42 protein-coding genes and 2 tRNA genes (2 of these 44 only partly in view) are annotated in these 57,671 nt (G+C 62.6%); 25 read left to right on the top strand and 19 right to left on the bottom strand.

All coding sequences use genetic code 11. The features are described 5' to 3' along the window. Window positions 1-646, bottom strand: the 5' portion of a protein-coding gene (locus RND78_RS00750; RefSeq protein WP_312725192.1) for an alpha/beta hydrolase. It extends 245 nt beyond the left edge of the window; the window shows 646 of its 891 coding nt (coding positions 1-646); its start codon is at window positions 644-646; its stop codon lies beyond the left edge, outside the window. Between the two features lie 209 nt (window positions 647-855). On the opposite strand from RND78_RS00750, the gene RND78_RS00745 reads away from it, so the two are divergent. Then, entirely contained in the window at window positions 856-3,624 is a 2,769-nt protein-coding gene (locus tag RND78_RS00745) for a response regulator (RefSeq protein ID WP_312725191.1), read from the top strand. 5 nt (window positions 3,625-3,629) lie between these two features. Here RND78_RS00745 and dinB read toward each other — a convergent pair whose 3' ends face one another. The 3 genes from dinB to RND78_RS00730 all read right to left on the bottom strand — a co-directional run bounded on the left by dinB (window position 3,630) and on the right by RND78_RS00730 (window position 5,404). After that, entirely contained in the window at window positions 3,630-4,727 is a 1,098-nt protein-coding gene (gene dinB, locus RND78_RS00740; RefSeq protein WP_312725190.1) for a DNA polymerase IV, read from the bottom strand. A gap of 92 nt (window positions 4,728-4,819) precedes the next feature. Then, window positions 4,820-5,053 (bottom strand): hypothetical protein, encoded by a 234-nt coding sequence (locus RND78_RS00735; protein WP_312725189.1) that lies wholly within the window; start codon window positions 5,051-5,053, stop codon window positions 4,820-4,822. A gap of 33 nt (window positions 5,054-5,086) precedes the next feature. Further along, on the bottom strand, window positions 5,087-5,404 hold the full coding sequence (locus RND78_RS00730; protein ID WP_312725188.1) for a hypothetical protein: 318 nt from the start codon (window positions 5,402-5,404) through the stop codon (window positions 5,087-5,089). 172 nt (window positions 5,405-5,576) lie between these two features. On the opposite strand from RND78_RS00730, the gene RND78_RS00725 reads away from it, so the two are divergent. The 6 genes from RND78_RS00725 to RND78_RS00700 all read left to right on the top strand — a co-directional run bounded on the left by RND78_RS00725 (window position 5,577) and on the right by RND78_RS00700 (window position 10,789). Next, entirely contained in the window at window positions 5,577-5,723 is a 147-nt protein-coding gene (locus RND78_RS00725) for a hypothetical protein (protein WP_312725187.1), read from the top strand. A gap of 90 nt (window positions 5,724-5,813) precedes the next feature. Further along, window positions 5,814-5,890, top strand: a tRNA-Met gene (locus tag RND78_RS00720). Between the two features lie 194 nt (window positions 5,891-6,084). Then, complete coding sequence (mprF, locus tag RND78_RS00715) at window positions 6,085-8,742, top strand: bifunctional lysylphosphatidylglycerol flippase/synthetase MprF (RefSeq protein WP_312725186.1); 2,658 nt, start codon at window positions 6,085-6,087, stop codon at window positions 8,740-8,742. A 7-nt stretch (window positions 8,743-8,749) separates the two neighbouring features. After that, complete coding sequence (locus RND78_RS00710; protein ID WP_312725185.1) at window positions 8,750-10,024, top strand: AcvB/VirJ family lysyl-phosphatidylglycerol hydrolase; 1,275 nt, start codon at window positions 8,750-8,752, stop codon at window positions 10,022-10,024. A 235-nt stretch (window positions 10,025-10,259) separates the two neighbouring features. After that, complete coding sequence (locus RND78_RS00705; RefSeq protein WP_312725184.1) at window positions 10,260-10,565, top strand: hypothetical protein; 306 nt, start codon at window positions 10,260-10,262, stop codon at window positions 10,563-10,565. Between the two features lie 71 nt (window positions 10,566-10,636). Beyond that, window positions 10,637-10,789, top strand: coding sequence for a hypothetical protein (locus RND78_RS00700; RefSeq protein ID WP_312725183.1), 153 nt, complete (start codon window positions 10,637-10,639; stop codon window positions 10,787-10,789). Window positions 10,790-10,963: 174 nt separating this feature from the next. Here RND78_RS00700 and RND78_RS00695 read toward each other — a convergent pair whose 3' ends face one another. Beyond that, window positions 10,964-12,805 (bottom strand): potassium transporter Kup, encoded by a 1,842-nt coding sequence (locus RND78_RS00695; RefSeq protein WP_312725784.1) that lies wholly within the window; start codon window positions 12,803-12,805, stop codon window positions 10,964-10,966. Window positions 12,806-13,111: 306 nt separating this feature from the next. On the opposite strand from RND78_RS00695, the gene rimO reads away from it, so the two are divergent. Continuing rightward, complete coding sequence (gene rimO / locus RND78_RS00690; RefSeq protein ID WP_312725782.1) at window positions 13,112-14,437, top strand: 30S ribosomal protein S12 methylthiotransferase RimO; 1,326 nt, start codon at window positions 13,112-13,114, stop codon at window positions 14,435-14,437. On the opposite strand, the gene cadR is transcribed toward rimO, so the two are convergent. The 3 genes from cadR to RND78_RS00675 form a co-directional block, all read right to left on the bottom strand. After that, window positions 14,434-14,904 carry a Cd(II)/Pb(II)-responsive transcriptional regulator gene (gene cadR, locus RND78_RS00685; RefSeq protein ID WP_312725182.1) on the bottom strand — a complete coding sequence of 157 codons (471 nt, stop codon included), beginning with the start codon at window positions 14,902-14,904 and terminating at the stop codon, window positions 14,434-14,436. The genes rimO and cadR overlap by 4 nt on opposite strands. A gap of 184 nt (window positions 14,905-15,088) precedes the next feature. Further along, entirely contained in the window at window positions 15,089-15,268 is a 180-nt protein-coding gene (locus RND78_RS00680) for a hypothetical protein (protein ID WP_312725181.1), read from the bottom strand. Window positions 15,269-15,437: 169 nt separating this feature from the next. After that, entirely contained in the window at window positions 15,438-16,838 is a 1,401-nt protein-coding gene (locus RND78_RS00675; RefSeq protein WP_312725180.1) for a hypothetical protein, read from the bottom strand. Between the two features lie 136 nt (window positions 16,839-16,974). Between RND78_RS00675 and RND78_RS00670 the strand changes: the two genes are divergently transcribed. Next, window positions 16,975-17,226 carry a CsbD family protein gene (locus RND78_RS00670; protein WP_059227490.1) on the top strand — a complete coding sequence of 84 codons (252 nt, stop codon included), beginning with the start codon at window positions 16,975-16,977 and terminating at the stop codon, window positions 17,224-17,226. 80 nt (window positions 17,227-17,306) lie between these two features. Here RND78_RS00670 and RND78_RS00665 read toward each other — a convergent pair whose 3' ends face one another. The 3 genes from RND78_RS00665 to tesB all read right to left on the bottom strand — a co-directional run bounded on the left by RND78_RS00665 (window position 17,307) and on the right by tesB (window position 20,124). After that, window positions 17,307-17,675 (bottom strand): response regulator, encoded by a 369-nt coding sequence (locus tag RND78_RS00665; RefSeq protein ID WP_312725177.1) that lies wholly within the window; start codon window positions 17,673-17,675, stop codon window positions 17,307-17,309. A 25-nt stretch (window positions 17,676-17,700) separates the two neighbouring features. Then, entirely contained in the window at window positions 17,701-19,149 is a 1,449-nt protein-coding gene (locus tag RND78_RS00660; RefSeq protein ID WP_312725175.1) for an ATPase domain-containing protein, read from the bottom strand. A gap of 114 nt (window positions 19,150-19,263) precedes the next feature. Further along, window positions 19,264-20,124, bottom strand: coding sequence for an acyl-CoA thioesterase II (tesB, locus tag RND78_RS00655; protein ID WP_312725173.1), 861 nt, complete (start codon window positions 20,122-20,124; stop codon window positions 19,264-19,266). A 170-nt stretch (window positions 20,125-20,294) separates the two neighbouring features. On the opposite strand from tesB, the gene RND78_RS00650 reads away from it, so the two are divergent. From RND78_RS00650 to RND78_RS00630, 5 genes are all read left to right on the top strand, one after another. After that, window positions 20,295-21,914: a histidine kinase famiy protein gene (locus RND78_RS00650; RefSeq protein ID WP_312725172.1), complete on the top strand. Its 1,620-nt coding sequence runs from the start codon at window positions 20,295-20,297 to the stop codon at window positions 21,912-21,914. Then, complete coding sequence (locus RND78_RS00645) at window positions 21,911-22,543, top strand: exopolysaccharide biosynthesis protein (RefSeq protein ID WP_312725171.1); 633 nt, start codon at window positions 21,911-21,913, stop codon at window positions 22,541-22,543. The genes RND78_RS00650 and RND78_RS00645 overlap by 4 nt, the downstream gene beginning before the upstream one ends. After that, entirely contained in the window at window positions 22,540-23,466 is a 927-nt protein-coding gene (locus RND78_RS00640; protein WP_312725170.1) for a histone deacetylase, read from the top strand. The genes RND78_RS00645 and RND78_RS00640 overlap by 4 nt, the downstream gene beginning before the upstream one ends. Window positions 23,467-23,478: 12 nt before the next feature. After that, on the top strand, window positions 23,479-24,252 hold the full coding sequence (locus tag RND78_RS00635) for an NYN domain-containing protein (RefSeq protein ID WP_312725169.1): 774 nt from the start codon (window positions 23,479-23,481) through the stop codon (window positions 24,250-24,252). Window positions 24,253-24,405: 153 nt separating this feature from the next. After that, window positions 24,406-25,647 (top strand): zinc-dependent alcohol dehydrogenase, encoded by a 1,242-nt coding sequence (locus tag RND78_RS00630; RefSeq protein WP_312725168.1) that lies wholly within the window; start codon window positions 24,406-24,408, stop codon window positions 25,645-25,647. Between the two features lie 153 nt (window positions 25,648-25,800). Here RND78_RS00630 and RND78_RS00625 read toward each other — a convergent pair whose 3' ends face one another. Then, window positions 25,801-29,529 carry an autotransporter domain-containing protein gene (locus RND78_RS00625; RefSeq protein ID WP_312725167.1) on the bottom strand — a complete coding sequence of 1,243 codons (3,729 nt, stop codon included), beginning with the start codon at window positions 29,527-29,529 and terminating at the stop codon, window positions 25,801-25,803. A 733-nt stretch (window positions 29,530-30,262) separates the two neighbouring features. Between RND78_RS00625 and RND78_RS00620 the strand changes: the two genes are divergently transcribed. The 7 genes from RND78_RS00620 to RND78_RS00590 all read left to right on the top strand — a co-directional run bounded on the left by RND78_RS00620 (window position 30,263) and on the right by RND78_RS00590 (window position 45,896). After that, on the top strand, window positions 30,263-31,273 hold the full coding sequence (locus RND78_RS00620) for a hypothetical protein (RefSeq protein WP_312725165.1): 1,011 nt from the start codon (window positions 30,263-30,265) through the stop codon (window positions 31,271-31,273). 71 nt (window positions 31,274-31,344) lie between these two features. Continuing rightward, window positions 31,345-32,784 carry a hypothetical protein gene (locus tag RND78_RS00615; protein ID WP_312725164.1) on the top strand — a complete coding sequence of 480 codons (1,440 nt, stop codon included), beginning with the start codon at window positions 31,345-31,347 and terminating at the stop codon, window positions 32,782-32,784. A 2-nt stretch (window positions 32,785-32,786) separates the two neighbouring features. Further along, on the top strand, window positions 32,787-37,505 hold the full coding sequence (locus tag RND78_RS00610) for a DUF6603 domain-containing protein (RefSeq protein ID WP_312725163.1): 4,719 nt from the start codon (window positions 32,787-32,789) through the stop codon (window positions 37,503-37,505). Next, window positions 37,506-39,512, top strand: a complete 2,007-nt coding sequence (locus tag RND78_RS00605) for a hypothetical protein (protein WP_312725162.1) — start codon at window positions 37,506-37,508, stop codon at window positions 39,510-39,512. Then, a complete protein-coding gene (locus RND78_RS00600; protein ID WP_312725161.1) occupies window positions 39,509-43,033 on the top strand; it encodes a hypothetical protein in 3,525 nt (1,174 codons plus the stop codon). The genes RND78_RS00605 and RND78_RS00600 overlap by 4 nt, the downstream gene beginning before the upstream one ends. Window positions 43,034-43,047: 14 nt before the next feature. Continuing rightward, entirely contained in the window at window positions 43,048-44,592 is a 1,545-nt protein-coding gene (locus RND78_RS00595) for a glycoside hydrolase family 19 protein (protein ID WP_312725160.1), read from the top strand. Between the two features lie 71 nt (window positions 44,593-44,663). Then, window positions 44,664-45,896 carry a TIGR03862 family flavoprotein gene (locus RND78_RS00590; RefSeq protein WP_312725159.1) on the top strand — a complete coding sequence of 411 codons (1,233 nt, stop codon included), beginning with the start codon at window positions 44,664-44,666 and terminating at the stop codon, window positions 45,894-45,896. A 3-nt stretch (window positions 45,897-45,899) separates the two neighbouring features. On the opposite strand, the gene RND78_RS00585 is transcribed toward RND78_RS00590, so the two are convergent. Beyond that, window positions 45,900-47,792 carry an alkaline phosphatase family protein gene (locus tag RND78_RS00585; RefSeq protein WP_312725158.1) on the bottom strand — a complete coding sequence of 631 codons (1,893 nt, stop codon included), beginning with the start codon at window positions 47,790-47,792 and terminating at the stop codon, window positions 45,900-45,902. A 137-nt stretch (window positions 47,793-47,929) separates the two neighbouring features. Between RND78_RS00585 and RND78_RS00580 the strand changes: the two genes are divergently transcribed. Further along, window positions 47,930-49,246 carry a DEAD/DEAH box helicase gene (locus tag RND78_RS00580; protein WP_312725157.1) on the top strand — a complete coding sequence of 439 codons (1,317 nt, stop codon included), beginning with the start codon at window positions 47,930-47,932 and terminating at the stop codon, window positions 49,244-49,246. A gap of 468 nt (window positions 49,247-49,714) precedes the next feature. Here the strand turns inward: RND78_RS00580 and cysS are convergent, their stop codons facing one another. Together cysS and RND78_RS00570 are read right to left on the bottom strand one after the other, a co-directional pair. Beyond that, the gene (gene cysS / locus RND78_RS00575) at window positions 49,715-51,100 is read right to left on the bottom strand and encodes a cysteine--tRNA ligase (protein WP_312725155.1); all 1,386 of its coding nucleotides are present in this window, start codon (window positions 51,098-51,100) and stop codon (window positions 49,715-49,717) included. Then, window positions 51,100-52,788, bottom strand: a complete 1,689-nt coding sequence (locus tag RND78_RS00570) for a glutamine--tRNA ligase/YqeY domain fusion protein (RefSeq protein ID WP_312725154.1) — start codon at window positions 52,786-52,788, stop codon at window positions 51,100-51,102. The genes cysS and RND78_RS00570 overlap by 1 nt, the downstream gene beginning before the upstream one ends. A gap of 148 nt (window positions 52,789-52,936) precedes the next feature. On the opposite strand from RND78_RS00570, the gene RND78_RS00565 reads away from it, so the two are divergent. The 3 genes from RND78_RS00565 (at window position 52,937) to RND78_RS00555 (ending at window position 55,152) form a co-directional block, all read left to right on the top strand. Beyond that, window positions 52,937-53,431: a peptidylprolyl isomerase gene (locus tag RND78_RS00565; RefSeq protein ID WP_312725153.1), complete on the top strand. Its 495-nt coding sequence runs from the start codon at window positions 52,937-52,939 to the stop codon at window positions 53,429-53,431. Beyond that, window positions 53,428-54,156: a UDP-2,3-diacylglucosamine diphosphatase gene (gene lpxH / locus RND78_RS00560; protein ID WP_312725152.1), complete on the top strand. Its 729-nt coding sequence runs from the start codon at window positions 53,428-53,430 to the stop codon at window positions 54,154-54,156. Before RND78_RS00565 ends, lpxH begins: the two co-directional genes overlap by 4 nt. Before the next feature lie 183 nt (window positions 54,157-54,339). Then, a complete protein-coding gene (locus tag RND78_RS00555) occupies window positions 54,340-55,152 on the top strand; it encodes an HDOD domain-containing protein (protein WP_312725151.1) in 813 nt (270 codons plus the stop codon). Window positions 55,153-55,272: 120 nt separating this feature from the next. Here RND78_RS00555 and RND78_RS00550 read toward each other — a convergent pair. The 4 genes from RND78_RS00550 to RND78_RS00535 form a co-directional block, all read right to left on the bottom strand. Then, window positions 55,273-55,362: transfer RNA gene (locus RND78_RS00550), tRNA-Ser, on the bottom strand. A 534-nt stretch (window positions 55,363-55,896) separates the two neighbouring features. After that, window positions 55,897-56,634, bottom strand: a complete 738-nt coding sequence (locus RND78_RS00545; protein ID WP_312725150.1) for a proteasome-type protease — start codon at window positions 56,632-56,634, stop codon at window positions 55,897-55,899. 113 nt (window positions 56,635-56,747) lie between these two features. Beyond that, the gene (locus tag RND78_RS00540) at window positions 56,748-57,551 is read right to left on the bottom strand and encodes a transglutaminase family protein (protein WP_312725148.1); all 804 of its coding nucleotides are present in this window, start codon (window positions 57,549-57,551) and stop codon (window positions 56,748-56,750) included. After that, window positions 57,548-57,671, bottom strand: the 3' end of a protein-coding gene (locus RND78_RS00535; protein ID WP_312725147.1) for an alpha-E domain-containing protein. It continues 830 nt past the right edge of the window; only the last 124 of its 954 coding nucleotides appear in the window; its start codon lies beyond the right edge, outside the window; it ends in the stop codon at window positions 57,548-57,550. Before RND78_RS00535 ends, RND78_RS00540 begins: the two co-directional genes overlap by 4 nt.

The raw sequence follows: 57,671 nt of genomic DNA, 5'->3' as shown, positions 1-57,671 counted from the left end.
GCGCCCGCTTGAGGATGAGGCCCTGCTGCCAGCCGAAGGCCACGTCGCTCGCCACGTAGCGCTGGAACGCCTGCGGCTGCCTAAAAAGGGTATCGAGCACGAACAGCCCGCCATAGCCATGGCCCCACAGCGTCTGGCGATTGGGGTCCACCGGCACGCTTTGGGTCAACAATGGCTTGATGCGCTGCTCGATCAGCTCGAGGAAGGCGCGCGACCCGCCGGCTGGCCAGTCCTTGCGCACATCGTCGCGATTGCGCCCATTGCCCACCGCCGGGGTGTAGTCGTAGGTGCGCTCCTGGGTGGCGTCGGCCGCGTCGGCGTAGCCGATGGCCACCAGCGCTGGCGGATTCTTCAGTTTGTGGGGCGACAGCCAGACATCCTGCAACTGCGCCAGGGCGGCATCGCCGTCGAGCAAGAACAGCGCTGGATAGCCCATCATCGGCGCCGGTTGCTTGGGTATGCCGATATAGACCCGATAGCGGCGCTTGCCATCAGCCGAATCCAGCAGATGCGTCTCGAAGCTGTAGTACATCGAGCCCCGCTCCACCAGCGTGGTCTTGCGCGACTCCTGGGCCTGGACCTCCACGGTCCAGCCAGAACCCAGCGCCAGGGCGCCCATCAGCAGCAGACTGCAACTCTTCTTCAAAGGATCTCCTCGAACGAACCACGCCGGAGTGACCGGCAATCCCTACCAGACCACCTTCGGGAGTGATGGTTGTGCACCGCGGCCGCGCGCCGTGGCATTGTTCGCGAATTTTCGCGGATCAGCGTCAGCAGGGGTGCGACCCCTTTCGCAAAGACTCTCTTTACAGTTGGTAAAGGGGTTAGACTCGCCAATTTTCTGAGGGATGAGCCGTGCTGGACGAATTGGGACTCAAGGGGCGCATTCTGCTGCTGAGCGTCCTCCCCACCTGCTGCATGGCGGCCCTGCTGGGGGTCTATTTCAGCTGGGTTCAGTTGTCCGACATGCGCAGCCAGCTGATCGAGCACGGCCAGTTGGTCGCCCAACAGATGGCCCCCCTCATCGCACCGGCCATGCGCACCGGCGACAACGACCAGCTCAACCGCATCGCCCAACGCGCCCTCGATCAGGCCGACGTCCGCGCCATCAGCTTCCTGGATGCCGACGGCAACGTCCTGGCCCACGCCGGCCCCTCGATGACCCTCGAGCTGAGCGGCCGTGACTTCCAGACCATCAGCATGAGATCGGGGCTGGACATCACCCACTTCAACCTGCCGGTGCAGACCCACGACCTGCGCCTCACTCGCAGCGACGGCACTACCGCCACTCCCCAGACCCTGGGCTGGATCCAGCTCGAGCTCTCCCATCACGCCACCCTGCTGCGCGGCTATCGCAACCTGGTGGCCGGGCTGCTGCTGATCCTGCTGGGACTGGCCTTCACCGCCTTCGTCGCGGTACGCATGGGCCGCCGCATCAACCGCCCGCTGCAGGTGATTGCCCAAGGCGTCGGCCAGCTGCAGGAAGGCCGCCTGGAGACGCGCCTGCCCCTCCAGCTCGGCAGCCCCGAATTCGACGAACTGGCGACCGGCATCAATCGCATGGCCGAAGCCATGGAAAATGCCCAGTTCGAGATGCAGAACAACATCGACCAGGCCACCGAGGACGTCCGCCAGAACCTGGAAACCATCGAGATCCAGAACATCGAGCTGGACCTGGCGCGCAAGGCCGCCCTGGAGGCCAGCCGGATCAAGTCGGAATTCCTGGCCAACATGAGCCACGAGATCCGCACCCCGCTCAACGGCATCATCGGCTTCACCAACCTGATGCAGAAGAGCGAGCTGACCCCGCGCCAGCAGGACTACCTGAGCACCATCCAGAATTCCGCGGAAAGCCTGCTGGGCATCATCAACGAGATCCTCGACTTCTCGAAGATCGAGGCCGGCAAGCTGGTCCTGGAGAATCTGCCGTTCAACCTGCGCGACATGATCCAGGACACCCTGACCATCCTGGCGCCGTCCGCCCACGAAAAGCACCTGGAGCTGGTCTGCCTGGTCTATCGCGATACGCCGACCCACCTGGTGGGCGATCCGCAGCGCCTACGCCAGGTCCTCACCAACCTGGTGAGCAACGCCATCAAGTTCACCCACTCCGGCACCATCGCCGTGCGCGCCATGGTCGAGGAAGAGACCGACGACCACGCCCAGCTGCGCATCAGCGTCCAGGACACCGGCGTCGGCCTCGCCGAGGAAGATCGCCAGCTGCTGTTCCAGGCTTTCTCCCAGGCCGACAACTCCCTGACGCGCCAGGCGGGTGGCACCGGCCTCGGCCTGGTCATCTCCAAGCGCCTGATCGAGCAGATGGGCGGCGAGATCGGCCTGGAAAGCGTGCCGGGCGAAGGCTCGGAGTTCTGGATCACCCTCAATCTGCCCAAGGCCCACGGCAGCATCGACAGCCACAAGCGCATCGCCCTGGCCGGTCGCCGGGTCGGCCTGGTGGAACCCCACGCCCTCACCCGCCAGGCGCTGCAGCATCAACTGGAGGAATGCGGGCTGAGCGTGGAGCTGTTCGAGACCCTGGAACAGTTGAGCGAGGCCGTCGCCCACCCGGTGTCCGGCAAGCTGCCGGTCAGTCTCGCCGTCCTCGGCGTGAGTGCCCGCAGCATTCCGCCGGACCTGCTCACCGAACGCATCTGGGAGCTGGGCCGACTGGACTGCAACACCCTGGTCTACTGCCCCACCACCGACCAGGCGGTGTTCCATGCCTCTTTGCCGGACGTCCATTGCCAGTTGCATTCCAAGCCGGCCTGCAGCCGCAAGCTGGAACAGGCCGTGGCCGAATTGCTCAACCAACGCCCGCAGCGCAACGAGAGCGGTGGTCTGGGCATCACCGATCGCCCACCGCGCCTGCTCTGCGTCGACGACAACCCGGCCAACCTGCTGCTGGTGGAAACCCTGCTGACCGACCTCGGCGCCCAGGTCACCGCCGTCGACAGCGGCTATGCCGCGGTGGAAGCCGTACAGCAGGAACGCTTCGACCTGGTGTTCATGGACGTGCAGATGCCTGGCATGGACGGTCGCCAGGCCACCGAGGCGATCCGCGACTGGGAAGCCAGTGAAGGCGGCACCCCGGTGCCCATCGTCGCCCTCACCGCCCACGCCATGGCCAACGAGAAGCGTGCCCTGCTGCAGAGTGGCATGGACGACTACCTCACCAAGCCCATCAGCGACCGGCAACTGGCCCAGGTCATCCTCAAATGGACCGGCCTGCGCCTGCTGCACAGCTCGACACCCGAGGTGACCAGCCTCAGCAGCGGCGGCCAGGACATCTCCACCCTGCCGGTGATGGACCCGGACGAAGGCCTGCGCCTGGCGGCCAACAAGCCGGACCTGGCCAAGGACCTGCTGAGCATGCTGCTTGCCTCCCTGGCAGCGGATCGCCAGGCCATCCGCCAGGCCCGCGAGGATGGTGACCGCATCGCCCTGATCGAGCGCGTCCACCGCCTGCACGGCGCCACCCGCTATTGCGGCGTACCACAACTGCGCGCCGCCTGCCAGCACAGCGAAACCCTGCTCAAGCAGGGCGCGCCGACTTCCAGTCCGGCGCTGGAGGAACTGGACGCCGCCATCGTCAATCTATCCGCCCAGGCCAAGAGTCCGCTCTAGACGCCCTAGTCCTCGAACAGGCGCAGCTGCAGGGCGGCCTCGCGCAAATCCAGTAGGCGCACGCCCACGCCGAGCAGCCGCACCGGGCGGTTGCCACGACGATAGGCCTGCTCCAGCAAGCGGCGATAGCTGTCGAGGTCCCGCCCCGCGCCCTGCTGCTCCAGGGTGGTCTGGGTGAAGTCATGAAACTTGACCTTGATGAAGGGACGCTCCGGACGGTAGCGATCCGCCAGGCGCGTCAACCGCTCCTCGAGCTTGGCCAGCAGCTCCGGCAACTCCTTCGCGCAGGCCGCCGCATCGGGCAGGTCCTGATCGTAGGTACGCTCCACGCTGGCCGACTGCCGCTGGCTGTCCACCTTCACCTGGCGCTCGTCGATCCCGTGCGCCAGCGACCAGAGACGCTCGCCGAAGCCACCGAACTCGCGCAACAGGTCGAAGCGCGACCAGCTCTGCAGATCGCTGCACAGCACGATGCCGCGCCGCTTGAGCTTGTCCGCGGTGACCTTGCCCACACCGTGCAGCTTGGCTACCGGCAAGGCGGCGACGAAGTCGGCCACCTCGTGCGGCGCGATGACGAACAGCCCGTTGGGCTTCTTCCAGTCGCTGGCGATCTTGGCGAGGAACTTGTTGGGCGCGACCCCGGCGGACACCGTGATATTCAGCTCCTCCCACACGCGCCGGCGGATGTCACGGGCGATGAGGGTGGCGCTGCCGTTAAACAGCTCGCAATGGGTGACGTCCAGGTAGGCTTCGTCGAGCGACAGTGGCTCGATCAGCTCGGTGTAGTCCTGGAAGATGCCGTGGATCTGCCGCGATACCTCCTTGTAGACGTCGAAGCGCGGCTTGACGAAGACCAGGTCGGGACACAGCTTCTGTGCTTGGTGGGAGGACATGGCGGAGCGCACACCGAAGGCCCGCGCCTCGTAGTTGCAGGTGGCGACTACCCCACGTCGATCGGGCGTACCGCCGACCGCCAGCGGCTTGCCGCCCAGGCGCGGGTCGTCGCGCATCTCGATGGACGCATAGAAGCAGTCACAGTCGACATGGACGATCTTGCGCTGACGCCTGGGCGAGAGCTGAGCGGGGGAACTGTCCGGAGCCATGGTGAGAAATGCCGGGCCGGGCATGGCAGCTGATTATCCGTACAGTAAGCCAAGCCTGGGGGATTTTGTCCACGGCGGACGACGAAGCGAACTCAGCCGACATCCTGCAGCAAGCGCTGGCGATGCAGGACCTCTTCGCGCAGCTCGTCCACCAGCGCCTTGAGATCGTGGGCATGGTGCAACTGGTCGTAGTAAAGGTCGCGCTCGGCGATGATGCCATCCGGGGTGATGACCATCAGTCGTGCGAAATGCTCGCTTCGCTCGTGGAACTCGATCCGCCCCAGGCTGCGGAGATGATCGAGCAAGGTTTCCAGCAAGAGATTCATGATGGCCCCTTCGGACTGTCCTGGTCGAACCGCTCAGTCGCGCTGCCCATCGTCGAAGGGCGCATCCTCGTCGTGACCGGCGGCGATACGCTCATCCAGACGGTCCGCGCGCACGGGGCGGGCGGTCATATCCAGCAACTCCTGCGCCGCGACGCTGAGCGTCTTCATGTCATCGACGAGCAATTCGACTTTCTGTACGACCTGAAGTGCCATGTCGGCCGCACCGTTGGCACTGCTGCCCGTGAGCGCCAGGGAAAGGTTGCACAGGTGCGCGACGAGCGCCGCCACGTCCTGTTCCATCACGCGCATGATGCGCTGGTCCAGACAGCTCGATTCCAGGGAAGGGGTCATAGGGTTCTCCGTGCCACGGGCCAAGGTAGCACATGGCCACCACCCACCCCACTGGCCGCCCGGCAATTTGCTATCACCTTCTCACTTGGCATGCAGGTGGACTCTCATCGGTTTTCCGGACCCTTTCCCTCACCACCCGGTCGACTGAGGACGTACAACCAGGAGACCTCTCATGAAACGCCTTCTGCTCCTCAGCTCCACCCTGTTAATCGCCCTGGTGCTCGGCGGCTGCTTTAATCGTGACCAGTCGGACCAGCAGAACCGCTCCAGCGGCGAAAAGGCCTCGGTCCAGATGCAGAAAAGCGACGGCGACAAGTGACCTCGCCCCTTCCTTGCAAAATAACTCCTTGATGAATATTAAATTTTTCTTGACGATTTAATTTTCGGCCCTATACTGGGCCCCATCGGACGCGGGATGGAGCAGTCTGGTAGCTCGTCGGGCTCATAACCCGAAGGTCGTTGGTTCAAATCCAGCTCCCGCAACCAATTCCGAAAAAACCACTCTCTTGAGTGGTTTTTTTTTGCGCGGAATTTGACCGCGCTGTCAGAACACTCCGGTGCGAACTCTGTAGCCGGAACGGCTACAAAGATTGGAACAGAGCTTTTTTTACCTGTACAAGGCTTGGCAAACCGCGCGCGACCAGTAATCTGACGCGCGTTTCCCGTTCAGAGGAGTTTGCATGACTGCACCTGATCCAGCCAAAGAGGTCTCCTCGAAGCCGGCATCCCCTTCGGAGCATCCTGTTTCGCCGCCCCCTGCCCTGCCCTGGCGCCTTCTGGAAAAGCTGACTGCCTATCGGCAACCCATCGAATTGGGGGTCACCCTGGTGCTGTTCGCCTTGGCCCTGGTGGTCTGCTGGCACCTGCTGAGCAGCATCGATGGCGAGGCGCTGCACGATGCCCTGCGCGATATCCCGCATTCGGCGCTGATCGGTGCGCTGGTCGCCGCGGCCGCCGGCTTCACCATCCTGCTGGGCTACGAGTGGTCGGCCATGCGCTTCGCCGACGTCAAGCTGCCGGCCAAGACCTGGACCCTGGGCGGCTTCACGGCCTTCGCCATAGGCAACGCGGTCGGCCTGTCGATGCTGTCCGGCGGCTCGGTGCGCTATCGCCTCTATGCCCGCAAGGGGCTGAGTGCCCTGGAAGTGGCGCAGATGACGGTCTTCTCCAGCCTGGCGCTGGGCACCGCGCTGCCGCCCCTGGCCGCCATCGCCGCGCTCACCAACCTGGACGCCTCTACCCAGGCGTTGCGCGTGCCCGAGTCGGTGATCGTCACCGTGGCCGGGCTGATCCTGGCGGGCTACGCCGTGGGCATCCTCACCCTGCGCCGCTGGCGCGCACCGGAACAGCCCTGCGCCCACGCCCTGCACTTCCGCGTCGGCAAGCGCGCGCTGCGCCTGCCGACGCTGCGGCTGTCAGCCCTGCAGCTGGCCATCACCATCCTCGACGTCGTTGCCGCCTCGATGGTGCTCTATCTGCTGTTACCGACGGCGCCGCCCTTCGGCGCCTTCCTGCTGGTCTACCTGCTCGCCCTGGCCGCCGGTGTGCTCAGCCACGTACCGGGCGGCGTCGGCGTCTTCGAAGCCGTGCTGCTGGCGGCCTTCGCCAACGAACTGGGCGCCGCCCAGCTGGCCGCGGCGCTGGTGGTATATCGGCTGTTCTACGTCCTGCTGCCCTTCGTGATCGCCTGCCTGGTGCTGTTGTTCAGCGAAGGCCGGCGCCTGCTGTCGAACAGTCCGGCGGTGCGCGTGGCCTCGGGCCTCGCCGCGCCCATCCTGGCCATCCTGGTGTTTCTCTCTGGGGTGGTCCTGCTTTTTTCTGGGGTCACCCCTGAAATAGATACCCGCCTGGAAGGCATGGACTTCCTGCTTCCCCAGCGGTTGATCGATGCCTCCCACCTGGGCGCGAGCCTGATCGGCGTCGTCTGTCTATTGCTGGCGCAGGGATTGCGTCGGCGCCTGTCCGCGGCTTGGGCGGTGACCTTGATCCTGTTGTTGCTCGGCTCCCTGCTGTCTCTGTTGAAAGGTTTCGACTGGGAGGAAGCCTCGATCCTGGCGATGACGGCCGCACTGCTGGCCATCTTCCGCAAGTCCTTCTATCGGCGCAGCCGCTTGATGGAACAGCCCTTCTCGCCGCTGTACGTCACCGCCAGCATCTGCGTGGTGGCGGCCTCGGTCTGGCTGCTGCTGTTCGCCTACCAGGACGTTCCCTACGAGACGCGCCTGTGGTGGCAATTCGCCCTGGATGCCGATGCACCCCGCGGCCTTCGCGCCGCCCTGGGCAGCTCGGTCCTGCTGCTGATCATCGCCCTGGGCTGGCTGCTGCGTGCCGCTCCGCCGGCCATCGAGGCGCCCACCAGCGATGACCTGCAGCGCGCCTTCGACATCGTCCGCAAATCCAGCCAGCCGGATGGCGGCCTGGTGATGACCGGCGACAAGGCCCTGCTCTTCCACGAGAGCGACGCGGCCTTCCTGATGTACGGTCGTCGCGGCCGCAGCCTGATCGCCCTCTTCGATCCGATCGGTCGCTCCCAGCCACGCGCCGAGCTGATCTGGAAATTCCGCGACCTCTGCGACCTGCACCATGCCCGGCCGGTGTTCTACCAGGTCCGTGCCGAGAACCTGCCGTTCTACATGGACATCGGTCTCACCGCGCTCAAGCTCGGGGAAGAAGCACGGGTCGACCTGCATGCCTTCGACCTCGACAGCAAGGGCAAGAAGGACCTGAGATACACCTGGAATCGCGGCCAGCGCGACGGCCTCTCCATCGAGTTCCACGCGCCGGGCGAAGCGCCCCTCGACGAACTCAAGGCCATCTCCGACGTCTGGCTGGAAAGCAAGCAGGTGCGCGAGAAGGGCTTCTCCCTCGGCCGCTTCGATCCGGACTACCTGCGCCACTTCCGTATCGCCGTGGTGCGCTTCCAGGGCCGGGCCGTGGCCTTCGCCAACCTGCTGGAGACCGAGCGTACCGATCTCGCCAGCATCGACCTCATGCGGGTCACGGCGGACGCCCCCAAGCAGACCATGGAATTCCTCATGCTCGGGCTGATCCTGCACTTCAAGGCGGCGGGCTACGCGCGTTTCTCCCTCGGCATGGTGCCCCTGGCCGGCCTGCACCCGCGGCGCGGTGCCCCCATCACCCAACGCCTGGGCGCCATGGTGTTCAGACGCGGCGAACAGTTCTACAACTTCCAGGGACTGCGGCGCTTCAAGGACAAGTTCGATCCGGAGTGGGAGCCGCGCTACATGGCCGTGCCGGCAGGACTGGACCCACTGGTCGCCTTCGCCGACACTGCCGCCCTTATCGCCGGGGGTTATACCGGCCTGGTCAAACGTTGAGATCCCTATGCTGAAACGCGTACTCGCGGTACTGCTCGTCGTCCTGCTGATCGCCGTGGGCCTCGGCTGGTGGTGGCTCCATCGCTGGCCATCGGCGCCGGTGGTCAAGGTAGAGGCACAGCCGGATGGCCGCTTGCTGACCATGGCGGCGCCCAAGGGCGAACCCCATGCGCGGGTGGTCCTGGCCACCCCGCCCGAACTGCAGCTGGCGGACGCCGATCTGCTGAGCCTCGCCACCAACACCGGTGCCGAGATCGTCCAGTACGAGATCAAGGTGCTCAACAGCTGCCAGGCCCAGGCCGACGATTTCGCCAGCGCGGCCAAGGAGCTCAGCGGCGCTCCCACCTTCGTCGGTGGCATCGGCCCTGGCGCGGCCCGCGCCTGGCGCTGGCTGGCGACCCAGAGCGACGCCAAGGCCGCCGCCCTCAGCGTCGGCTTCAACCTGGATACCCTGGATTGCCCGGACGCCCTGCCGCCCAAGGCTCCGGCCGGCCAGTGGCACATCGCCTGGAACGACCATCCCACCGATGAGTCGGCCATCTTCGTGCGCCAGCAGAGCAATGCCGACCTCACCATCGCCGACTACGGTACCGCCCTGCCGGTGGTGCTGCGCGAGCAACTGAAGACGCGGCTGCTGGGCCAGCACAACGACATCCCGACCATCGAGATGCCGGCCGACCCGGACGTCAAGCCCGGTCACCCGGACGTCGTCACCATCTTCTACTCGGGTGACGGTGGCTGGCGCGACATCGACCGCCTCTCGGCCCAGGCCATGAACGAGGCCGGCTACCCGGTGGTGGGCGTCGATGCCCTGCGCTATTTCTGGCAGCACAAGAGCCCCGAACAGGTCGCCGCCGACCTTGCCAACCTGATGCAGCAATATCGCGAGAAATGGGGTGCCAAGCACTTCGTGCTGGCCGGCTACTCCTTCGGTGCCGACATTTTGCCGGCGGTCTACAATCGCCTGCCCAAGGCCGACCAGGACCAGATCTCGACCCTGCTGCTGCTGGCCTACAGCCGCAAGAGCAACTTCGAGATCGCCGTGGAAGGCTGGCTCGGCAAACCGGGCGACGAAGCCGATACCCTGCCCGAGGCCAAGCTCATTCCCGCTGCGAAGCTTTACTGCGTCTATGGCGCAGAAGAGAAGGACGAAAGCGGTTGCACCGAGTCTGGCATGGCGGGTGAGAAGCTGGAGCGCCCGGGTGGCCACCACTTCGACGAGAACTACGACAATCTCGCCGACTTCATGGTCAAGGCCATCGAAGCCCGTACGCCGCAATAGCGTGCAGCGTCCGGGCCTGAAGCCTGTTCAAAGGCTAGCGAGCTAGAGACAAGTAAGGCGAAGATGGCTGAGGAAGCGGAGTTTACGATTGGTAAATGAGCATTCCGAAGCCGTCTTCAACGCCGCTTGGCCGACGCGCAGCAGACTTTGGACTGGCTTGAGAGCCCGGACGAACGGCCGGAACAACTGGGCGGTCCCTGGCTGTCTATGGCTGCAATAGCCACGGAGACCCGCCATGACCACACCGCTTTCCGCCGACGCCGCCAGCAAGATCCTGGTGGACGCCTTTCAACCCCTGGGCTGCGTGGTGTCCTCCGGTGCGGACGGCCATGATCTCGCCCTGGGCGTGGTCGATGCCAAGGGCAAGACGCTCTACACCGAAGAGCAGTTGAGCGAAGCCGACTACCGCGACCCCCTGCGCCTGGCAGGCTACATCGGCATGGTGCGCGCCGAGCTGGAAAGCCGTGGTCAGACCCTGGACAGCTGGCAGATGCCCTTCATCACCGATCCCGACGCCCTGCCCCCTCCGGTCTTCAACTAGACCTGGAAAAGCCTTCCGCGCAAGCCATGCCGATCAGTTGCGCCTTTGCCCGGTGTGTCGGAAAGGTATGGGTGACCTTGTGCAAGGGTGAAGCCTGGAGCAGTCATCGCGATCCGCCGATGCGGCTGCGCCTACAGGCACCGATCTATACCGTAGACGTCACTGTCTTCATCGCACTCTATCGCGGCCATGGGCCGCTCCTACAGGATATCCAGCTGCTGTAGGAGCGACCCATGGCCGCGATAAGGCTTGAGCGGTAGAGAAAAAACGCCGCGTCTCACGAAGAGAGCACGGCGTTTTTTGTGGTCATCAGGGCAGTTGGAAGCGCAGTGTGGACTGCGATCAAGGCTTAACTGACTGGCATTACTCCCTCGGGATTTTTTTCATGACACGCCCCATCAGATCTCGACCTGGGTACCCAGCTCGATCACCCGGTTCACCGGCAGCTTGAAGAATCTCAGGTTGCCATTGGCGTTCTTCATCAGGAAGACGAACAGATTCTCCCGCCAGGGCGCCATGCCCAGCCGCTTGGAGGCGATCACCGTTTCCCGGCTGAGGAAGTAGGTGGTGCGCATCGGCGTGAAGTCCAGGCCCTCATGCGGGCAGTGGCTGAGCGCCAGGGGAATGTCCGGCTCGTCCATGAAGCCGTAGTGCAGCACCACCCGGAAGAAACCATCGCCGAAATCCTCGACCTCCATGCGTTCCCCGCGCGATACCCGTGGCCGGTCCTCGTAGCGCACCGTGAGCAGCACCACCTGCTCGTGCAGCACCTGGTTGTGCAGCAGGTTGTGCAGCATGGCGTGGGGTACCACGTCGGTCCTGGCGGTAAGGAACACCGCGGTGCCCTTGGCGCGGAACGGCGGCTGGGAGCGGATGCTGCTGATGAAGATCGGCAGCGGCAGCGCTCCATCATCCAGCCGCTCGACCACCAGTTTGCGGCCGCGCTTCCAGGTGGTCAGCAGGATGAAGATGATGATGCCCGCAATTACCGGGAAGGAACCGCCGGAGAAGATCTTCGGCGCATTGGCGGAGAAGTACAGCAGGTCCACCAGCAGGAAGCCGATCAGCAACGGCACCATGACCCAGCGCGGCCACTTCCACAGCAGCAGGATCACCGCCGACACCAGGCAGCTGGTGATCAGCATGGTGCCGGTCACGGCCACGCCGTAGGCTTCGGCCAGGTTGGCAGAGGACTGGAAGGTGAGGATCAGGAAGATCACGCCCAGCATCAGCACCCAGTTCATCAACGGGATGTAGATCTGCCCCTGCTCCTGGCTGGAGGTGTGCTGGATCTGCATGCGCGGGATGTAGCCCAGCTGGATGGCCTGGCGGGTCATGGAGAAGGCCCCGGTGATCACCGCCTGGGAGGCGATGACGGTCGCCAGGGTGGCCAGGCCGATCATCGGCAGCAGCAGCCATTCCGGCGCCAGCAGATAGAAGGGATTGCGCACGGCGGCGGGATCGGCGAGCAGCAGCGCGCCCTGGCCGAAGTAGTTGAGCACCAGCCCCGGTAGTACCAGCAGCAACCAGGCGCGGGCGATGGGCTTGCGGCCGAAGTGGCCCATGTCGGCGTAGAGCGCCTCGGCACCGGTCAGCGCCAGCACCGCCGCGCCGAGCACGATGAAGCCCTTCACCGGATTGGCGGCGAAGAATTCCACCGCCCAGTAGGGGTTGAAGGCCTTGAGCACCTCGGGCTGCTGGACAATGCCATAGACGCCGAGGGCACCGAGCGAGGTGAACCAGAGCACCATCACCGGACCGAAGAACTTGCCGATGGTGGCGGTGCCGCGCTTCTGGATGGCGAAGATGCCCACCAGGATGATCAACGAGATGGGTACCACCCAGGCTTCCAGGCCGTCGAAGGCCAATTCCAGGCCCTCCACCGCCGAGAGCACCGAGACCGCCGGGGTGATCATGCTGTCGCCATAGAACAGCGCGGCGCCGAACAGGCCGAGCAGGACGAGGGTGGTGGCCAGGCGCGGTGAGCCCTGGGCGGCGCGGCGGGCCAGCGCGGTGAGGGCCATGATGCCGCCCTCGCCCTGGTTGTCGGCGCGCATCACGAAGGTGATGTACTTGAGGGTGACGACCCAGATCAGCGACCAGAAGATCAGCGACAGGATACCCAGCACGCTGTCATGGTTCAGCGGCAAGCCGTAGTGCGGCGAGAAGACTTCCTTGAGGGTGTATAAAGGACTGGTCCCGATGTCGCCATACACCACACCGGTCGCGAGAACGATCATTCCCAGTGCCGAAGGGGCTTTACCACCGTGCTCGTGTTCCGGACGGCTCATGCAGGGCTCCTAGAGTCGAAAATCGGCGCATCCTGCGCCGAAGCGGCGCCGGGATCAAGTTGAAAAGGCCAGGGACGCAGCCGGAGCGACCGCTCAGCGCAGCGCCTCACGCACCATAGACTCTCTGGTCGGCAAAAAGCTCTGTGCCGTAGATAGAGCCCGCCTGCCCCTTCCAAGCAGCGGCAGAGATGGCTAGAATCGCGCGTTTTTTGATCAAGGCGCCTGCTGAGCGCCCGCCGAGGTTAGCCCATGTCCATCCAAACGTCCGCCCCCAAGGTCGGGTTCGTCAGCCTCGGTTGTCCCAAGGCCACCGTCGACTCCGAGCGCATCCTCACCCAGCTGCGTATGGAAGGCTACGAGATCGTACCAACCTATGAAGACGCCGATGTGGTGGTGGTCAACACCTGTGGCTTCATCGACAGTGCCAAGGCCGAGTCCCTGGACGCCATCGGCGAGGCCATCGCCGAGAACGGCAAGGTGATCGTCACCGGCTGCATGGGCGTGGACGAGGGCAACATCCGCGGCGTCCACCCCAGCGTGCTGGCAGTGACCGGTCCGCAGCAGTACGAGCAGGTGGTCAGCGCCGTCCACGAGGTGGTCCCGCCGCAACTGGAGCACAATCCGCTGATCGACCTGGTGCCGCCGCAAGGCATCAAGCTGACCCCGCGTCACTACGCCTACCTGAAGATTTCCGAAGGCTGCAACCACAGCTGCAGCTTCTGCATCATCCCCTCCATGCGCGGCAGGCTGGTCAGCCGGCCGGTGGGTGACGTGCTGTCCGAGGCCGAGCGCCTGGTCAAGGCGGGCGTGAAGGAGCTGCTGGTGATCTCCCAGGACACCAGTGCCTACGGCGTCGACCTCAAGTACAAGCTGGACTTCTGGAACGGCCAGCCGGTCAAGACGCGCATGCTGGAACTGTGCGAGGCACTCTCGGGCATGGGCGTCTGGGTGCGCCTGCACTACGTCTACCCCTACCCCAACGTCGACGACGTCATTCCGCTGATGGCCGCCGGCAAGCTGCTGCCCTACCTGGACATCCCCTTCCAGCACGCCAGCCCCAAGGTACTCAAGTCCATGAAGCGCCCGGCGTTCGAGGACAAGACCCTGGCGCGCATCAAGCGCTGGCGGGAGATCTGCCCGGAGCTGACCATCCGCTCCACCTTCATCGTCGGCTTCCCCGGCGAGACCGAGGAGGACTTCCAGTACCTGCTGGACTGGCTCACCGAAGCCCAGCTGGATCGCGTCGGCTGCTTCCAATACTCGCCGGTCGAGGGCGCCCCGGCCAACGAGCTGGGCCTGGACGTAGTGCCGGACGAGGTCAAGCAAGACCGCTGGGAGCGTTTCATGGCGCACCAGCAAGCCATCTCCGCGGCGCGCCTGCAGCTGAAGATCGGTCGCGAGATCGAGGTACTGATCGACGAGGTGGACGAGCAAGGCGCCATCGGCCGCTCCTATGCCGATGCCCCGGAAATCGACGGCAACGTCTATGTCGACAGCGCGACGCCGCTGCAACCCGGCGACAAGGTCCGGGTGCGCGTCACCGACGCCGACGAATACGATCTCTGGGCGGCAGCGCTTTAATCGTGCAGTCGGTGGGTGCCGGGCACATGAGCATGCCCGGCCGCACTGCACTGGGCAGTCGTGGGTGACGACACCGCCGGCTGGCTGAGCTCGCGCAGGATGCCGCAGCGATCTCCCTCCCCTTCTCCCTGGCACTGGCGGCGCAAGGTCACCAGTTGCTCGCGCAATTGACTCAGCTCGCGGATGCGGACCTCCACATGATGCAGGTGGGCGCCGATCAGGGCGTCGACCTGATCGCAGCCCGGCTCGCCGGTATCGCGCAGCGCCAGTAGCGCCCTTATCTCTCCCAGCGTCATGTCCAATGATCGGCAGTGGCGGACGAACAACAGCCGCTCGACGTGGCTTTGGTCGTAGCGGCGGTAGTTGCTGCTGCTGCGCGCGGCCGGACTCAGCAGGCCTTCCCGCTCGTAATAGCGAATGGTTTCGACGGCGCAGTCGGTACGACTGGCCAGCTCGCCGATTCTCATGGCCGTGCCTCGCTCGATAGCTTCACCGGAGATAGCCTGACGGGAGCCGCGGCGAGGATCAAGACGGGCGAGGCGCTGATGAAGCAGGAGCAGGATGTTGCGGCGAGAGCGGATAGCGGATAGCGGATAAGGCGACGCCCTGGCGACGAGTGGATCACCGAAGGCGTCGTAGCGAGCGCCAGTATCAGTTGGCGTTGTTCTGGTAGAGCGCCGAGGCCCGTGCCTGGTGCTCGGACTGGAACTGGGCCTGAGCATTGGCGCGGATCGACTTGTTGGACAGGTCGCGGCTGGCAGCGGATGCCGTGCCCGACAGGACGCCCATGAAGACGATGGCAACGAGCGCCTGGATACCTAGGACTTTCATAGCGAATACCTCTTGGTTGTGCTGTTTCGATAGACACAGCGTACTACTAGTACCAATTCGCTAAAAAGTGGCCTTTTCGAGAGTGATATTTACTTTTCAGGAAAGAATACTCAGGAAACTTTTAAGCTTTTCCTCACTTTCTTCTGCTAGCCAGTCGCTCTGGAGCGAGCTATCGCAATTCAATCAGGTGTTTTTCCAGCCCCATGTGGCCACCCGCGCCGACACTGGTCATGTGGAAGAAGCCGTAGTCCTGCAGGTACACCCAGCGACTACGGGGCCCGTCGCTCGCGTCCCCGTGTCGACAATCGAGGCGCTTGGCGCGACCGCTCAGCGATGCCAGGACCTGGCGCGCATCGCCTTCGCTGACCACCTTGCAGGACACCTTGAGTTCGCGCCGCTCGGCCTGCTTGAGGGTGCCACTCAGCGCCTGCCGTGCCTGGTAGCCGACATGGCTGCCAACCGCTAGGGTGCGCCAGTCGCCGGTGAAGTTCAGTTGCTCGAGAACGGCCAGTTCCTCGACCGGCAGGCTGCCATTGTCGACCCGGGTACGGCGCACCAGGTCGAGCAAACCGCGCCAGTTCAACGCATCCACCCGCGCCAGCTTGCCCGCGGCAGTGAGCCGCAGCACGCCCGTCGTACCCGCCGCCTTGACCTGGACCTCCTCCCGATAGGAATACGTCTGGCCGTCATAGCGGCTTTCCCCCTCCTCCACGTAGCGTTGCACCCCGCTTCGCGCCGCGGGGAGGGCTAGGGCCTGGAGTGCCTGCATCGGCTGCGGCTGGACGGCGGGCAGCTCGGCCAGAGGCGCCGCGACGGCAGGAGCTGCGGCCGGCGCGGTGACGGCGCGTAACCGCGGTGCAGCCAGCAGGGCGTCACGGCGATCACAGGCAGTCTCCAGCAGGGTACGGCGTTCCACCGGCGCAGCGGCGAAGGCCTCCTGGGCCAGATCTTCCGACTGGCTGTCGGTGATCAGCCCGCCGTCATCGAGACCGTAACGAGCGAGCAGGACGTAACGCCGCGCGGTGCAGTCCGCAGCCAGGGATTCTCGCCACTGGCGCACGGGTGCACCATAGCGCGGAGTCTGGATCGTCGCGGCCAGTTGCTGGCCACCCCAGAAGCGGCGCACACCGCCGGCATCGACCAGGCTGTTACGGTCCAGCGCCAGGGCATCGCCCCCCGGCGCAATGGCCAGGGTGCGCCAATCGGTACTGGCCGGCTGAGCGCAGAGGGCCTGCACCTCGGGATTGCTCTTGAGGGTCGCAACCTTGGCTGCGCTCAGGGATAGCGGCGCGGCATAGCCATTCACGCGCCCAGGATAGACACGCTGGGCACCGTCCAGATACAGCAGCCTGGCCTCGTCCCGGACGCAATCGAGGGCCACCAGGGCCCTGCCACCCTCCGGCAGGGCCAGCGCCACTTGCAGACGGGAGCCGTCGCGCAGGGCGCTCTCGGCGACCACCGACCGGGCGAAGAGGCCATCGGCATCGGGGGCGGTTTCAGGGGGCTGCTGGGTAGCGCAGCCGGCCAGCAGGGAGAGCAGACAGAAGGCAAAAGGACGGCTCGGGGTCATGGATCCTCTCGGCAGGAACCGCGATGGTTGTCGCGAACGGCAAATTGACCTGAACGAAATGCGTCTGGCGCGGATCAATAGAGGAAGCATGCCGCTTGGCATGACCTCTTCCGTTTCCACAACACGAGGTGCATTCATGAATACCGATCAAATCATAGGCAATGCCAAGGACGCCACCGGCAAAGTCCAGGACAGCTTCGGCGCCGCCACCGGCAATGCCGACTGGCAAGCCGAGGGCAAGGCCCGGCAACTGGAAGGCAAACTGCAGCAGCAGTATGGCCAGGCCATCGACACCGCGCGCAACGTGACCGCCGACAAGCCCTTCACTGCCCTGGCCGTCGCCGGTGGCATCGGCTTCGTGCTCGGCGTACTGCTTTCGCGTTCCTGATAGCGGACGCTGGGCTGGCAACCATGCCAGCCCCTAATGCAAAAGGCCTGCTCGTGCAGGCCTTTTGCATTAGGGGCGTTTCACTCGTCCGCGGTCAGCAGGTGCCGGCGCACGGTGTCGACGATTTCCCCGATGTTGAAGGGCTTCTGGAAAACGGCATCGAACAGCTCGGAATTCTCCTGGGCCAGATGCGCCTGGGCACCACTCATGAGGATGATCGGCAGGTGCTGCAGGCCTTGCCGCTCGCGTAGCGCTTCGGCCAGCTCGCGGCCATTCATTACCGGCATCATGAAGTCGGTGATGACCAGTGACGGTAGTTCGCGATCGAATACGTCCAGCGCCCGGCGACCGTTGCTCGCCTTGACCACCATGTAGCCTTCGTCCTCGAGGGCGAAGGCCAGGATGTCCGCTATCAGAAATTCATCATCGACTACCAGTATCGTCGTCATGCGGAAACTCTCCCCTCCGACGCGATCATGGTTGCGCTGAGGGCATGGCTGAACCTGAAAGAACCTTCACCATGTCTTTGAACGCCTTTTTCAGTTCGATTCCCGAGTGGCCTATCACCAGTTCGCACAGCGATGGGTCGTAGAGACTGTCCCTCACCTTGAGGATGGACAGTACCCGCTTGATTTCCGCCTCAGCCTCGACGAAGCGCAGCAGAATGAGATTGTCCACCATGCTGGAAAGTTCGGGCGCCGGCGCCGAGATGTCCGCGCCAAACACGTCGCGCAGCTCCCAGGTGGCTAGAACTGTGACGCCTTGGGTACGCAGCTCGTTCAGTAGGGCGCTGAAGTATTCGATGAGCCGTCCTTGCGGGATGGCGAAGCGAGCGAGGGCGCCGAGGCTGTCGATTACCAGGCGCTTGATGCCATGCTGCCTGATCAGCGCCAGCAACTGGTGGCCGACTTCGTCGATACGCAACTCCGTAGTGGGCTGCCAATGCAGATGCAGCGCCCCCTCGTCCACACGACCGGCCAGGTCGAGACCGAGGGAGCTAGCCTTGAGATGCAAGCGCTCCGGCGGCTCGTAGAAGCCGAACATCAGCCCTGGGACCTCGGGGGTACAGGCGGCGAGGAAATTCAGACAGAGGGAGGTCTTGCCGGCACCCGAGGGCCCTATCAGCAGCGTCGTCGAACTCTCCGGCAGCCCCTGGTCGACCATGGCATCCAGGGAGGCGATGCCGCTGGTCACCCGGGCCTTGCTGACTCTATAGGTCGCACTCGCCGAAGGGTCGCGATAGAGGGTCTCCAGACGCGGAAAGACGGTGATGCCGGCCTCGGAGATGATGAACTCGTGGAAGCCCGGCAGGGCGCCGCTGCCGCGGGTCTTGCGCAGCGCCAGGCGGCGAATGCTGCGGCTGCCGATCTCTTCCTCGTGCAGGTCCAGCACCCCATCGACCATGGTGTGTTCGGGGCTGCCGTCTTCCAGGCGGGCGCTGGTGAGGAAGATCACCGTGCAGCCGGCGAAGGCGGCATGGCCCTGGAGTTCGGCGATGAATTTCTTGGTATCGATGGGCGTCTCGGCGCGCGAACGGGCGTTGAGCAAGCCATCCACCACCAGCAGGCTGGCCTTCTGCCGACTGATTTCCCGGCGCAGCAGGCGGACCACCTCGTCCAGCCCCTCGCCTTCCATGGTATCGAAGGCACTGAGGTACTGGACCTGGTCGCCGATGCAGGAGCGGTCGAAGAAATCCAGCGTGGAGAAGAACTGAAACATCCGCTCGTGGGTTTCCGACAACATGGTGGCGAAGAGCACCCGGCCGCCATTGCGCACGTGGTTGAAGGCGATCTGGTTGGCCATGATCGATTTGCCGGAGCCCGGACGGCCCTGGATGACATAGGACGCGCCTGCGACCAGGCCTCCTTTCAAGATCTCATCCAGCCCCTGGATACCGGTTACGACGCGCTCGAGTCGATTCAAGAACGATGCCTCAACTATAAGATGTGTCTGGACGCCCAGCGGACGGGCATCCGGTCCTTCGCAGGCAAGAGCCTATAAGCGTACCGCGTAAATAGCCAGCTAGACGGGTCGATCTCAACCACGCTTGCGAATCAGGCCCTCCTGGGCGACCGAGGCCACTAGCTGGCCGGCCCGGTCGTAGATGCTGCCGCGGCAGAGGCCGCGGGCGCCGCCCGCCCAAGGACTGTCGATGGCGTACAGCAGCCAGTCGTCGAGGCGGAAGTCGCGATGGAACCAGACCGCATGATCGAGGCTGGCGATCTGCAGCGAACGATCCCAGAAGCTGGTGCCATGGGGCAACAGCGAGCTGGGCAACAGGTTGAAGTCCGAGGCGTAGGCCAGCAGGTAGCGGTGCAGGGCCGGCTGGTCGGGCAGGTCGCCGGTGGCGCGGAACCAGACGTGGCGGACCGGTTCGCTCGGCTCGGGCTTGAAGGGATCGGTGAAGACCACCGGCCGCATCTCGATCGGCCGCGGCCCCAGCAGCTTGTCTCGCAAGGGTGCAGGAATCAGCTCGGCGTACTTCTGCGCGTGGGCGATCTCCGATTGCAGGGTCTCGGGTGCCGGTACGTCCGGCATGGCCGTCTGGTGCTCGAAGCCCGGCTCTTCTATATGAAAGGAGGCGCTGCAGAAGAAGATCGGCTGTTCGCCCTGGAAGGCGGTGACGCGGCGAGTGGAGAAGCTGCCGCCGTCACGAATGCGGTCCACCTGGTAGGTGACCGGCTCCACCGCCGAGCCGGCGCGCAGGAAGTAGCCGTGCAGGGAATGCACCTGCCGCTCCACTGCCACGGTCTGGCTGGCCGCCGACAGCGCCTGGCCCAGGACCTGGCCACCGAAGAGCTGTGGAAAGCCGAGATCCTGGCTGCCGCCCCGGTACAGGTCGGGAGCCAGGGATTCGAGGGTCAGCAGATCGACCAGGTTGTCCAGCACCTTGCTCATGGGGAGGGTTCCTTGACGAAGAGCCGCCATCATACGCAAAACCGGCCAAGCCCAGGGCGATGGCCGTTGATCGACGCGACGTGGTCATCGTATGACGACGATTGGTGGAGCATGTCGGCGGAATAATGGTCACAATGAAGGTACCGCTGTCCCATCGCAGGCGTCCTTTCATGACCGAAACCTCAGCCACCTCGTCTTCCGCCCCATCCGCGTCCTCGCTGATCGCGGAGTTAGGCAAGGGTCTCGGACACAACGACATCTTCTTCGCTGCGGTGAAGAAGACGCGGATGCCGATGATCGTGACGGACCCGCATCAGCCGGACAATCCCATCATCTTCGCCAACGAGGCCTTCCTGCGCACCACCGGCTATGCGCTGGAGGAGGTGCTGGGGCGCAACTGCCGCTTCCTGCAAGGCCCCGACACCCGCCAGGATCACCTCGCCGAGATTCGCCAGGCCTTGCACGAGCAGCGGGACTGCAACGTCGAACTGCTGAACTATCGCAAGGACGGCACCACCTTCTGGAATGCGCTGTTCATTTCGCCGGTCCTCGATCCCCAGGGCGAGCTCATATACTACTTCGCCTCGCAGTTGGACGTATCCCGGCGACGCGACGCCGAGGATGCCCTGCGCCAGGCGCAGAAGATGGAGGCACTCGGCCAGCTCACCGGCGGCATCGCCCACGACTTCAACAACCTGCTGCAGGTCATGGTCGGCTACCTGGACATCCTCCGGATCAACCTGGATCGGCAGGAGCTGGATCGCGACAAGGCCAGGCGTCATGTCGACAACACCCGTGAGGCGGTGAATCGCGCGGCGACCCTGACGCAGCAATTGCTCGCCTTCGCGCGCAAGCAACGCCTGACCGGTCGCGCCGTGGATCTCAACAAGCTCATCGACGGTCGCCAGGGGCGTCTGGCCCAGGCCCTGGGTGCGCCCTTCCGCTTCATCTTCCGCCCCGCACCGGCCCTGTGGAACTGCCGTCTGGACCCGATCCAGCTGGAAACGGCGCTGCTCAACATCGTCGACAACGCGCGGCTGGCGATGCTGGAGCGGGGTACCGGTACCCTCACGCTGGAAACCCTGAACGTGGAGATCACCGGCCAGGACCTGGCCCACGGCGGACTGTCGCAGGGGCACTACGTCTGCATCGCCCTGACCGATACCGGATGCGGCATGTCCACCGACATCCTCGGTCGCGCCCTGGACCCCTTCTTCACCACCCGCGAAGAAGGCCAGGGCAGTGGTCTCGGGCTGTCCATGGTCTATGGTTTCCTCAAGCAATCGGGCGGCCTGGTCCGGCTCTATTCCGAAGAAGGCGTCGGCACCTCGGTACGGCTGTATTTCCCGGTCTCGGAAGACGAGGCCCGCGAGCATCCGACGCCCCTGCCGACCCTGCACGAGGATAGCGGCGGCTCGGAGACCGTCCTGGTGGTGGATGACCGCCCCGACGTGGCGGCCCTCGCCCAGGCGATTCTCGAAGAGGCGGGCTACCAGGTGTACGTTGCCCACAACGGCCAGCAGGCGCTGGACCTGCTGGCACGGGAGACGTCCATCGACCTGTTGTTCAGCGACCTGATCATGCCGGGTGGCATGAACGGGGTGATGCTGGCCAAGGAGGCGCAACGGCGCCAGCCTACCCTGCGCATCCTGCTCACCACCGGCTATGCCAACAACGCCCTCGAACTCGAAGAGGGCAACGGCGAGCGCTTCCCCATCCTTAACAAGCCCTATGGTCGCCAGGACCTGACACGCTCGATCCGCCGCCTGCTGGATGTTGCCCGTCCATGAAGGACGAGGCCCTGGAACGCGAACCGGTCAGCTGCGATACCGGGCAGGATGGGCCGGTCGATCTGCAGAGCTTTCTCGCCTGCCTGGAGCGGGTGGGCAACAGCCCCGAGCAGGTGTCGGTACATCACCTGATTGACGCCATCGGCAGTCGCTCCTTCGGTCCCATGATCCTGCTGCCCGGCGTGCTGGCCATCTCGCCCCTCACCGGCATTCCGGGGATAGCCACGGCCATCGCCGTCTTCGTGATGCTGGTGAGTGGCCAGTTGCTGCTCGGGCGCGACCACTTCTGGCTGCCGCACTGGGTGCTGCAACGCAACGTCTCGCGGCGCAAGCTGCGCAAGTCGCTCCGACTGCTGCAGAAGCCAGCCCGCTGGGTGGACAAGGTGGTCAAGTCGCGCATGCGGGTGCTCACCTCGCGGCCGGCGCACTTCGTCACCGCCCTGCTCTGCATCCTGATCGCGGCGACCATGCCGGTGCTGGACCTGGTGCCCTTCGCCAATACCACGGCAGGCCTGGCGCTGACCTCCTTCGCGCTGTCGCTGATCGCCCGTGACGGCCTGCTGTTCCTGCTGGCGCTGGGCTTCTGCAGCGGTATCGTCTGGTTCATCCTGGAGCTGCTGGTGTTTTGAGCGCGCGCCTGCCGCTGGTCTACCACGAGGACTACAGTCCGCCCTTCCCCGCCGGACATCGTTTTCCGATGGAGAAATTCCGCCTGCTGCACGAGCACCTGACCGCCAGCGGCGTCCTGGGCGCGGACAACTGGCACCGCCCCGAGCTCTGCCCGGACGAGCTGCTCGCCCTGGCCCACGCCCCTGACTACATCCGCGCCTTCCAGGCCGGCGAACTGGCACCGCCCCTGCAGCGCCAGCTGGGGCTGCCCTGGAGCGAACCGCTGGTGCGTCGGACCATCCGCGCCGTGGGCGGCTCCCTGCTGACCCTGGAACTGGCCCTGCGCCACGGCCTGGCCTGTCATCTCGCTGGCGGCACCCACCATGCCCACCACGACTACCCGGCCGGCTTCTGCATTTTCAACGACCTGGCGATCCTGGCCCTGTCGCTGCTGGAAAGCGGTCGCGCCGGACGAGTGCTGATCCTGGACTGCGACGTGCACCAGGGCGATGGCACGGCGCGCATTCTCGCCGGGGTGCCGGACGCCGTGACCGTGTCGCTGCACTGCGCCACCAACTATCCGGCACGCAAGGCCGAGAGCGATTGGGACATTCCCCTGCCCCGCGGCCTGGACGACGCCGGCTACCTGCGGGTACTCGACGACGCCCTGAGCTACCTGCTACCCCTCTACCAGCCGGACGTGGTGCTCTACGACGCCGGTGTGGATGTGCACCGCGACGATGCCCTGGGCTATCTCGACCTGACCGATGCCGGTCTCGCCGCCCGCGACGGCCTGGTCTTGCGGCGTTGTCTGGCGGCGGATATACCGGTGGCAGGGGTGATCGGCGGGGGCTATTCGGCCGATCGTGCAGCCCTGGCCCGCCGCCACGGTATCCTCCATCACACCGCAACCCAGGTCTGGCAGGAGCTGGGTCTGAACTGAACGGGAGTTTCCATGAGCAAGATCGTCAAACCTTCCGAATCCAGCCAGGCGCGCCTCGCCGTGCTGATCGATGCCGACAACGCCCCGGCAGCCATCGTCGACGGCCTCATGGCCGAGATCGCCCGCTTCGGGGTGGCCAGCGTCAAGCGCATCTACGGGGACTGGACCCAACCCCAGCTGAACAGCTGGAAAAAGGTGCTGCTGGATCACTCCATCCAGCCGGTGCAACAGTTCGGCTACACCAAGGGCAAGAACGCCACCGACAGCGCCCTGATCATCGACGCCATGGACCTGCTCTACACCCGTCGTTTCGACGGTTTCTGCCTGGTCTCCAGCGACAGCGACTTCACCCGCTTGGCGGCGCGATTGCGTGAGGAAGGGCTGACGGTCTATGGCTTCGGCGAGGAAAAGACGCCAGACCCCTTCGTCTCGGCCTGCGACCGCTTCATCTACACCGAGATCCTCAGGTCGAAGCCGCGCGAGGAGAGTCGCGAGGCGGTGCCGGCCGAGAAGGCCAGCACCAGCAATCGCGGCAAGCCCAAGCTGAGTGCCATTCTCAAGCTGATCGAGCAGGCGGTGGAAGATGCCTCCGATGAGGCTGGCTGGGCCAACCTCGGATTGGTCGGCACCAACCTCGGCAAGGTCCGTCCCGACTTCGACGCCCGTCTCTACGGTCATCGCAAATTCAGTGGCCTGGTGAAGGCCCATGGCGACCGTTTCGAGGTACAGGAGCGCGATCCGGCCGATGGCAGCTCCGGCAAGGCCGTCTATATCCGCAATCGCTAGCACCGCTCCGCCTGCTCGGCTCTGGCCCGGGCAGTGACGGCAAAAATCGTGATCGGCGACCAGCAGGGTGCCATACCACCGGTCAGACGTCGCGGAACCGCTCGTCAAGGGGCGGCCTCCACCCTAGGTGAATGCAACCTAACGGAGACCGCCATGCGAGCCTTGACCTACCACGGTGCCCACGATGTCCGCGTCGATACCGTGCCCGACCCGAGCATCCAGGATGCCGACGACATCGTTCTGCGGGTAACCGCCACGGCCATCTGCGGCTCGGACCTGCACCTGTATCGCGGCAAGATTCCCACCGTCGAGCACGGGGACATCTTCGGCCACGAATTCATGGGCATCGTCGAGGAGACCGGGCCGGCGGTCACCGCCGTGCAGAAGGGCGACCGGGTAGTGATCCCCTTCGTCATCGCCTGCGGCAGCTGCTTCTTTTGCAACCAGGACCTCTACGCCGCCTGCGAGACGACCAACACCGGGCGTGGTGCCATCCTCAACAAGAAGCAGATCCCGCCGGGCGCGGCCCTGTTCGGCTTCAGCCATCTCTATGGCGGCGTGCCGGGCGGCCAGGCCGAGTACGTGCGCGTGCCCAAGGCCAACACCGGCCCCTTCAAGGTGCCCGGCACCCTGGCCGACGAGAAGGTGCTGTTCCTCTCCGACATCCTGCCCACTGCCTGGCAGGCCGTGCTCAATGCCGGCATCGGCCAGGGCTCCAGCATTGCCATCTACGGGGCCGGACCGGTCGGCCTGCTGTCGGCGGCCTGCGCCCGGATGCTCGGCGCCGAGCGCATCTTCATGGTCGACCACCATCCCTATCGGCTGGCCTACGCCCAGCAGACCTATGGCGTCATCCCGATCAACTTCGACGAAGACGACGATCCGGCCGCCACCATCATCGAGCAGACGCCTGGCAAGCGTGGCGTCGATGGCGTGGTGGATGCCGTGGGCTTCGAAGCGAAGGGCAGCACCACCGAGACCATCCTTGCCAACCTCAAGCTGGAAGGCAGCAGCGGCAAGGCCCTGCGCCAGTGCATCGCCGCCGTCCGCCGCGGCGGCAGCGTGAGTGTGCCGGGGGTCTATGCCGGCTTCATCCATGGCTTCCTGTTCGGCGATGCCTTCGACAAGGGCCTGACCTTCAAGATGGGCCAGACCCACGTCCAGCGCTATCTGCCTGAGCTGCTCGAGCACATCGAACGCGGCGACCTGGCACCGGAGGCCATCATCACCCACCGGATGTCGCTGGAGCAGGCGGTCGAGGGCTACAAGATCTTCGACAAGAAGCAGGAGGACTGCCGCAAGGTGATCCTCACGCCCGGGCGGAGCGAGCCGATGCTTCCCGAGCGGTTGGAAGAGCCTTTGGCCGCACCCCGGGGGCAAGCCGGCGTAGTTTGACAGCGGTCTAGAAGCCACAACGCCTCGGGGACCTTGGTCGAAAAGCCCCGAGGCGCTCACCTTCTTTTTCTGCCGACCACCAGCATCCTGGCTATTGGTACTAATCGAGGTCCCGGGAAGGCTTCCGGCACAAGATATTGCTGCCTTCGCCCCTTAGAATCGATAGGCCGCACGCAATGAAAGCGCATCCGACCGCGACTGCTCGCCAATCGCGCGTGTTCCCTGGTAACCGATCCCCGTACTCAGACCCGAAGACCACAACAGATCGACGCCGAGCGAGGTCGACAATCGGTTATCGCCGAATCCCTCCGTAGTGATCGAATAGGTCGAGTCACCGACGTCGACATAGCCCATCCGGGCGGTGGAATCGGAGTTGAAGGTGTGGCTGAACTCCAGGCGCGAGCGCAAAGTGAGATAGGCCCAGCTCAGGGGTACACCGTACTGCCCTCTTACACCGGCCACACCCGAGACCAGCGAGAAACGTTGCTCGGCATAGTCGAGGTTGTAGCTGTCGGCATTCGATTCCTTGTACCCACGCAACCAGGTGGTGGATGTATCCAGACGACCATAGGGCGAGACCAGCCAGTTGGGGCCTTTCACTTCGTACCCCGAACTCAGGGAGCCGAACAACTGGTCGCCATCGCGCCTGCCCTTGGCGTACCGACCGTTATCGGTGACGAAGCGCTCGCTGTCGAATTGCAGGCGGCTGTATCCCAGCATGCCATCCAGGAACACCGCATTGGGGTGATAACTGCCATAGGCCGCCACGCTGTAGGAGGTGCCGCGGCTGTTGCTACCGGACGACCCGATATCGCTCTTGTCGTTGCCGAGGCCGATACCCACGCCAAGCGTGAGTGCATTACTCAGGCGAACGTCGACGCCACTGCTGATGCCAACGGTGGTGCTGCTGACTTTTTCACCGCTATTGCGCGTGCTGCCGAAGTCCACATAACCCCCGGTCCATACCGAGAGATTACCGTTGGGCAGCGGCTGGCTACCCTTTTCCGCGGAAGAGGCGTGCATCACCCGCTGCTGGTTATCCGTCAGCGCCTGGACGCTGGCGAGAGGGTCGAGCGCGGTCTGGTTGTCGTCGACATCCGCAGGATTCCGCAGTGTCCGCGTCTGGGCCTGGGTGGGATTGAAGCGCAGATTGAAGGCATTGCGATGGCCATCGAGGCTATGCAGTTGCTCCAGACGGTCGGTGAAATTGCTGATTTGCGCCCGGGCGAATTGTTGGGCGCTTTGCGTCTGGGCGCTCAAGATCCCGGCGACTTCCGCATCGCGACTGGGATCGGTGCGTGCATTGATCTGCAACGTCAGGGTGGCCGGTTGCGAGGTACCCCAGGCGTTCGCCAGGGTGAAGCGTAGGGCCACGGTGCCGCTGGCCCTGGCTGCCGCCGTGAATTCAAGCGCCGTGCCCGTCAAGCGCGCGCTGCCCAGCGCTTGTGCTGGCGTATCCAGCAGCGTTGCCGACGTGAAGGGACCACCTGTGGCACCGGTGCTCAGGTCCAGGCTGACACTCTGACCCGCCGCGACCGCGATGGTAGCGTCTGCCGCCTTGGGCGATACACCGCTGGTGGTGAGCGAGTAAGAGTCACTCGCCCGAGTACCGCTGGCATCGGTGACGGTGATCGAGAAAGACACGCTGCCCATGGTCGTCGGCGTACCGGACAAAATACCGGAGGTAGCATCCAGGCCAAGCCCCGCCGGTAGCCCGGTGGCACTGAAGCGGTAGGGGCTGACGCCGCCATTGGCACCGAAGACCTGGCGGTAGGCGCTACCCACGCTGGCGGCAGGCAAGGCACCGGCTGCCGGCGTCAGCACGAGCGCGCTGGCAGTCACGGTGATCGAGACACTGGCGGCGGCCGAGCTGCCGCTGGCATTGCTGGCGCTGTAGGTGAAGCTGTCACTGCCCGCGTAACCCGCGTTAGGCGTGTAGCGAATGCTGGTCCCGCTGGCCAGGGCCACGCCATGGCTCGGTGCAGATACGACGGCGACCGACGTCGCCGCGCCGCCGGACAATGCCAGGGTCACCACATTGTTCGAGGAGTTGGCCGCAACCGTCGCGGAAGTCGCCGCTGCAACGGGGGCTGCGACCCCGATGGTCAAGCTGTAGCTCGCCGAGCCGGTGTTGCCGACGTTGTCGGTCGCCGTGACCGACACGCTGTAGGTGCCCGCGGCGGTAGGTGTGCCACTGAGCTGTCCGCTCGCGACATCGAGGCTCACCCCTGCCGGTAGACCGGTGGCGGCATACCGATAAGGCGCGGTCCCCCCACTCGCTTGAAGCGAGGTGCTGTAGCCGTTGCCGACCTGGCCGGCTGGTAGCGCCCCTGAGGCCGGCGTAAAGGTGAGAGCGACCGCGGAGACGCTCAAGGTGACGGTCGCTGCCGCCGACGTACCCGAGGCGTTGGTTGCGGTATAGCTGAAGCTGTCCGCCCCCACGTAACCCGCGGCAGGCGTGTAAGTGATCGAAACACCGGAGGCCGTTGCCGTGCCATGAGCCGGCAAGCTGGCCACGGCAACGCTGGTAGCGGCGCCGCCCGACAGGTTGAGCGTCACGGGATTATTACGGCTGTTGGAGGCCACGCTCAGCGAGACCGGTCCCGCCACAGGGGGCTGCACCGCTATCGACAGCGTATAGTTGGCCGAGCCGGTTGCCCCATTGGCGTCCGTGACAAGGATGGAAAGCGTATAGCTGCCCGCGGCGGTCGGTGTGCCGCTCAGCGTCCCCGATCCGCTCGCCGAAAGTCCCGCAGGCAAGCCGGTGGCCGAATAGGTGTAAGGCGCAGTACCACCGGAACCTGTGATCGTTTGGACATAGGGGGCACCGACTTGACCGCCCGGCAGCGCCCCGGAAGCAGGCGTGACGGTCAACGTTGGGCGAGACACGGTAAGGGTGACGGTGGCCGCCGCAGAGGTACCGGAATTGTTGGAGGCGGTGTAGGTGAAGGAGTCGCTACCCGAGTAGCCCGCCGTTGGGGTGTAGGTAATGGTGGTTCCCGAGGCGGTAGCCGTGCCATGACTCGCCGCGGAGGCGACAGCGACGGACGTGGCCGTGCCGGTGATCGACAGGGTGATGGTGTTGTTGGAGCTGTTGGCGGCGACCGTGGCGGAGACGTTGTTGGCCACCGGCGCGGCTTCGGCACGGGTCACGCTGATTGAATAGGACTTGGTGGTCTGGCCATCGGCAGCCGTGACCACGACCGACACGCTGTTGGAGCCGACCGCCAGGTTGATCGGGGCGGAGTTGCTACCCGAAGCGACTGCAGTCCCGTTGACGGCAATGGTGCTGCCACTGTCGGTCGCGGTAGGCCGCACGGTGATGGAGGTCGTCGCGTTGCTGACGGACGCCGTGTAGCTGGTCGTGTTGCTGGAGAAGCCGGGAGACAGCGTGCCGGCCGAAAGCGCTAGACCCGACAGCGTGGCGCCGGTGGACACCTGAGAGGCGCTGGTGCAGTTGAATACCAGGTTGCTGATCTGGCCATGCGAGGTAGTGGCGCGAACGGCCAGGCCGTTCGCCTCAAGGCTACCGGTTGGAACGGTGATGCTGACTGTATGGGATGTATTACTCGTGGAGTTCGTCGCGTTGTACGTCTGAGCATTTGAAAGGTCATAGCGTGCCAGGCTGACGCTGTCAGTATTCATGGGGGGCATGCCAGCCCCTCCACCGCTATCGGTGAACGTCAGCGTCAGTGCATCGCCAGGTAAAAAATCCGCAGCGGGGTACCGGTTGGACTGATAGGACAGCGATGTCGAACCCGACAGGTTGTTAACCGTGGCACAGCCGTTCGAAAGCGCGAAAGCCGCTGGCACAGAGAAGACCGTCGAAAGAAGTGTAGCCAGCCCAAGAAAGAGCCGTTGCTGGAATGTTGCGCGCGCCATTTATCACCCAAAAATAAGAAACTGCTAATCAAACATCCTGAGGGGCCCAAGTCGCCCAGCGAATCCCTGAGCTACTCGAACGAGCGCCCAGGGCGCTAGGCATAAAAACGTTAGGGTGAAAAATGGATCGCGCATCGAGAAAGTCCTTTTAAAAGCCGCAAAGTCCCTTGGGGAGGGTATCGGCGAGACACCGAAGGACTTGAAGCCTATCAAGGTGAAGCCCGCTAGCCTGAGGCTCCAGCTGACGCTGGACGACGAGCGGTTATCTATAGCAGCTCAATGGAGAAGGTCACTACTCCACCCGGTTTGGATGGCGAGTATATCTAGCGTGAGAGGTGCAAATGCTTGCTGAGGCCGCGTGCAGGCCAGCTCGTTTTTGCTTCATCGATGAGTTTTTTTATGTCAAAAAATGATCGCCGATCCTTTAATGACGACCAGAAATTCAACACTTCATTGCTATTCCTGAACTCGGCCGGATGGTCGAGCGGCGCTCAGCATCGTGCCCGAGACTATGCCAGGATCGGATCACAGGCACTTTTACGAAAGAGTATCAGAACAGTAGGCATGTTACTGGAAAGGTAGGATGTTGATTATCAAGCAACCTGAGCCCAGTCGGCTTTATGCGAATTTCTTAGGACAGCGCATCGACTCTAGAAAGCAAAAATTCTATTCTCAAAAGACAAAAACATCTTGCGCACTGTCAAAACCACTTAAAATCCAGGATAAGAAAACCATGCTGCAGTATACCAGCAAAATGATTGAAGATAGTATTAACTCAGCAATAAATGAAATTACACCAGGCCAAGGCATATACCTAGATCCAGAAGAAGATCACAGCATAAAAGAAAAACATTTACCTACTGGATCTTTCACACGCTTGGAAAGAAAAAATAAATCCAGGACGAAGGCGACCGAAAAAGCAATCACGAAAAAGGATACAGTTAAAAGCGATACAGTTAACGAAAAATATATATTGCCAAAAAATGAATGGGAGCTACTTAGCAGTTGGCCCGTCGTCCCCGACAAAAAGAACAAAAAGAACCTCATAAAAATCTTCAAACTTTATCGTAGAGAAACATCCCCAGGACAACAAAGAAAAATAAACGAGACAGACCTGATAGGCATATTGTCTTACGCCTCAATGCTTATTGAAAAAGAAATGGAACCCTTAATATCTAACGCAACACCTAACCCCAAAAGCACAAACAGAAAAATCAGAAGCATACCATTTCAAGGGCTATTTAGCCTAAAAACCATAAACCCAAGACTGTTCGACTTTTGCAGGATATACCGCGAGAAACTTCTGATAGCCATAAGAGATTATCCTGTAGTCTTCTATGAATATTCAGACAATGACCACGACCTTCCTAATCGGGAAGAGATCGAAACAACAGATATCTTCCAAAACAAAGCATCGAAAAAATTCACACCCCAAGAATTTTCAATCAATAAATTCATTGAAAATTCTGGAAAAAAGTTGATACCAGCCTATACCTTGAAAAAAAGCGGAGCTACCTGGACAAAAGCCTGCTGCTTTATTCCAGAAAAAATCGTGACCAATCCCACGTTCAGTGACTCATGGCGTGCGGACAAGATAATACTCACCGAAACAACAAAAAATTTTTTCTACTTGACTACAGAAAAAAACGAGAAAGGAACACACCACAACATATATTCGAAATATAAAGAGAACGATAAAAAAAGAATAACGAACTGGCAAGCCCCCCTCTCGCGGAACAGTTAGATATAATAATTCAATTTCAAACCAAACATCTAACGAAGCCACCACCCTTAGCCAATCCTGATGAAATGGAGGTGGAGCAAGATACGGAAAACCAAGTTTCACAGAGTGATCCATGGGCAAATGCCATAAAAAATGCTACAGACATGACAAACAACAACTTTATATTCAATTTCGAGACCCGCATCTATAAATACGAGTTGAAAGACGAAAACGATACAATAATTTATTACGTAAAAAATCCCCTAAAAGGCCTTTGCCAATATAGAGGCTTGGTAAACAATACAGACCACCCACTAAAGCCTTTTCCAAGCCACAGCTCATCCATAATGAAAAGCTCGATAACCTCATGGACACAAGAGACCATCATACGAAAGAAGCAAAAGAACTACAGCGGCGACATCAAATCCATACCACTAAGACGTCCCCTATCAGGCCATCGCCCTTCCATCAACCTTGGCAACGTCATGGCCAAAGCGGTAGGAGCAAAGCCCTCTCTCAGTGCTTATGAAGCCACATCAGCGACATTAGAAAACAACGCCGGCAGCCCTTTCTTCAAAGCATACTTTACCCATTGCAACCCTATAATAGATAGATTGAAGAGACCAGCTAGAATAGAATTCGAAAAATCCATCACCCAGACACTTCGCACCAAACAAGAATGGTGTCACCTAATTGGCTATGGGGATGGTGGAAGTTTTTTATCCTCCAATCTTGTAGCTGGCAGCTATCAGTCCAATACAGCCGAGCTCGCAATCGAAAGTGCAATGCGTTCATGCAAAGACGAATATAGCAAGATAGCAGTCAAGGTCACAGCTTACCTGATACCGTATGAAGATGGCCCTAATGATGCCTATGAAAAGGACTCTTCGGAGAAAGGCAACCTCATAAATTACATCCATAATAACATCAAACAAGACCTTATAGAGAAAAGCAACTCAAAAGTCTTTTTCATCACAAAAAACACGTTGTACAGATGCCTTGTCAAACCTTCAGAAGAAGATATCAAAAGCGCAAAAGAAGACTTTTTTTTAGACATCGCAAATAAAGCAAAAATCCATCCACTAACACAAAACATACTAAAAAGCTTTAAGCCAGAGGAAATAGCGCTTTATCTCAAAAAACCAAACAAAGCAGATCAAGAAAAAAAGAAACTGCACAATATTCTTCGTGCTGCCTTCGATGCTATTTCCTGCCAGCTGTACGAGACCAAACATGCAACAGCCTTTGTGCGCTACGTCATAACCATTGACGGAAAATTCGCCGTCGACTTTGTCATAGACGGTCAACGGGAAGAATTAGACTCGAACGAGTTCTACTTGATCAGACACTTTATATATAAGCGTCTGATTACAATATCATCACAAAATAAAAAAAACCCTGATAATAGAATAATATCGAGAGATACTCAGCATGACGAAGAGGACGAATGGGATGAAGGGGACGGCAAAGATGGAGAGCACGGAAAGAGGCTTGCTTACAAAACAAAACCCTCGAAAAATAAGAAAATTTAACCATGATTATCCATAAGCATAGTCACCATCGCTCGACCAGCGGACTGATACCTCCTATAGAGGACGGGCCTTTTGACTCCCTTTTTGTCCATGAGTATCAGCTTGAGGACGACGCTTGCGCTTTATTAACAGCGTTACTCGAACAGGCACCAGACCAACCATGTGCCACGGCCACCCTATTCCAACTACCTGAAGCGACGAACATCGACTGGGTCATCGAAATAGGGCCTGCCGCTGAAGGTTGGACGCCCAAGCTCGCCTATCCGGACATCATCGACGGTCCTGCCCTGCTCAACCTGGCGGCGGTACTGCGTGACGTGAATCTTTGGTATTGCTCGGCCGATCTCCAAGGCGAGCGGTGGTATGCCGAGAGTCGATCCGCCGCCGGCGCGATAGAGACGCTGGCCCGTGAAGTCGCACCTGGTTGGCGTCATGAATTCGGCCTGCTGCGGGCCGGTGTCAACTTCACGGCCACGGCCGACTTTTCCCTGCTGCTGGGCGAAGCGCTCCTTGAGTGGGCCGGTATCGAACGGTTGCTACCTATCGCCGGTGCCGTAGGCATGGACGAGGATGGGTTGTTCATCGAACTGGCAGCCCAGGTCAAGGGCGCCACGTGCGAACTGCTGGGCGGTAAATTGAAGATCGAGTTGCAACGGGTCAGGGCGCGCACCAGCGGTCTCGACGACCCCGAGCACGCCTCCGTATTCGCATTCACCTTCGAGGGCAGTCTCTCCGTCGGCGTCCGCCGTGCCAAGGTCACCCTGGGCGCCACCCAAAATGGCAAGCTGATCAGCGTGTTGGTCGAGGCCGATGAGGGCACGGAATGCCAGGGTTGGCTCGAGGGTCTGCTGCCGGATGCCGGCAGTCATCTCGCGCTGCCCGGCAGCTGCTCAAACGCCGTCCCTCAGCTGCAACGCCTGCATGCGCTGGTTCCGCTCTCAGGCTCGGGCCGCCCCAGCGCGACCTTCGTCCTGGGCTATCAACACGACCTTTCGCTGTTCGATGAGCTGGTCACGCTACGCCCAAGCCTGACCTTGCGTACCGACTTCACCGCCTACGGAACCCGAGTGGAGCTGGCCAGCCAATGGATCATCCATCCCGAGGCGGCGGACGAAACCCGCTTCGATGTCATGATCCGCTTGCCCGAAGGCGATGCCAGCATCGCCCTGACACCTGGCTATCGCCTCAACCTGCCAGATAGCCTGAACAAGCTGTTGGCGCCCGTTCGCGCTGGCCAAACCGCATTGCATCTGGTGCATATGGTGCTCGATGGCAACGTGCACAACGGTGACTTCTCGGTTGAGATCCACACCATTGGGCACCTCGCCTTCCCGATACAAGACACCACCCTGACCCTGGGAGACATCGATTTCGAGCTCTCACGCGAGCAAGGCGACTGGTCGTCCTCGCTCAGCGCCGTACTCGCGCTCGGAGACTACGAGTTGCAGCTCCAAGCCGATATTGGCTCGTCCATGTCGTTCCTGGTCAACGTGCCGTCGATCTCGCTGTCCAGCCTCTGCACGGATCTGTTCAAGATCGAACCCCACGAGGCGCTGGTCGACGCCGCTATCGAACGCTGCCTGCTGGAGTTGGAGATCGGCCACCTCTTCAGTTTCAATTTTCTAGCCGCTTCCCGCTCCGTGGTGAGGATCGGTGGCCTAGGCATCCTGATCGAAGAACTCAGCGGCTCCTATTCCACGGATACGCCCCTCACACTGCTAGGCAAGGCCCAGCTCACGGCGGGTAAGACGCAGGTGAGCCTCGACCTGGGCTATACGGCAGGCACCTGGCAGTTCAAGGCCGCGGCGACTACCGAGCTGGATCTGGCGGCGCTGATCCGGGACCTGGCCGGCACCTTGGGCTTCGAGTCCCCACTGCCGACGACTCGCCTGGACATCAGAACGTTCGCCCTTGACGTTCGCCTGGGTAAAGCCGGCACCCGAATCGCGCTTCATTGCGGCTTCAGCCTGGGCTCTGATCGGCTGCATCGTTTGCTGCTGGTAGCGGGCAAGCCCCTGGACGAAGAGGCCAGGCAATCGAGTTGGCAGTACCTGCTCGAGGTCGGCGAACTGGCCATCGATCTGTTCGAGACCCCGCTGATCGGCGGTTCCTTACGCAGCATGGCAAACACCGCGCGAGCGATCAGCAGCGATCCGTCCAAGCCGGCAACGGTGGGTCTCGACCACCTGGCGATACGCCTTGCCAGTACCTGCGATCCGACGCAGCTCGACGCCTTGTTCCAGGATCTGGACGTCGCGCACTTTGTCCGGCCCTCGCTACTCGGGGGCAAGGTATCCGTCCATGCGGACCTCACCGTACTCGATTATCACAGGGTACTGGACTACCCGCGCCTGCCCGAGCCGCCGCGCGACCTGGAAAAACCCAATACCGAGCCCGCGACAGCTCCCCTGGAGAAAGCCTCACCAAACGTCGGCAAAGCGCTCGTGGCTCCTGCCGAAGTCGGCAGAGGGCTGGCCACTGAGCCTGACAAGGGCTATTGGCTCCCCCTGGATCGGCGAGTCGGACCGGTCATGCTCGAGCGCCTCGGGGTCGACGTGGGTGCCACCGGCCTCAGTTTCATGCTCGATGCCTCGGCCGCCTTTGGTCCGGTCAGGTTGGGGCTGGTGGGGCTCGAAGCCAAAACGCCACTCAAGTTACCGCTGACGCCCGAGTTTTCGCTCAAAGGCGTGTCGGTGGGCGCCACCACCGATGCCCTGAGCCTGTCGGGTGGGTTGCTGGTACGCGACGATAACAGCTATGCCGGCGCGGTGACGATCGGCTTCGGCAGGATCGCCTTGACGGCCATCGGCACCTACAGCGAGACGCGCCTCGCACCCGGCGAGCCGACTACCACCCATGTTGCACTGCTGGCCGTCCTCGATACGCCACTGGGTGGCCCACCGATTTTCTATATCACTGGACTGGCGGGCGGCGTGGGTCACAACATGAGTTGGGCGGACGTGGCTCTGGCCGACGTTGGTGCTCATCCCATGCTGCGAGCGCTCGAAAACGGCAAGGCGGATAGCAAGGCGCTTGATCGCTTGGGGCAGATCTGCTCGCCCCGCGCGGGCGAACATTGGGTGGCCGTTGGGGTGAAGTTCACCTCGTTCAAGATCATCAATGGCGTTGCCTTGCTCGTGCTTTCGCTGGGCGAGGAAACCCGCCTACAGGTGCTGGCCAAGCTGGACCTCACCTTTCCGCCCAAGTCCGCGCTGGGTGAGCGCTCACCGCTGGTTCATGCCGACATCCTGGTTCGGGCGGAGTATCGCCCCGCGGCAGGGGAACTCAAAGTCGATGGCATGTTGGCCCCTGGCGCCTTCCTGCTCAGCGAGCAAGCTCAGATTACCGGTGGTTTCGCGCTGTACTCCTGGTTCTCGCCCAGTCCACATGCAGGGGATTTCGTCCTGACGCTCGGTGGATACCACCCCCGCTTCAAGGTGCCTGCGCACTATCCAAGGGTCGAACGCCTGGCGCTGAACTGGAAACTGTCGGAACAGGTGCAAATCAAGGGCGAGCAATACTTCGCCCTCACTCCGTCAGCCATCATGGCTGGCGGCCTGCTGGAGGTGAATTACCGCGCCGGCTGGGGCTCGGCCTCGTTCAGGGCGCAAGCCGATTTCATCATTTTCTTCCAGCCTTTCGCCTATGAGGCCGCGGTCAGAATCGCCGTGCACGTGGAGGCAGAACTCAAGGCCTGGCCCATCACCCTCAAACTGTCCCTGGACCTGGCCGTCTCGATGGACCTCTGGGGACCGCCGTTCGGTGCATTGGCGAGGATCAGCTTCTACGGGCTGAGCAAGGATATCAGCCTCGGCGCAGAACGCCCGGCCAGCACGCCCATCGTGAGCTGGGCAGACTTCCGTGCGTCCTTTCTACCCCTGGCCAATGCCGCTGAGCGCGAGCTTGACAGGCCGTTGATCGATGGCGCGCCCACGCTCACCGACAGCCTGATCACCTTGACCCCGTCCAGCGGCTTACTTGCCCGCCTGGACGCCAGTTCCGGCAAGCGGCTGGACGAAGGCGCAAGTCCTGAGCAGACCGCTACCGCTCACTGGTTGATCGATCCGGGAGCACTGTCCATCGAACTTGCACTCAGCGTTCCCGCGCGAACCCTCGACCTCGATGGCGCGCCGCAATCTGGCGGTGCGAGCTTCGGTATCGGTCCCATGAACCTGACGCACGCGCAGATAACCTCACACCTGAGCCTGACCGTCGGACGACAGGGCGACTGGCAGCTCAAACCCATCCTTTCGCCGGTCGCGGCCGGCTTGTGGAACCCGTCTGGCCGCCCTGCGGCAAGCTCCCCACCCGAGCAACAGGTGGTGGCGGATGCGCTGACAGGCGTCCGTCTGAGCTTGGACGTGAAGCGACCAGACTTCTTCAGCGCTAACAAGTCTTCCACACCGGTTGCAAATGGCTACAAGGCCTGGTGGGTACTGGACCCTGTCCATCCCGTCGTCACCGATCCAAACCTGAAGATGCTGCGCACCACTCTCACTCAGCCCGAGGTCGAGACCCGACGTAGCGCTGTGCTCGCTGCGATTGAGGATATCGACAACGGCATCTACGCCAAGGAAAAGGAACTCGGTGAGCGTCATGGCCTGCATGGGGCCGCACGGGTATCCGCGCTCACTGCGCTTTCTGGGCTGGACCAATTGCTTGCGCCGGACAATGGCGTCTTTGCCGATACCCCTCTTCTCTGCCGCTGGGGAGATGTCTGAATGAAGGCTTGCAAAGCGACCTATCGCTACCTTCCCTGCCTACGCCCGGCATTGCTTTCCGGCACCCATACGCTGAGGATCCATCAGCGACTGGCGAAGGCAGAGGACAATATCGAGCTCGAAAGCTTCGGGCGCTCGCAGCAGATCGTGGTGCGTACGCCGCGCTTTTGCATTGATCCAGAGCTCATCCATGCCTGTTATCCACCAGACGGCCATGCGGGGGACTATCAAGACCAGCTTCCCTACGTCGTGCTTTCTCAAGCGACATTGCCCTGGCAGTTGAGTGCTTCTGTCACAGCCCAGCATGACAGCCCACCTTGGCTGGCGCTGCTTCTCTTCGACGATCTGGAGCCGGCACCTGAAACCACGGTAACGACCGCTATCGAATTGAAGCAGTGCCCACCGCTGGTACAGCCAGCGCATAGGAGCGCGGTAGGAGAGGCGCCCGACGATGCGGTAACCCTCATCACCCTGACACGCCAACAGTTCGAACGCCTGGCGCCCACCGTAGAGGATCTGGCCTGGCTCACGCACGTACGCAATGTGCAGGTCGAGGCAAAAGCGGCCAGCGACGAGGACACGCCGGGGCAGGACTATGCCGTGATCATGGGCAACCGCTGCTGCCAAGTCGGCCGACGTTATACCGCGCACTTGGTAGCACTCGACGAGATGGCTCCCTACCTGCCCGAATACTCCAACCCGAACTCCGAGTATCAGGCCATTCGGCTGGTCAGTCTGCTGTCCTGGAGTTTCTCCTGCAACACCGATCAGGGTGGCACCTTCACCGGCTTACTCGCGACGCTAGACCATGGCCCGATGGCGCTTCCGGTACGGGTACCAGACAAGCGCGATGCTGCGCCCACGCGCCTGGTCAAACGGGCTTACGCCCGTGGCTATTGCGCGCTCGACCACCAGTTTCGCAATGGCACCCGGACCGTGTCCTGGTACCGCGGTCCACTAGCACCGCTGAAAGGCGAGGAGCGCACGGTGAACGTTGCCTCCCGCAACTCCGACTCCCTGCTGCGCTACGATCCGCAGCTAGGCATGTTCGATGTGGGTTACGCCGCTGCCTGGCAACTCGGCCGCCAACTCGCGTTAGCGAACAAAGCCTTCGGCAACGCTCTTTATCGCTACCGAGCGGGCAAGCTACACAACGCTGACAGCCTCGAGCAACCCGAAGAGTTGCAGAGACTGGCGCACTTCACCGAACTTTCGCCCGCGGATATCGCGGCGCCAGAACAGCTAAGTGCAGCGGGCATCATCGCCAACGAGGTCGCAGGTGTCTCGTTCGATATCGTCGCCCTCAGTCAGTGGCTGCTTGAGCCCACCCCTGCCCAGGTCTCCGAGGACTACAGGGCCGAAACATCACTCCTTGAGGAGTTCCTTGGCCGTCTTTGCCTGCTACACGGCGTTCCGCTGGACTATCTGGTAGCGGAGCCAGCGATGCTGCCCGCGGAATCGTTACGTTTCTTCCAACTCGATCAAGACTGGCTAACGGCATTGCTGGACGGCAGCCTGAGTCTGGGCTGTGACGACCCCAGCCTCGAAGCCGACGAGCGCCAGACACTGATCGGCACGGCCTTGAGCAATGCCTCGAACGTTCGAACGAAGCTCTTGACCCCCGATCAGGAACTGCCAGACGAGCCCCAGCCAGTCTCGATCATCAGCGGCTTTCTGCTGCGTTCGCAAGTCGTGACCGCCTGGCCGGGCCTCGAGGCACAAGGCTTCTCGGACGAGCAGACATCCCTGCCACTGTTGCGCATGGAACAGCTGGCACCGGGCATTCTGCTTTGTCTATTCAGCGGCTCGCTCCGCACGGCCAGATTGATCGAACCCGCGGAAAGCCAAAGTCTGCAGTTACCCAAGAATGCACAGAGACGCGGCGAGGTATGGGCGGCTGCCCGAGACGCAGCTCAGCGTGGCTGGTCCGATGCCGCTCGGCTCGCGGCCGGTCTGGCGAGCGGTAGCCGTATCGTTACCTTTGAGATGAGAGATCAACAACCATGAGCGAAAGTATCAGATCCACCCGGCGATCACTGATCGCGCCCATGGAAATGCACGCCTTGTGCATAGGCCCGAACGAAGTTGACAGTCAGGCGGTAGGTCCGGCCTTTAGCTTTGCGGCCATGGCCGCCAAAGAAAGTAATCACGCCTTCGCCCAACCCAATGTCACCGAAAAGGTGATCGAACACGGCAAGCCCTTCGCCACAGGCGCACCACTCGGCATCGGAGTGCACCTGCACTGGACGCTACCGGAACCACTACGTCATGCCGTAGACCACACCGATCCGCCTCCACCCTATTCAGGTCAATCCGCAGAAGCGCCACCTATCGGCGGCGGCTTTCCAGCGGTGCCGAATCGCTGGCTGGTCACTCGGTTCGTCTTCCAGAGAGACGGGGTGTACCGCGCACGGCGTTGGGTAGTTGAAAGTGACCGGCTGATATCGACGCCTAGTCAGCAGTGGGGATGGCGTCATCCGAGTGTCCCGGTCGACCTGGGCACGTCTGAGCAACGTAGCCGCTACATCGGAAAACATTTTCCAGCGGAAGATTGGGACGAAGGCGAGGGAGCCCCTCGTTTCTCGCCCCTGACGGCGTTGGGTTACGGAGATCCCGGGTTCGCAGCCTTCTATCCCAATTGCTCGACCGTGTTCGGCTTCTACGATGCCCTTAACGACCTAGAGATGACCCAGCCTCTCAAGCTCGGCTATCACGTGGTGGGCTGGTACGGTGGCAACGTGGAGGACTTTCTGGCAACGGACGCGGGGCGAGAGGCGATGCCTCAGCTCGATGGCGCGGCCAAGCCAGCCACGCGGCCGGAATGCCTGCTGAGCAATAGTGAGCTGCACGAGATTGATTGGAATCCAGGCACTCGTTATCTGCAACCTTCAACGGCCAGGCTCGCTTGTGCCATCGGTCCCTCGTCAGCCGAAGCCTTGTCGGTACTGCTGGCCGCCGCAGCAGGCGCCGCGCAACTGGAGGGTGGTCTGAACACGCTGCAATTCGGCGAGCTAGAAAAACTTGGGCGGCGACTGGATGCGGCGGATCGATTTGCCGCCCAGTTGCACGAAGCAGGTTTCAACAGCAGTACCGGAGGCACACTCTGGGCACTCAAGGTACCTGAGCGACCCAGCACTATCGGGCCAGCACCAATACCCGTCCCGGCGTCACTCATGCAGCATGTGGCGCGCTTGTCGGCCAATCAACAGCGTCTAGACCGTCGACGCGGCACCTTGGCCACGGCACGCCGTAGTCTCTATGCAGACTGGTACAGGTTCCAACTTGCCCGCTACGATTTTCCATCCCCTACAGGCATCCGTGACAGTCTGTTCGTGGAGCCCATGCTCAAGCAGGCGAACGCCATTGAAGCCCAGGTGGCCTTTATCGCGCACCAGCAGCGTCGACTCGACAGATGCATCGACGCCATTACGAGCCGCTTGCCGGCAGGCTACAGCCTGGAGCAGCAACCTGCTCCGCGCTTCTGGCAGCCGTGCAACCCGTCGCTGATGTTGCTCGGGCAGGATACCCAGCACCAACATGCCGCCATTCGCCGTTCAGTTACGAGCAACCAGGCACCCTGGCGTACCGACGAGCAAATCGTCAGACAGCTGGTTACCCCAATTGTAGGCAAGTTGTTGAACCTGGAGGACTGCCCGTGGAACTTCCACTGGACATGCCCGGGCTTGCCGTCTGGGCTTGCCGCCACAATCCGAGCACTAGTCGACGAGGCTGCGCTGTTTGCGTTGGGCCATCGACCTGCGATTGTTAAATACCTTGCCGACAATGACGGTGAACACACTGGGGCTTCGCTCGCCGCAAAGCTGTTCAGCGATGCCGTCGATGCCTTCTTTTCGGAGCGACCAGGCGCCAGCTTACCCTTCAACCGAGCAGTACCTCCGCGCGCTCCTCTACACCTTGGAGAAGGACGTTCACCTTGGTTACCTCTGCAGGTCCAGTATGAGGCGAGGTTTACTCCCGCTGGAGACGAGGCAGCCGATTGCTATAGAGGCATGAGCATACTTTCCCGGCATGGCACCCTGCAGTTAACCCACGCGATCTCGGCAATACTCGAACACGATCTTCAGGCGCCCGGCTTGACCGATCTACAGACATGGCTGGATAGGCTGCCCCTGGCCACCCAGGCGATGACTGGATTCAATGCCATGCTCTTGCAAATGAGCCCCAGCGGACAGCTTCCTGTAACGGACCCGTATCTACTCGCCACCAAAAAAGACGAACTTAACCAAGAAGGGGTGAGGCGGATAAGACAAGCAATCGCCCACGAAAATTGGTTCGCCCCCCTGCCGGAAAAAAAGAGGGTAATGGTACGCTCCGGCACCCTGCACCTGCAGCGCATTAGGATCGTTGATAGCTTTGGTCGCTTCCGCGATCATGGTGAGCATACCTCGCAGCCCTTGGATGTGCTCGCTGCGCGTAGCGTGCGGAATGATGCCAGGACAAGCGGAGTACCGATCGTCCGGCTACCCTCCCGAATCACCCAACCGGCACGGCTGCACTTTCGCTGGCTCAGCGCCTGGTCGGGCTTTTTCCATCCGGACGCCAACCCCCCCGCCTCTCCTGTTATTGGTTGGGTCTTGCTCGATAATGTGGATGGCGGCCTGACGATTTTTGATGCCGACGCAAATCCCCTCGGTACGCTGCTCAGCACGGCGGGGCAGGAGCCACAGTTGCTCTGGCGCACAGCGGCACCCAGCGTCGCGATCAAACATCCGCAAGGCGCGCTCATAAAGGCGCATCCCGAACTGCGCAGTTTCGTCCTGACCCTCCATGCCGGGAAGATCGACAGATTCCTGGCCTTCAGAGAACGGATCAGAGAAGCCCTTAAGGACATCCAGCCATCCAGTGCAATGACCGATGAATCTTGGTCACAACTGATCGGTCGCCCCTTGGCACTGGTTCGCGCCACACTCGCCATCGAGCTAAAGGGAGGGCTTGCACCAGACCTATCCTGGCGGGCGGTGGCAGAACGTGAAAGCAAAACTGCCAGCAAAACAAAACTGCGGCCGATTCCCGTGACTATCGGCGCTACCGGCCGGTTGAGCGATGGCTTGATCGCCTATTGGAAACGGACAGAGTTCCGAATGATATTCAGGAACAAAGCGCCAGTCCCACCGGATGACGCAACGATCCCGGTTATACCCGATGCAGAAACCCCTGCGGTCATCACTTTGCTGATCGATCCACAAGCTTCCGTGCATGCGCGCTGTGACGTCTTACCGGTCAAAGCCATAAGCCTACCCAGCGAATACTATCGCCTCATTCTCAACCGCCTCGGTGTGCTCTTGCGCGCCGGGCCTTTGCTCACCGCCCAGGGCACCGCGCCATCCCCGACAGTTCCTGCTCATGCCCAAGGTGAGTGGACGTGGTATGAGCCCTCTGGCGACAACTACCCGCTCCGTACAGAGCCGCCTACCGCTAGCGCTGCCATATTGGAGCGCCAGGAGATTGCAGAAGGCTGGCTCAGCTTGCAAACGCGCGACACTCCGCAAGGATCCTCAAGTACCTGAGCGAGGCTACCAGCATGCAGCTCCCTGTTTTCTGCAAAACCTGGCGTTACCCCTTCAGACTCAAGGAAGGTCGAGAACCTTCCTGCCCGAAGGAGTACATCGAAATACTCGCCAGTGCAGTCTGTGAAGGACAGTCCAACGATACGGGCCTCCGATTCGACGTCAAAACCGGCAAACGTCTGGACCAATCCGAAATCCGCTGCCTGACCGACGGCGAGGTGGTCGCCTATCGAATCAACGAACGCTCTTCGAGCAGCCCTGACACGGCTGGCTTCGTATTGGTTCGCCACCGATTGCAGGCTACCGAGGGCGCCGGCTCGCTCAGTTTCTACAGCCTCTATCTGCAACTGGCTGACTGGTCCTACTACCAGAACGCCGCAGCCCCCAGGCCCGCTGCTTTTCTAGGCGAGATCGCTTATATCGTCCAGAGTCCCAACAATCCCCGTAGTGGTTTGAATGTACGCAGCAAGCCCGATGACAAAGCCGCTATCGTGGCAACGCTCAGGGCGAATACTCCGCTGACCCTACTTCCCGGTAACGGCCCCTATCGACAGATTGCCCGTATCGACGCAACGGAATACCACGCCGTTCGTGGATTCGTACATGAAGGCTATCTGCAAAGGCAATTCACAAGGCCCACGCTCAACGACATACAGGTACTCGACCCACCGATTGGCGTTACCGCAGGCGAAACGATCGGGCATGTAGAAAAAAGCCATGCTTTTTTCCATCTGGAGGTATTCACCTACGAGGGTGCCCAGGCGTTTTTCGGCGTAGGGTACGACGCTGTACGGATGCCCTCCGTACTATCGCCCAGCTCTCGCGGGTGGTCTGCGACGATCGGGCTCGAGTTGATATGCAAGGCACAGGGAGCCCCGGTCACTTGGCTGAACCCCCTCGGCCTGATCGATCGCTTCACCCCTCGGGATGAATCACGTATCACTGTCGCTTTTCTAGAGCGCATTCTGAAAAAAAACGGTAGCTGGTTCACTGGAGCAGCGGGTGGCGCCTCGTTCAAAACCAACTTCGAAAAAAACTACCCCAGAGTGTTCCGGCACGACAAAGAATCCTTTGTGCAGATATTCAATCAGTGCCTCAATAAATACGGCATCATAACCCCCTATCAGCAGACCCACTTTCTAGCGCAGTGCATTCACGAGTCCGCTCACTTCGACACGACGTTGGAATTCAGCAGTGGTGAGTGCTACAACCCAGGGAGACACAGGAACGCCCTTTGCCAAGGCAACACCGAAGCTGGCGATGGCCCAAAGTACCGGGGTCGAGGGTTGATACAGCTCACTTGGAAGAAAAATTACCGTCAGTATTCTGAGCACCGGAAAATTGATTACGTAGCGGACCCGGACAAAGTGGCCGCAGACATGCTCACTGCCATCGATGTGGCGTGTTGGTTTTGGGAAAAAAATAAAATCAACGCCACGGTAGACAAAAACTGCAACGATGTCGAAGCCGTCACCAGGCTGGTGAATGGTGGCAAGAACGGACTATCCGAGCGCTACAGATTATTCAACGAAATTAAGGCGCAATGGGGGTTGCAATAGGAGCGACTCGGGAGATGAGTTATGATCACCTCGCGTACAATAGCGGTTTTCCGTTTTCGCTGGATGCCGCCATGCCGCTCTCCCCCGCCACCTCCACCGTCGCCGTCATCGGAGGTGGCCCCGCCGGGCTGATGGCGGCCGAGACCTTGGCCGCCGCTGGCCTTTCCGTCGAACTCTTCGATGCCATGCCCTCGGTGGGCCGCAAGTTTTTGCTGGCCGGTGTTGGGGGCATGAACATCACCCACGCCGAGGAGCAGGCTGCTTTTCGCCAGCGTTATCGCGAGCGTGAGGCGGCTGTCGGCGGGTGGCTCGATGGCTTCGACAGCGACGCCCTGCGTGCCTGGATCCATGAATTGGGGATCGAGACCTTCGTCGGCACCTCGGGGCGGGTCTTTCCCACCGACATGAAGGCCGCTCCCCTGCTGCGCGCCTGGCTGCATCGCCTGCGTGACCAGGGCGTGCGCATTCATACCCGTAGTCGCTGGCTGGGCTGGGACGCCGAAGGCGGCCTACGCCTGGCCACTCCCGAGGGGGAAAGATCCATTCAGTCACCGGCTTGCGTTCTGGCCTTGGGCGGTGGCAGCTGGCCGCGGCTGGGCTCGGATGGTGCCTGGCAGGCCTTGCTGGCAGAACGTGGCGTCACACTGCGCCCGCTGGAACCGGCCAACTGTGGCTTCGAGGTCGCCGGCTGGAGCAATTTCCTGAAAGAGCGCCATGCCGGTGCCCCCATCAAGCCCGCTGCTCTCGCCCTGCCTGGACTGCCGCCGCGCCAGGGTGAGTTCGTGCTGACCGACACGGGGATCGAAGGCAGTCTGGTCTATGCCCTGTCGGCAGAGATACGCGAAGCCATCGCCCGAGATGGCCAGGCGACCCTGACCCTGGACCTCGCCCCGCAGCGCGACCTCGTCGCTCTCGGTCGCGCCTTGGCCAAACCCCGGGGCAGCCAGTCCCTCGCCAGCCATTTGCGTCGACACGCCGGGATCGATGGTGCCCGAGCCGCCCTGCTCCGCGAGCTGGCCCCGCCGGAGGCATTCCAGGACATGACCCGGCTGGCCCAGGCGTGCAAGGCCTTGCCTTTGACCGTGGTACGACCGCGGCCCCTTGCCGAGGCCATCAGCAGCGCCGGTGGCGTACCCCTGGAAGCACTGGACGAAGGACTGATGCTCAAGCAGCTACCCGGTGTCTTCTGCGCGGGCGAGATGCTCGATTGGGAAGCGCCCACCGGTGGCTATCTGCTCACGGCCTGCTTCGCCAGTGGCCGCACCGCGGGCCAGGGCGTGGCGCGCTGGTTGTCCGAACGCTAGGCCTCAGGCCGGACGCTCGACGAATTCCGTAGCCGGCGAGCCGTCGGCATTGTGCTGGCGGATCACCGCCGGCCGCCCTTCCCCATCCAGCAGCACCTGGCCGATGCCGGCGCCGTTCCACAGCCGCTCGCCGGCGTCGCGTCGATCCGGCAGCCGCGGTTGCAGCTCCAGCTTGCGCCTCTTGGTGAAGCCGTTGAGCGGTGACCAGGGTGCATAGAGCCAGCGATTGAGCCGGTCCAGGGTCGCCAGCAGGCGTGGCGGAAATTCGTTCTTGATGCCGCTGCTGGTGATCTGCCAGAGCCGCGGCTCACCGCGCCGATCCCGAATGCGGATGTCGTAGACGAAGGAGTAATGCACGTCACCGGAGAGCACCACGTAGTTGCCTGGGGTTCGGCGGTGGCGAAAGATGTTGAGCATGGTCTTGGCCGCCCCGGGATGGGCCATCCAGTTCTCGGCATCCACCATCAGCGGCTGGCCGAACCAGGTGAAGATCCGCTGCACCGCCTCGATCAGCTTGACGCCGAACATGGGCGCGGCCGAGACGATCACCGCCGAGGGATGATCCAGCAGATCCTGCTGCAGCTCGCAGAGGGCCTCCCAGTCCATCAGACCCGAGGGGTGCTCCAACCGTCGCTCGCTGCGCCAGCGGCGGGTACGGGTGTCCAGCACGATCAGCGGAGGCTCGGTCATGAGCACGTAGTGCCAGCCCTGGAAACGCAGCAGCTCGTCGATACAGGCGTTCTGCACCGGGCAATCCAGCTTGCCATCGTCCCCCGCCGTTTCCAGCAGACGGGCCGCAGCCGCCAGCGGCTCGGCCACTGACTCAGGCGCATTGCCCCAGGCCTGGCAGAGCAGATAGGCCAGCAGTGCATTGCCGATGATACGCCGCGAGAAGGGATGACCGTAGGCGGTCTCTTCCCAGCGGGCGGAAAGGTTCCAGTCATCGGTGACGTCATGGTCGTCGAAGATCATCAGCGTCGGCACGCTAGCCAGCGCCCGCGCCGCCTGGGGCAAGGTCGCGGCGAAGGCGTCTATGCAGCGTGACTCTTGGGCATAGCGCTCGCGGTCCTTATCGTCGAGCACAGGCGGCGCGACTTCGATCAGGGTCCAGGGCGTCGGCGACCAGCAGAGCAGATAGAGCGCCAGCACCTCGCTCAGGGTCACCAGGTGGTTGTGCGCATTGGTGGAGGTGAAGATGGGCTTCTCCACCCCACCGAAGAAGCGCTCCCGCAGCGCCCGGTTGGACTTGAAGGCCGGCAGCAGGTCTTCGCGGTGATAGAGGTTGGCCGGATGGGCCATCAGCGCCTCGCTGTCTGCCACCACCGCGCCTTCGAGACATTCGCCATAGAGCCCGAGGCGACGGATCAACGCCTGCACGGCCAGCAGCATGGGTCCAGCCACGTCGTCGGCGTAGACCTGGTCGCCGGTGAGCAGCAGGGCCGCTGGGCGCTCCACGGCGGTGGTGCAGTCCTGTACCAGGCGATCGACCGCCACCAGGCCATCGGCCGAGGCGTGGTGGGGCTTGCGGCAGGAGCCATGGAGCAGATGATCGAAACGGGCGCGCAGCACGAAACGTGGTAGGTCGCCGTCGGCACCGAGTAGATGGGGTGCCCAGTTGCGCATCCCACCCTCAGGCAACTGCACATCGTACGGGAGGAAGGTATCCGTGGGCAGCGGCGCCTGTGGTGTGACCTCGATCAGCTGCAGATAGGCACTCTCGCCCAGGCGCAGGCAACGAACCTCGCTGTTTACCTCAAGCTCGGCACCGTCCTGCCAAAGCCGCGGAACAGGCGCCTCGGCGCTGGTGGTCACCAGCCAGAGCAGCAGCCTCGACGACTCGACCCGCCGCAGCAGCGGACCAGCCAACACCGGGGGTAAGGCACTCGCGTCGATCATAGGCTCTCCTGTGGCCGCAGAACTGACCACTATGCCGCGCCGGGATTCAGCGCGCAGCCGCCGCTTGGCTACAAAGTTTGAGCGCGCATCACAGTCAGCCTAGAATTCGCTCCCTTTTCACCGCCATCGGGCCCGTCATGACCTTCGCCGACCTCGGCCTCATCGATCCCCTGCTGCAGGCGCTCACCGCCCTGGAGCACAGCTCCCCTACCCCCATCCAGCGCCAGGCGATCCCAGCGGTGCTGGCGGGTCGCGATCTGCTGGCCGCTGCCCAGACCGGTACCGGCAAGACCGGCGCCTTCGGGCTGCCGCTGTTGCAGCGACTGGTGCAGGAAGGCCCGGCGGTGGCGCCCAATCATATCCGCGCGCTGATCCTCACCCCTACCCGCGAGCTGGCCGAGCAGGTCCATGCCAGCCTGCGCGACTATGCCCAGCACCTGCCGCTACGCACGGCGGTAGCCTACGGCGGTGTGAGCATCAATCCGCAGATGATGAAGTTGCGCAAGGGCGTGGACGTGCTGGTGGCGACCCCGGGGCGCCTGCTCGACCTGTTCAGCCAGAACGCCGTGCGCTTCGACCAGGTGCAGCTGCTGGTACTGGACGAAGCCGACCGCATGCTCGACCTGGGCTTTTCCCGCCAGTTGGGCGAGCTGTTCGTCATGCTGCCGCGCAAGCGCCAGACCTTGTTGTTCTCGGCGACCTTCTCCGACGCCGTGCGCCAGCTGGCCGCTCCGGTGCTGCGCGATCCCCAGACGATCGATGTCAGTCCGCGCAACACCGCCGCCGTTACCGTCAAGCAATGGGTGATACCGGTCGACAAGAAGCGCAAGACCGAACTCTTCTTGCACCTCTATCGCAGCGGGCGCCGCCAGCAGGTACTGGTGTTCGCCAAGACTCGCAAGGGCGTGGAGCAACTGGTAGAGGCGCTGCAGGCCGAGGGGCTGGCGGCGGAATCCATCCATGGCGACAAGCCCCAGCCTGCGCGACTGCGCGCCCTCGCCCGCTTCAAGGCTGGCGAGGCGGACATCCTGGTGGCCACCGACGTCGCCGCCCGCGGCCTGGACATCCAGGACCTGCCACTGGTGGTCAACCTGGACCTGCCCATCGTCGCCGAGGACTATGTCCACCGCATCGGCCGCACCGGGCGCGCCGGCAACCAGGGCCAGGCGGTGTCGCTGGTCTGTGCGGATGAAGTGGAGCAGCTGGCGGCCATCGAGACGCTGATCGGTCAGGTCCTGCAGCGCCGTGACGAGCCGGACTTCATCCCCGATCACCGCGTCCCGGAAACCCGGCCCAACGGGCTGGTAGTGAAGAAACCCAAGAAGCCGAAGAAACCCAAGGTCGGGGCGCCAGTGTCGGACAAGCCTCTGGGTCGCTGGGTCGAAGACGGCAAGCCCAAGGTCAAGTCGGTGCGCAAGTCGCCCGGTTTCGGCAAGCCGCGCAAGAAGCCGTAAGGCAGCGAGCCCCGTAGCCTGGAAAACCGCGGAGCGTTTTCCGGGGCGGTCTTGCAACTTGTCGCAGGGATGGTGGATGAGGCAAGTGCCGTCATCGACCATACGCGCTGATCGCGGCCATGGGCCGCTCCTACAGGTACAGGTTCTTTTGTAGGAGCCCGTAGCCTGGAAAACCGCAAAGCGTTTTCCAGGGGAAGAGTTGTTCCGGGAGCCATGAGCGTGTGTGGACAAGGCTACGCCGTTGTCCACACTACGATGCAACGCAGTAGCCTGGAAAACCGCGAAGCGTTTTCCAGGGGAAGAGTGGCTCCGGGGAGCCAGGAGAGTGCGTGGACAAGGCTGCGCCGTTGTCCACACTACGATGCAACGCAGTAGCCCGGAAAACCGCAAAGCGTTTTCCGGGAATGCATAGCGGAACATTGCAAGTCGGGTGGCTGACGTAGAGCCGTCATCCACCCAACTGCGGGCTTACTCCACCAACCGCCAGGTAGTCCCGCCCTTGCCGTCTTCCAGCACCACGCCGAGGGCGGTGAGCTGGTCGCGGATACGGTCGGATTCAGCCCAGTTCTTTTCGGCACGCGCGCTCAGGCGAGCCTGGATCAGCGCCTCGACCTCGGCCGCATCCACCCGGCCCGCCGCATCGGCGCGCAGGAAGGCTTCCGGCTCCAGCTGCAGCACGCCCAGCACCTCGCCCAGCTCGCGCAGACGACCGGCCAGGCCAGCCGCCGCGGCAGGATCGCTCTCACGCAGGCGATTCACCTCGCGCGCCAGCTCGAACAGCACGCCGCAGGCACCGGCGGTGTTGAAGTCGTCGTCCATGCACTGGGCGAAGCGCTCGGCGTAGCTCTCGCCACCCTGCGCCGGTGCCTGGGGCAGACCCTTGAGCGAGTGGTAGAAGCGCTCCAGGGCGCCCTTGGCTTCGCGCAGGTTGTCTTCCGAATAGTTGATCGGACTGCGGTAGTGGCTGGCGATCAAGAGGTAGCGCACCACCTCGGGGTGATACTTCTCCAGCACCTCGCGCAGGGTGAAGAAGTTGCCCAGCGACTTGGACATCTTCTCGCCGTTGATGGTGATCATCCCGCAGTGCAGCCAGGCGTTGGCGTAGGTCTTGCCGGTGGCGGCCTCGCTCTGGGCGATCTCGTTTTCGTGGTGCGGAAACTCCAGGTCGTTGCCACCGCCATGGATATCGAAGGTCTCGCCCAGGCAGCAGGTGGACATCACCGAGCATTCGATGTGCCAGCCCGGACGCCCCTCGCCCCAGGGCGACGGCCAGCTCGGCTCGCCGGGCTTGGCGCCCTTCCACAGCACGAAGTCCAGCGGATCTTCCTTGGCCTCGCCCGGCTCGATGCGGGCGCCGATGCGCAGGTCCTCCACGCGCCGACGCGACAGTTTGCCGTAGCCGGCGAAGCGGTTGACCCGGTAGTAGACGTCGCCGTTGCCCGGGGCATAGGCGTAGCCCTTGTCGATCAGGGTCTGGATCATGGCGTGCATGCCGCCGATATGGTCGGTGGCGCGCGGCTCCTGGTCGGGCTTCCTGATGTTCAGCCGTGCCTCGTCCTCGTGCATGGCCTCGATCATCCGGCCTACCAGGTCGGTGAAGGGCTCGCCGTTGGCATTGGCGCGGTTGATGATCTTGTCGTCGATGTCGGTGATGTTGCGCACGTAGGTCAGGTCGTAGCCGCTATGGCGCAACCAGCGGGTGATGACGTCGAAGGCCACCATGCTGCGACCATGACCCAGGTGGCAGTAGTCGTAGACGGTCATGCCGCAGACATACATGCGCACCTGGCCCGGTACCAGCGGCGTGAAGGCTTCCTTGGTCTTGGTCAGGGTGTTGTAGAGGTGCAGCGCCATCATTGCCCCCAGGAGTCGCGGAGGGTCACGGTACGATTGAACACCGGCTTGCCCGGCGCCGAATCCTTCGCATCGACGCAGAAGTAGCCTTCACGCTCGAACTGGAAGCGATCTTCCGCGGTGGCCTGGGCCAGCGACGGCTCGGCGCGGCAGCCTTGGAGCACCACCAGGGAATCGGGGTTGATGTTGTCGAGGAAGCTGCCACCCTCTTCGCTCTTCTCCGGCTGCGGCGAACGGAACAGGCGATCGTAGAGGCGTACTTCGCACTCCACGCTGCCTGCGGCCGGCACCCAGTGGATCACGCCCTTGACCTTGCGACCCTCGGGGTTCTTGCCCAGGGTGTCCGGGTCGTAGCTGCAGCGCAGTTCGACGACCTTGCCGGCGGCATCCTTGATCGCCTCGTCGGCGCGGATCACGTAGCTGCCGCGCAGGCGCACCTCGCCACCCGGCTCCAGGCGCTTGTAGCCCTTGGGCGGATTCTCTTCGTAGTCACCCTGGTCGATGTACAGCTCGCGGGTGAATGGCAGTTGGCGCACGCCCAGGTCCTGCTTGGGATGCCGCGCCAGTTCCAGGTTCTCCACCTGGCCCTCGGGGTAGTTGGTGATCACCACCTTGAGGGGCTTGAGCACGCACATGGCACGCGGGGCGTTCTGGTCCAGGTCCTCGCGGATGGCGAATTCCAGCATGGCCACGTCGACCACGCCGTTGGAGCGGGTCACACCGATCATCTCGCAGAAGTTGCGGATGGCCGCCGGGGTGTAGCCGCGGCGGCGATAGCCGGACAGGGTCGACATGCGCGGGTCGTCCCAGCCATGCACATGGCCTTCGTCCACCAGCTGCTTGAGCTTGCGCTTGCTGGTGACGGTATAGTTCAGGTTGAGTCGGGCGAATTCGTACTGGCGCGGCTGGGCCGGCACCGGCAGATGAGCCAGGAACCACTCGTACAGCGGACGATGATCCTCGAACTCCAGGGTGCAGATGGAGTGGGTCACGCCCTCGATGGCATCGGACTGGCCATGAGTGAAGTCATAGCTCGGATAGATGCACCAGGCGTCACCGGTCTGGTGGTGATGGGCGTGACGGATGCGATAGAGGATGGGGTCACGCAGGTTCATGTTGGGCGACGCCATGTCGATCTTGGCGCGCAGCACCTTCTCGCCATCCTTGAACTCGCCGGCCTTCATGCGGGCGAAGAGCTCCAGGTTCTCGGCCACCGAACGGTCACGGAAGGGGCTGTTGCGACCCGGCTCGGTGAGGCTGCCGCGGTATTCACGGGCTTGCTCGGGGGTAAGGTCGCACACATAGGCCAGGCCCTGCTCGATCAGGTGCACCGCCCAGGCATAGAGCTGGTCGAAATAGCTGGAGGCATAGCGCACCTCGCCGGCCCAGTCGAAGCCCAGCCAGTGCACGTCGCTCTTGATGGCGTCGATGTATTCCTGGTCTTCCTTGGCCGGGTTGGTGTCGTCGAAACGCAGATGACAATCACCACCGAATTCCTTGGCCAGGCCGAAATTGACACAGATCGACTTGGCATGGCCGATGTGCAGGTAGCCGTTGGGCTCCGGGGGGAAACGGGTGACGATCTTGGCCTGCTTGCCGGCGTCCAGGTCGGCCTGGACGATCTGCCGCAGGAAATGCGCGGGGGCGGCTTTGGCGGCGGTGGACGAGTCGGAAGTCGGCTTGCTCATGGGATCCTTAACTGGGCAGGCGCACGGCCAGGGTAGGCCGGGCAAAGGTAAACCCGTATCATAGCCCAACCCGTCAAGTCCCGGCGAAACCCTTGAGGCCCTCGCCGGGTCTGGATGCTGTCCCCCTTAAGCTTACGGATTCGCTGCCATGATCAAGCTGCACACCAACCACGGCGTCATCACCCTGGAACTGTTCGAGGACAAGGCGCCCGAAACCGCGGCCAACTTCAAGGAATACGTCAAGAGCGGTCACTACGACGGCACCATCTTCCACCGCGTGATCGGCAACTTCATGATCCAGGGCGGCGGTTTCGAGCCGGGCATGAAGCAGAAGCCCACCCGCGCCCCTATCAAGAACGAAGCCAACAACGGCGTCTCCAACGCCATCGGCACCGTCGCCATGGCCCGCACCATGGACCCGCATTCCGCCTCGGCGCAGTTCTTCATCAACGTGTCCGACAACACCTTCCTCAACCACACCGCACCGACCAGCCAGGGCTGGGGCTATGCGGTGTTCGGCAAGGTGGTCGAAGGCATGGACGTGGTCAACGCCATCAAGGGCGTCGCCACCACCAGCAAGGCCGGTCACCAGGACGTGCCGAGCGAAGACGTGATCATCGAGAAGGCCGAGATCGTCGAGTGATTCTGCTGGTCTCCGACCTGCATCTCGAACCCGAACGCCCGGACATCGTCCGGGCGTTTTTGCATCTTCTCGAGACGCGGGCACGCGGCGCCGAGGCGCTCTATATTCTCGGCGACCTGTTCGAAGCCTGGATCGGCGACGATGCCATGGGGCCTTTCGAACGCGAGATCGCCACTGCCCTGCGCCAGCTGGCCGACAGCGGCACGGCGATCTACCTGATGCATGGCAATCGTGACTTTCTCATCGGCAAGGCCTTCTGTCGCCGGGCCGGTTGCCGATTGCTGCCGGATCGCCATATCGCCGACTTCCACCGCCAGCGCGTGCTGCTGATGCACGGTGATACCCTCTGTACCCGTGACGAGGGCTACCAGAAGCTGCGCCGCATCCTGCGCAATCCCCTCACCCTTTTCGTCCTGCGTCATCTGCCGCTGACCAGTCGCCAGAAGCTGGCACGCAAGCTGCGCAGCGAGAGTCGCCAGCAGACTCGTGCCAAGGCGATGGACATCACTGACGTCACCGAGGCCGAGGTCGAACGGGAAATGCAGGCCGCCCAGATGACGACGCTGATCCACGGACACACCCACCGACCCGCCACTCACGAGCTGCAGATGAGCGGCCAGGCCGCACAACGGATCGTCCTGGGTGATTGGGACAGCCGTGGCTGGGTACTGGAAGCCACCCCGGCCGGCCTGACGCAGCGGCATTTCGCCCTCGACGAACGGTAATAGGACGTCCAGACAAGTCTTGCGCGATTTAGCTAAGCCTCTGGCAGACAACGGTTTTTTGAACTCTCGAAAAGGCTGCCCTGGAGCCCCTGCGACCGATCGTCACATAGCGATTACAGAAATCCGTGCGAGCGACCGATGATGAGGATGTAAGGAGATATATCCATCCCTCGGAGACCGTTCATGCAACTCGAAACCCTGTTCGACCAGCTGCACAATCTGCCCAACGTTCCCGAGGTGGCGCAGATCCTCATCCAGCAATTCGACGACCCGAACACCAGCGTTGAAAAACTCGCCCGCACGGTAGCCCGCGACCCGGTCATCGCCGCCAAGGTGCTGCGCCTGGCCAACTCGGCGCGCTTCCGTGGTGCCCGCGAATCCACCAGCATCGAAGACGCCGCCCTGCGCCTGGGCTTCAATACCCTGCGCACCCTGGTCCTGGCCTCGGCCTTCACCGGTGGCTTCAAGGCCGCCCCCGGCTTCGACCTGCAAGCCTTCTGGTACAACAGCTTCCTGGTGGCCAGCCTGTGCAAGCCGCTGGCCAAGCAGGCCGGCCTGGACCAGGAAACCGCCTTCACCTGCGGCATGCTCCACGACATCGGCGAACTGCTGATCCAGAGCGGCGCCCCGGAACTGGCCCCGAGCCTGTCCGGCCCCGCCACCGCCAGCAGCCATCGCGCCGCCGACGAGACCCTGCAACTGGGCTTCGGCTATCCGGAAGTGGGCGCCGAACTCGCACGCCGCTGGCAGCTACCCCAGGTCCTGCGTGACGCCATCGCCTACCAGGCACGTCCGCTGCAGGCGCCCGAAGGCAACGGCTATGCCCTGATCGTGGCCCAGGCGGTCGCCGTGGCCGAGGTGCTGCACGAAAGCGCCGGTGACAGCAAGGTGCTGGATCTGACTGGTCCGCTGTTCGCCAGCATCGATCTCGAGCAACTGGCCTCGACGCTGCCCAGCGCCCGGGATACCGCGGCGACCTTCTGCCAGGCGGCCTGAAGCAGGTCCCGCTCAAGACCAGGCCGAGCGCGTGCTTGGCACAACTGGCCGGTTCGGCGGACGCCAAACGCCAGGCAACAAAAAACCCCTGGGGCTTGGCCCTCAGGGGTTTTCTCAATCTGGCGGTGAGGGAGGGATTCGAACCCTCGATAAGATTTCTCCTATACACACTTTCCAGGCGTGCTCCTTCAACCGCTCGGACACCTCACCAGATTTGCTCGGCGGCTGCATCTGCATCACCGAGGCGCGCAACTATAGGCAAAGGTGTTTTCGATGGCAAGCTTTTTCTTCAATCGATTCATACATTTGCACGAAGAAGCTAGAGGGAGGTCCGCCCAGAGCCGTTCACGGGATGACCGGTCGGTCGCCGTCGCCACTGGCAATTATAGGTAAGGCCCCGACCAACGGTAGCGTCGTACGTGAATCTGTAATCGATTGAAATCATGGAAGAAATCAGGCGGAGCGACATTTTTGATAACCGGCCGGTCGGGAACCGCCACAAAACTGAAATTTATGTTCTATAGCTACTGGATAGTGCTCAAGCCTGCGGGTATCAGTAGCTGCATGCCGTTCTTGCGCAAGCGCTCTACCCGGAAGACGTGAAGGCTTCAAACAGCTAACAATAAAGGCCCCAAGTCATGTTCAAGAATCCCATTCCCAAATGGCGCCAGGCGAGCTTCGTGCTCATCGTCACTACCGTGGTGCTGGTCATCCCCAACCTGTCGCGGTTCTTCGGCTGATCCTTCAGCGCCAGTAATCGTCTGGCGGGGACGGCAGGGCCGCGAGCAGATCGCGCAGTCCCTCGCCCCAGCCCCGGCGCAGCTCCAGGAAGTAGTCATCCTGCTCGTCGATGCGGTGGCTGTTCACCCGCTCGAGCCGATCACGGGGCAGGACCACCAGGTCCAGCGGCAGGCCGACGGACAGATTGCTGCGAATCGTCGCGTCGAAGGACAGCAGCGCGCAGCGCAGCGCCTCTTCCAGCGGCGTATCGAAAGTCAGGGCGCGGTCCAGAATGGGTTTGCCGTACTTGCTCTCGCCAATCTGGAAGAAGGGCGTGTCCTCGGTGGCGCTGATGAAGTTGCCGTGGGGATAGATGTTGAACAGCTCCGGCTCCGCTCCCTTGATCTGACCACCCAGCAGGAACGAACAACTCAGGTCGAGACCATGACCACTGGGCGCGTCCTGGGCTTCCCGCTGCAGTACCTCTCTCAGGGTCTGCCCGAGCAACACGGCCGCGTGGTTCAGGGTGGGTACGTCGTGCAGGTTGGCGTGTTCGCTGTCCAGCCGCTGGCGCAACAGACTGATCACCGCCTGGGAGGTGGCCAGGTTGCCCGCCGACTGGATGGCGACCAGGCGCTCGCCGGGCAGGTTGAACAGATGCAGCTTGCGAAAGGTGGCGATGTTGTCGACGCCGGCATTGGTCCGGGAATCGGCAACGAACACCAGGCCATCGTGCAGCTTCATGGCGACGCAATAGGTCATGCGAACCTCGGGCAGAAAAGCGGGATTGCCGTAGCGCTGACGGCGGTGGGACGTACCGCCAGACGACGAGGCCGCACAGTGGCGGCCTCGTCTCCTCGGGTGACTGTCGCAGATCATTGTTGCTGTTGCTGAACCTGCTGCAAGGGCTCGACCAGCACCTTGGCTTCCATCTGCTCCACCCCGCCGCCGCGGCGCATGCCACGCACCGGGCAGGCGTCCAGGTAGTCCAGTCCGACGGCCAGCCGCAAATGCCGCTCCGGACGGGCCAGGCGGTTGGTGACGTCGTAGCTATACCAGGCACCGTCGTGCCAGGCCTCGGCCCAGGCGTGGCTGGACAGGTGCTCGCTGTCATCGGTGCACAGGTAGCCCGACACGTAGCGCGCCGGGATGCCCAGGCTGCGGGCGCAGGCGAGGAAGGCATGGGCGTGGTCCTGACAAACCCCGGCGCCCTTGGCGAAGGCCTGGGCGGCGTTGCCATCCACCTCGGTGGAGCCAGGGATATAGGCCATCCGCTCGTGCAGCCGCTCCATGAGCTGGATGAGCGTTGCGCGATCTCGACTGCCGTCGCAGACCTCACGGGCGAAATCCGCCAGCGCCTCGTCGGCCTCGGTCAGCCGCGTCTGGCGCAGGAAGGGAAAGGGCGAGGCCTGGCAGGGCTCGAATTCGAAGTCTTCGTCGATCTCCACCTGGCCGCTGGCGGTGATGGTGATGGCGTCGTGGGGGGTGTCCAGGGTCAGCACATGCAGGATGTTGCCGAAGGGATCACGCTGGGCGCGGGCCGGACGCGGCAGCGAGAGTTCCCAGTCCAGGATCTTCTGGCGGGCGTCGGCCTGGGGCGTGAGGCGCAGGTACTGGATACTGGCGCGGACCTGGTCGGCGTAGCGATACAGCGTTTCGTGATGGATCGCGAGTCTCATACAGTCTCCAGGTAAGCGGTATTGATGGCGCTGCCGAGCTGGCGGATGTGGACGATGAAATCGCCGATCCAGGCGTGCAGCCCCTCCTCCAGCACCTCGTCGACGCTGGTGTAACGCAGC

The organism is Pseudomonas oryzihabitans, from assembly GCF_032027545.1.
Taxonomy (GTDB): domain Bacteria; phylum Pseudomonadota; class Gammaproteobacteria; order Pseudomonadales; family Pseudomonadaceae; genus Chryseomonas; species Chryseomonas oryzihabitans_F.
Note: the sequence above shows the minus strand (reverse complement) of the source record. Positions and strands in the feature narration are given on the sequence as shown.

What these genes read in the sequence shown, in the direction of transcription:
- dinB (WP_312725190.1), bottom strand. Translation starts at nt 4,727, where the DNA reads ATGGCTCCGGACAGTTCCCCCGCTCAGCTCTCGCCCAGGCGTCAGCGC.
- RND78_RS00735 (WP_312725189.1), bottom strand. Translation starts at nt 5,053, where the DNA reads ATGAATCTCTTGCTGGAAACCTTGCTCGATCATCTCCGCAGCCTGGGG.
- RND78_RS00730 (WP_312725188.1), bottom strand. Translation starts at nt 5,404, where the DNA reads ATGACCCCTTCCCTGGAATCGAGCTGTCTGGACCAGCGCATCATGCGC.
- RND78_RS00725 (WP_312725187.1), top strand. Translation starts at nt 5,577, where the DNA reads ATGAAACGCCTTCTGCTCCTCAGCTCCACCCTGTTAATCGCCCTGGTG.
- mprF (WP_312725186.1), top strand. Translation starts at nt 6,085, where the DNA reads ATGACTGCACCTGATCCAGCCAAAGAGGTCTCCTCGAAGCCGGCATCC.
- RND78_RS00710 (WP_312725185.1), top strand. Translation starts at nt 8,750, where the DNA reads ATGCTGAAACGCGTACTCGCGGTACTGCTCGTCGTCCTGCTGATCGCC.
- RND78_RS00705 (WP_312725184.1), top strand. Translation starts at nt 10,260, where the DNA reads ATGACCACACCGCTTTCCGCCGACGCCGCCAGCAAGATCCTGGTGGAC.
- RND78_RS00695 (WP_312725784.1), bottom strand. Translation starts at nt 12,805, where the DNA reads ATGATCGTTCTCGCGACCGGTGTGGTGTATGGCGACATCGGGACCAGT.
- cadR (WP_312725182.1), bottom strand. Translation starts at nt 14,904, where the DNA reads ATGAGAATCGGCGAGCTGGCCAGTCGTACCGACTGCGCCGTCGAAACC.
- RND78_RS00680 (WP_312725181.1), bottom strand. Translation starts at nt 15,268, where the DNA reads ATGAAAGTCCTAGGTATCCAGGCGCTCGTTGCCATCGTCTTCATGGGC.
- RND78_RS00675 (WP_312725180.1), bottom strand. Translation starts at nt 16,838, where the DNA reads ATGACCCCGAGCCGTCCTTTTGCCTTCTGTCTGCTCTCCCTGCTGGCC.
- RND78_RS00670 (WP_059227490.1), top strand. Translation starts at nt 16,975, where the DNA reads ATGAATACCGATCAAATCATAGGCAATGCCAAGGACGCCACCGGCAAA.
- RND78_RS00665 (WP_312725177.1), bottom strand. Translation starts at nt 17,675, where the DNA reads ATGACGACGATACTGGTAGTCGATGATGAATTTCTGATAGCGGACATC.
- tesB (WP_312725173.1), bottom strand. Translation starts at nt 20,124, where the DNA reads ATGAGCAAGGTGCTGGACAACCTGGTCGATCTGCTGACCCTCGAATCC.
- RND78_RS00650 (WP_312725172.1), top strand. Translation starts at nt 20,295, where the DNA reads ATGACCGAAACCTCAGCCACCTCGTCTTCCGCCCCATCCGCGTCCTCG.
- RND78_RS00645 (WP_312725171.1), top strand. Translation starts at nt 21,911, where the DNA reads ATGAAGGACGAGGCCCTGGAACGCGAACCGGTCAGCTGCGATACCGGG.
- RND78_RS00635 (WP_312725169.1), top strand. Translation starts at nt 23,479, where the DNA reads ATGAGCAAGATCGTCAAACCTTCCGAATCCAGCCAGGCGCGCCTCGCC.
- RND78_RS00630 (WP_312725168.1), top strand. Translation starts at nt 24,406, where the DNA reads ATGCGAGCCTTGACCTACCACGGTGCCCACGATGTCCGCGTCGATACC.
- RND78_RS00625 (WP_312725167.1), bottom strand. Translation starts at nt 29,529, where the DNA reads ATGGCGCGCGCAACATTCCAGCAACGGCTCTTTCTTGGGCTGGCTACA.
- RND78_RS00620 (WP_312725165.1), top strand. Translation starts at nt 30,263, where the DNA reads ATGCTGCAGTATACCAGCAAAATGATTGAAGATAGTATTAACTCAGCA.
- RND78_RS00610 (WP_312725163.1), top strand. Translation starts at nt 32,787, where the DNA reads ATGATTATCCATAAGCATAGTCACCATCGCTCGACCAGCGGACTGATA.
- RND78_RS00605 (WP_312725162.1), top strand. Translation starts at nt 37,506, where the DNA reads ATGAAGGCTTGCAAAGCGACCTATCGCTACCTTCCCTGCCTACGCCCG.
- RND78_RS00600 (WP_312725161.1), top strand. Translation starts at nt 39,509, where the DNA reads ATGAGCGAAAGTATCAGATCCACCCGGCGATCACTGATCGCGCCCATG.
- RND78_RS00595 (WP_312725160.1), top strand. Translation starts at nt 43,048, where the DNA reads ATGCAGCTCCCTGTTTTCTGCAAAACCTGGCGTTACCCCTTCAGACTC.
- RND78_RS00590 (WP_312725159.1), top strand. Translation starts at nt 44,664, where the DNA reads ATGCCGCTCTCCCCCGCCACCTCCACCGTCGCCGTCATCGGAGGTGGC.
- RND78_RS00585 (WP_312725158.1), bottom strand. Translation starts at nt 47,792, where the DNA reads ATGATCGACGCGAGTGCCTTACCCCCGGTGTTGGCTGGTCCGCTGCTG.
- RND78_RS00580 (WP_312725157.1), top strand. Translation starts at nt 47,930, where the DNA reads ATGACCTTCGCCGACCTCGGCCTCATCGATCCCCTGCTGCAGGCGCTC.
- cysS (WP_312725155.1), bottom strand. Translation starts at nt 51,100, where the DNA reads ATGGCGCTGCACCTCTACAACACCCTGACCAAGACCAAGGAAGCCTTC.
- RND78_RS00570 (WP_312725154.1), bottom strand. Translation starts at nt 52,788, where the DNA reads ATGAGCAAGCCGACTTCCGACTCGTCCACCGCCGCCAAAGCCGCCCCC.
- RND78_RS00565 (WP_312725153.1), top strand. Translation starts at nt 52,937, where the DNA reads ATGATCAAGCTGCACACCAACCACGGCGTCATCACCCTGGAACTGTTC.
- RND78_RS00555 (WP_312725151.1), top strand. Translation starts at nt 54,340, where the DNA reads ATGCAACTCGAAACCCTGTTCGACCAGCTGCACAATCTGCCCAACGTT.
- RND78_RS00545 (WP_312725150.1), bottom strand. Translation starts at nt 56,634, where the DNA reads ATGACCTATTGCGTCGCCATGAAGCTGCACGATGGCCTGGTGTTCGTT.
- RND78_RS00540 (WP_312725148.1), bottom strand. Translation starts at nt 57,551, where the DNA reads ATGAGACTCGCGATCCATCACGAAACGCTGTATCGCTACGCCGACCAG.